This is a genomic window from Agrobacterium pusense, assembly GCF_900102105.1.
Lineage (GTDB): Bacteria > Pseudomonadota > Alphaproteobacteria > Rhizobiales > Rhizobiaceae > Agrobacterium > Agrobacterium pusense.
The window spans coordinates 1-57,671 of the sequence record NZ_FNBB01000005.1 but is presented as its reverse complement, the minus strand read 5'-3'; the positions used below and the strand labels follow the sequence as shown (position 1 = coordinate 57,671).

Annotated in this window: 51 protein-coding genes (1 of these 51 running past the window's edge); 27 read left to right on the top strand and 24 right to left on the bottom strand. The window is 58.2% G+C overall.

Annotated features, from left to right (window positions below; translation table 11 throughout):
- Positions 1–116: the final stretch of a pyrroline-5-carboxylate reductase gene (locus BLU28_RS13955; RefSeq protein WP_022563378.1), read on the top strand. The gene continues 667 nt to the left of window position 1, outside the view; 116 of the gene's 783 nt are visible here — the last part of the coding sequence; its start codon lies beyond the left edge, outside the window; it ends in the stop codon at positions 114–116.
- 48 nt (positions 117–164) lie between these two features.
- On the opposite strand, the gene BLU28_RS13950 is transcribed toward BLU28_RS13955, so the two are convergent.
- The 6 genes from BLU28_RS13950 to BLU28_RS13925 form a co-directional block, all read right to left on the bottom strand.
- Positions 165–1,763 carry an MFS transporter gene (locus BLU28_RS13950; RefSeq protein ID WP_022563377.1) on the bottom strand — a complete coding sequence of 533 codons (1,599 nt, stop codon included), beginning with the start codon at positions 1,761–1,763 and terminating at the stop codon, positions 165–167.
- A complete protein-coding gene (locus BLU28_RS13945) occupies positions 1,760–2,200 on the bottom strand; it encodes a DoxX family protein (RefSeq protein ID WP_004437503.1) in 441 nt (146 codons plus the stop codon). The genes BLU28_RS13950 and BLU28_RS13945 overlap by 4 nt, the downstream gene beginning before the upstream one ends.
- A gap of 203 nt (positions 2,201–2,403) precedes the next feature.
- The gene (locus BLU28_RS13940; protein WP_004437500.1) at positions 2,404–4,386 is read right to left on the bottom strand and encodes an amidohydrolase; all 1,983 of its coding nucleotides are present in this window, start codon (positions 4,384–4,386) and stop codon (positions 2,404–2,406) included.
- On the bottom strand, positions 4,386–4,676 hold the full coding sequence (locus tag BLU28_RS13935; protein WP_034500179.1) for a XapX domain-containing protein: 291 nt from the start codon (positions 4,674–4,676) through the stop codon (positions 4,386–4,388). Before BLU28_RS13935 ends, BLU28_RS13940 begins: the two co-directional genes overlap by 1 nt.
- Positions 4,677–4,749: 73 nt before the next feature.
- Positions 4,750–5,439 carry a hydrolase gene (locus BLU28_RS13930; RefSeq protein ID WP_004437494.1) on the bottom strand — a complete coding sequence of 230 codons (690 nt, stop codon included), beginning with the start codon at positions 5,437–5,439 and terminating at the stop codon, positions 4,750–4,752.
- Positions 5,440–5,579: 140 nt separating this feature from the next.
- Positions 5,580–6,512 (bottom strand): ring-cleaving dioxygenase, encoded by a 933-nt coding sequence (locus BLU28_RS13925; RefSeq protein WP_006699975.1) that lies wholly within the window; start codon positions 6,510–6,512, stop codon positions 5,580–5,582.
- Positions 6,513–6,631: 119 nt separating this feature from the next.
- Here BLU28_RS13925 and BLU28_RS13920 point away from each other — a divergent pair, with 119 nt between their 5' ends.
- The 3 genes from BLU28_RS13920 (at position 6,632) to BLU28_RS13910 (ending at position 8,817) form a co-directional block, all read left to right on the top strand.
- Entirely contained in the window at positions 6,632–7,531 is a 900-nt protein-coding gene (locus tag BLU28_RS13920) for a LysR family transcriptional regulator (protein ID WP_004437488.1), read from the top strand.
- A 195-nt stretch (positions 7,532–7,726) separates the two neighbouring features.
- Positions 7,727–8,350, top strand: a complete 624-nt coding sequence (locus BLU28_RS13915; RefSeq protein ID WP_022563374.1) for a TetR/AcrR family transcriptional regulator — start codon at positions 7,727–7,729, stop codon at positions 8,348–8,350.
- A gap of 23 nt (positions 8,351–8,373) precedes the next feature.
- Positions 8,374–8,817 carry an SRPBCC family protein gene (locus BLU28_RS13910; protein WP_022563373.1) on the top strand — a complete coding sequence of 148 codons (444 nt, stop codon included), beginning with the start codon at positions 8,374–8,376 and terminating at the stop codon, positions 8,815–8,817.
- Between the two features lie 216 nt (positions 8,818–9,033).
- Here BLU28_RS13910 and BLU28_RS13905 read toward each other — a convergent pair whose 3' ends face one another.
- A complete protein-coding gene (locus BLU28_RS13905; protein ID WP_006699972.1) occupies positions 9,034–9,501 on the bottom strand; it encodes an Lrp/AsnC family transcriptional regulator in 468 nt (155 codons plus the stop codon).
- A gap of 121 nt (positions 9,502–9,622) precedes the next feature.
- On the opposite strand from BLU28_RS13905, the gene BLU28_RS13900 reads away from it, so the two are divergent.
- The 11 genes from BLU28_RS13900 to ehuA all read left to right on the top strand — a co-directional run bounded on the left by BLU28_RS13900 (position 9,623) and on the right by ehuA (position 21,546).
- Positions 9,623–11,101: an NAD-dependent succinate-semialdehyde dehydrogenase gene (locus tag BLU28_RS13900; RefSeq protein ID WP_022563372.1), complete on the top strand. Its 1,479-nt coding sequence runs from the start codon at positions 9,623–9,625 to the stop codon at positions 11,099–11,101.
- Positions 11,102–11,114: 13 nt separating this feature from the next.
- Entirely contained in the window at positions 11,115–12,518 is a 1,404-nt protein-coding gene (locus tag BLU28_RS13895; protein WP_022563371.1) for an aspartate aminotransferase family protein, read from the top strand.
- A 169-nt stretch (positions 12,519–12,687) separates the two neighbouring features.
- The gene (gene ehuR / locus BLU28_RS13890) at positions 12,688–14,136 is read left to right on the top strand and encodes a MocR-like ectoine utilization transcription factor EhuR (RefSeq protein ID WP_022563370.1); all 1,449 of its coding nucleotides are present in this window, start codon (positions 12,688–12,690) and stop codon (positions 14,134–14,136) included.
- A gap of 68 nt (positions 14,137–14,204) precedes the next feature.
- A complete protein-coding gene (gene eutB, locus BLU28_RS13885; RefSeq protein ID WP_077987896.1) occupies positions 14,205–15,224 on the top strand; it encodes a hydroxyectoine utilization dehydratase EutB in 1,020 nt (339 codons plus the stop codon).
- Positions 15,221–16,234, top strand: a complete 1,014-nt coding sequence (gene eutC / locus BLU28_RS13880) for an ectoine utilization protein EutC (protein WP_022563368.1) — start codon at positions 15,221–15,223, stop codon at positions 16,232–16,234. Before eutB ends, eutC begins: the two co-directional genes overlap by 4 nt.
- Positions 16,231–17,409, top strand: a complete 1,179-nt coding sequence (gene doeA, locus BLU28_RS13875) for an ectoine hydrolase DoeA (RefSeq protein WP_022563367.1) — start codon at positions 16,231–16,233, stop codon at positions 17,407–17,409. The genes eutC and doeA overlap by 4 nt, the downstream gene beginning before the upstream one ends.
- Positions 17,410–17,413: 4 nt before the next feature.
- Positions 17,414–18,427 (top strand): N(2)-acetyl-L-2,4-diaminobutanoate deacetylase DoeB, encoded by a 1,014-nt coding sequence (gene doeB, locus BLU28_RS13870; RefSeq protein ID WP_022563366.1) that lies wholly within the window; start codon positions 17,414–17,416, stop codon positions 18,425–18,427.
- Positions 18,428–18,487: 60 nt separating this feature from the next.
- Complete coding sequence (gene ehuB / locus BLU28_RS13865; protein WP_022563365.1) at positions 18,488–19,339, top strand: ectoine/hydroxyectoine ABC transporter substrate-binding protein EhuB; 852 nt, start codon at positions 18,488–18,490, stop codon at positions 19,337–19,339.
- Positions 19,340–19,399: 60 nt separating this feature from the next.
- A complete protein-coding gene (gene ehuC, locus BLU28_RS13860; RefSeq protein WP_022563364.1) occupies positions 19,400–20,065 on the top strand; it encodes an ectoine/hydroxyectoine ABC transporter permease subunit EhuC in 666 nt (221 codons plus the stop codon).
- A 12-nt stretch (positions 20,066–20,077) separates the two neighbouring features.
- The gene (gene ehuD, locus BLU28_RS13855; RefSeq protein ID WP_022563363.1) at positions 20,078–20,770 is read left to right on the top strand and encodes an ectoine/hydroxyectoine ABC transporter permease subunit EhuD; all 693 of its coding nucleotides are present in this window, start codon (positions 20,078–20,080) and stop codon (positions 20,768–20,770) included.
- Complete coding sequence (gene ehuA, locus BLU28_RS13850) at positions 20,767–21,546, top strand: ectoine/hydroxyectoine ABC transporter ATP-binding protein EhuA (RefSeq protein ID WP_006699965.1); 780 nt, start codon at positions 20,767–20,769, stop codon at positions 21,544–21,546. The genes ehuD and ehuA overlap by 4 nt, the downstream gene beginning before the upstream one ends.
- 184 nt (positions 21,547–21,730) lie before the next feature.
- Here ehuA and BLU28_RS13845 read toward each other — a convergent pair whose 3' ends face one another.
- Together BLU28_RS13845 and BLU28_RS13840 are read right to left on the bottom strand one after the other, a co-directional pair.
- Positions 21,731–22,771 carry a LacI family DNA-binding transcriptional regulator gene (locus BLU28_RS13845; RefSeq protein ID WP_034500172.1) on the bottom strand — a complete coding sequence of 347 codons (1,041 nt, stop codon included), beginning with the start codon at positions 22,769–22,771 and terminating at the stop codon, positions 21,731–21,733.
- Positions 22,768–23,049, bottom strand: a complete 282-nt coding sequence (locus tag BLU28_RS13840; protein ID WP_131258907.1) for a hypothetical protein — start codon at positions 23,047–23,049, stop codon at positions 22,768–22,770. Before BLU28_RS13840 ends, BLU28_RS13845 begins: the two co-directional genes overlap by 4 nt.
- Here BLU28_RS13840 and BLU28_RS13835 point away from each other — a divergent pair.
- From BLU28_RS13835 to BLU28_RS13825, 3 genes are all read left to right on the top strand, one after another.
- On the top strand, positions 23,036–23,938 hold the full coding sequence (locus BLU28_RS13835; protein ID WP_022563360.1) for a sugar phosphate isomerase/epimerase family protein: 903 nt from the start codon (positions 23,036–23,038) through the stop codon (positions 23,936–23,938). The two genes, BLU28_RS13840 and BLU28_RS13835, sit on opposite strands and share 14 nt — an antisense overlap.
- A gap of 81 nt (positions 23,939–24,019) precedes the next feature.
- On the top strand, positions 24,020–25,192 hold the full coding sequence (locus BLU28_RS13830; protein WP_004437438.1) for a Gfo/Idh/MocA family protein: 1,173 nt from the start codon (positions 24,020–24,022) through the stop codon (positions 25,190–25,192).
- 182 nt (positions 25,193–25,374) lie between these two features.
- Positions 25,375–26,304 carry a sugar phosphate isomerase/epimerase family protein gene (locus BLU28_RS13825; RefSeq protein ID WP_022563358.1) on the top strand — a complete coding sequence of 310 codons (930 nt, stop codon included), beginning with the start codon at positions 25,375–25,377 and terminating at the stop codon, positions 26,302–26,304.
- Between the two features lie 176 nt (positions 26,305–26,480).
- Here the strand turns inward: BLU28_RS13825 and BLU28_RS13820 are convergent, their stop codons facing one another.
- The 9 genes from BLU28_RS13820 to BLU28_RS13780 all read right to left on the bottom strand — a co-directional run bounded on the left by BLU28_RS13820 (position 26,481) and on the right by BLU28_RS13780 (position 37,639).
- Complete coding sequence (locus BLU28_RS13820; protein ID WP_034500166.1) at positions 26,481–26,843, bottom strand: hypothetical protein; 363 nt, start codon at positions 26,841–26,843, stop codon at positions 26,481–26,483.
- 259 nt (positions 26,844–27,102) lie between these two features.
- Positions 27,103–28,527 carry an amidase gene (locus tag BLU28_RS13815; protein WP_022563356.1) on the bottom strand — a complete coding sequence of 475 codons (1,425 nt, stop codon included), beginning with the start codon at positions 28,525–28,527 and terminating at the stop codon, positions 27,103–27,105.
- A 10-nt stretch (positions 28,528–28,537) separates the two neighbouring features.
- Positions 28,538–29,668 carry a M20/M25/M40 family metallo-hydrolase gene (locus BLU28_RS13810; RefSeq protein WP_022563355.1) on the bottom strand — a complete coding sequence of 377 codons (1,131 nt, stop codon included), beginning with the start codon at positions 29,666–29,668 and terminating at the stop codon, positions 28,538–28,540.
- A gap of 81 nt (positions 29,669–29,749) precedes the next feature.
- Positions 29,750–30,910, bottom strand: a complete 1,161-nt coding sequence (locus tag BLU28_RS13805) for a M20 aminoacylase family protein (protein ID WP_077987897.1) — start codon at positions 30,908–30,910, stop codon at positions 29,750–29,752.
- Between the two features lie 32 nt (positions 30,911–30,942).
- On the bottom strand, positions 30,943–32,445 hold the full coding sequence (locus BLU28_RS13800; protein WP_004437424.1) for a M81 family metallopeptidase: 1,503 nt from the start codon (positions 32,443–32,445) through the stop codon (positions 30,943–30,945).
- An 18-nt stretch (positions 32,446–32,463) separates the two neighbouring features.
- A complete protein-coding gene (locus tag BLU28_RS13795) occupies positions 32,464–34,134 on the bottom strand; it encodes an ABC transporter ATP-binding protein (protein WP_077987898.1) in 1,671 nt (556 codons plus the stop codon).
- Positions 34,131–34,985 carry an ABC transporter permease gene (locus tag BLU28_RS13790; protein ID WP_234794415.1) on the bottom strand — a complete coding sequence of 285 codons (855 nt, stop codon included), beginning with the start codon at positions 34,983–34,985 and terminating at the stop codon, positions 34,131–34,133. The genes BLU28_RS13795 and BLU28_RS13790 overlap by 4 nt, the downstream gene beginning before the upstream one ends.
- Positions 34,986–35,014: 29 nt before the next feature.
- Positions 35,015–35,956 (bottom strand): ABC transporter permease, encoded by a 942-nt coding sequence (locus tag BLU28_RS13785; RefSeq protein WP_004437414.1) that lies wholly within the window; start codon positions 35,954–35,956, stop codon positions 35,015–35,017.
- Positions 35,957–36,028: 72 nt separating this feature from the next.
- Positions 36,029–37,639 (bottom strand): ABC transporter substrate-binding protein, encoded by a 1,611-nt coding sequence (locus BLU28_RS13780; protein WP_077987911.1) that lies wholly within the window; start codon positions 37,637–37,639, stop codon positions 36,029–36,031.
- Positions 37,640–38,051: 412 nt separating this feature from the next.
- Here BLU28_RS13780 and BLU28_RS13775 point away from each other — a divergent pair, with 412 nt between their 5' ends.
- The gene (locus BLU28_RS13775) at positions 38,052–39,614 is read left to right on the top strand and encodes an IclR family transcriptional regulator (RefSeq protein WP_077987900.1); all 1,563 of its coding nucleotides are present in this window, start codon (positions 38,052–38,054) and stop codon (positions 39,612–39,614) included.
- Between the two features lie 268 nt (positions 39,615–39,882).
- On the opposite strand, the gene BLU28_RS13770 is transcribed toward BLU28_RS13775, so the two are convergent.
- The 4 genes from BLU28_RS13770 to BLU28_RS13755 form a co-directional block, all read right to left on the bottom strand.
- Entirely contained in the window at positions 39,883–40,482 is a 600-nt protein-coding gene (locus BLU28_RS13770; RefSeq protein WP_022563348.1) for a hypothetical protein, read from the bottom strand.
- Positions 40,483–40,622: 140 nt separating this feature from the next.
- The gene (locus BLU28_RS13765) at positions 40,623–40,814 is read right to left on the bottom strand and encodes a hypothetical protein (RefSeq protein ID WP_044459536.1); all 192 of its coding nucleotides are present in this window, start codon (positions 40,812–40,814) and stop codon (positions 40,623–40,625) included.
- 361 nt (positions 40,815–41,175) lie between these two features.
- Positions 41,176–41,934 carry an MOSC domain-containing protein gene (locus BLU28_RS13760; RefSeq protein ID WP_022563346.1) on the bottom strand — a complete coding sequence of 253 codons (759 nt, stop codon included), beginning with the start codon at positions 41,932–41,934 and terminating at the stop codon, positions 41,176–41,178.
- Positions 41,935–41,953: 19 nt separating this feature from the next.
- A complete protein-coding gene (locus tag BLU28_RS13755; protein ID WP_022563345.1) occupies positions 41,954–43,639 on the bottom strand; it encodes an FAD/NAD(P)-binding protein in 1,686 nt (561 codons plus the stop codon).
- A gap of 224 nt (positions 43,640–43,863) precedes the next feature.
- On the opposite strand from BLU28_RS13755, the gene BLU28_RS13750 reads away from it, so the two are divergent.
- The 4 genes from BLU28_RS13750 (at position 43,864) to BLU28_RS13735 (ending at position 49,331) form a co-directional block, all read left to right on the top strand.
- Positions 43,864–44,829 carry a magnesium and cobalt transport protein CorA gene (locus tag BLU28_RS13750; RefSeq protein ID WP_077987902.1) on the top strand — a complete coding sequence of 322 codons (966 nt, stop codon included), beginning with the start codon at positions 43,864–43,866 and terminating at the stop codon, positions 44,827–44,829.
- A 79-nt stretch (positions 44,830–44,908) separates the two neighbouring features.
- Entirely contained in the window at positions 44,909–45,862 is a 954-nt protein-coding gene (locus BLU28_RS13745) for a DUF808 domain-containing protein (RefSeq protein ID WP_004437391.1), read from the top strand.
- 298 nt (positions 45,863–46,160) lie between these two features.
- The gene (locus tag BLU28_RS13740; protein WP_004437388.1) at positions 46,161–47,354 is read left to right on the top strand and encodes an HlyD family secretion protein; all 1,194 of its coding nucleotides are present in this window, start codon (positions 46,161–46,163) and stop codon (positions 47,352–47,354) included.
- 3 nt (positions 47,355–47,357) lie between these two features.
- Positions 47,358–49,331, top strand: a complete 1,974-nt coding sequence (locus BLU28_RS13735; RefSeq protein ID WP_077987903.1) for a glycosyltransferase family 2 protein — start codon at positions 47,358–47,360, stop codon at positions 49,329–49,331.
- 13 nt (positions 49,332–49,344) lie between these two features.
- On the opposite strand, the gene BLU28_RS13730 is transcribed toward BLU28_RS13735, so the two are convergent.
- Positions 49,345–50,451, bottom strand: coding sequence for a cache domain-containing protein (locus BLU28_RS13730; RefSeq protein ID WP_072495000.1), 1,107 nt, complete (start codon positions 50,449–50,451; stop codon positions 49,345–49,347).
- A gap of 308 nt (positions 50,452–50,759) precedes the next feature.
- Positions 50,760–52,985, bottom strand: coding sequence for a bifunctional diguanylate cyclase/phosphodiesterase (locus BLU28_RS13720; protein ID WP_077987904.1), 2,226 nt, complete (start codon positions 52,983–52,985; stop codon positions 50,760–50,762).
- A gap of 473 nt (positions 52,986–53,458) precedes the next feature.
- Here BLU28_RS13720 and BLU28_RS13715 point away from each other — a divergent pair, with 473 nt between their 5' ends.
- The 4 genes from BLU28_RS13715 to BLU28_RS13700 form a co-directional block, all read left to right on the top strand.
- Positions 53,459–55,054 (top strand): peptide ABC transporter substrate-binding protein, encoded by a 1,596-nt coding sequence (locus BLU28_RS13715; RefSeq protein WP_077987905.1) that lies wholly within the window; start codon positions 53,459–53,461, stop codon positions 55,052–55,054.
- Between the two features lie 51 nt (positions 55,055–55,105).
- Positions 55,106–56,029, top strand: coding sequence for an oligopeptide ABC transporter permease OppB (oppB, locus tag BLU28_RS13710; RefSeq protein WP_045533877.1), 924 nt, complete (start codon positions 55,106–55,108; stop codon positions 56,027–56,029).
- Positions 56,022–57,152: an ABC transporter permease gene (locus tag BLU28_RS13705; protein WP_004437370.1), complete on the top strand. Its 1,131-nt coding sequence runs from the start codon at positions 56,022–56,024 to the stop codon at positions 57,150–57,152. Before oppB ends, BLU28_RS13705 begins: the two co-directional genes overlap by 8 nt.
- Before the next feature lies 1 nt (position 57,153).
- The coding region (locus tag BLU28_RS13700) for an ATP-binding cassette domain-containing protein (protein ID WP_175477699.1) at positions 57,154–57,671 on the top strand (518 nt) is incomplete at its 3' end.

The window sequence follows — 57,671 nt, the reverse complement described above, 5'->3', positions numbered from 1 at the left end:
AATTCGCCACCAAAGGCGGCCTCAACGAACAGGTGCTAAAAGACTTCGATGGCAAAGGCGGTTCAAAGGCCTTGAAAGATGCATTGAGCCGCGTGCTCGAGCGGATTGCGCGATAGCAGCCGGTGCAACGGTAGGAACAAAAGGGGCCTTTCGGCCCCTTTTGTTTATGCCTTGCCCGGACGGTTGATCGTCAGGAAGTGGCGCACGACAGGCTTTTCCAGCCCGGAATGATAAGCCAGCACCTTGCCCTGCAAATCTGCATCGGCATTGGAGACCCGCTTGTGCTGGCGAAGATGTTCCGCCCAGGATTCCACCATGAACCATTCGACGAGCTTCTGCGGATCGGCGGAGTCTTCCGTGACACCCCAGCCATAGGCGCCATCGCGGCGACGTTCCTGGGAAAGCTCGTCGAGTGCATGCAGGAAAGCGGAGCGGTGATGCTTTTCGACATTATATTCGATCAGGATCAGAACCGGGCCGCGATCATGGGCCACCGGCTCGGCAACGAGCGGTTCCGGCCAATGGTTTGATGGCACCATATCCGCATCACCCGCAGGCAGTTTCAGGCGGTGCATGACAAGGCCCGCAACCAGCAGTCCCGCAGCACCGATCAGCAATGCACCCGGCACACCTGTGGCTTCACCAACAGCACCCCAGCCAAGGCTGCCGGCTGTCATCGCGCCGTTGAAGACGGTGAGATAGACAGCAAGGCCACGGCCACGCACCCAGTTTGGCAGAACTGCCTGGGCGGCCCCGTTCAGCGTCGTTAGAGCGGTGATCCATGCGCCGCCGAGGAACAGCAGGACGATGATGGCAAGCCACTTCGGCGGTGCGAGTGAAAGCGCGGCCATGACGAGTGCGGTAATGACGGCAGCACCGAGAAGCAGGGCATCTGCATCGAAACGTTCGCGCAGCTTCGGCATGACCAGCGCGCCGCCGATGGCGCCAGCGCCGACAGCACCGAGCAGGATACCGTAGAAGCTGGCGTCTCCGCCGAGCAATTGCCGGGCAACCAGGGGCAGCAGCGCCCAGACGGCGCTGGCGAAAGCGAAGAAGATCGCGGCCCGTAGCAGCACGACATGAAGCGGCTTGCTGGCACGGGTGTAACGAAGGCCCGCCCGGAAAGCGCCGAGGAAACCTTCGGCCAGCGCATCGTCAGCGTTCTTTACCCGTGGCCACCACAAAAGGGCGGCGATGACGACGAAGTAACTGGCGACATCGGCGCCATAGGTAAAGGCCGCGCCGAAGGCCGCAAGCAGGATGCCGCCAGCAGCCGGACCTATGGAACGGGCGATATTGATGCCGAGCGAGTTCAGAGCCACGGCGCTCTTGATATCCTCGCGCTTCACCAGCTCCGGCACGATGGCCTGCCAGGTCGGTCCCATCAGCGCCGCACCGATACCGCCGAGGAAGGTGAGACCGATCAGGGCGCTGACGGACAAAAGGCCGGTGTGCGCAAGAACCATGAGGGTGACGCTGACAGAGGCCAGCAACAGCTGAACTGCGATCAGGAACTTGCGGCGGTCGAGAATATCGGTCAGCACGCCGGCCGGGATCGCCAGAAGAAAGATCGGCAGGGTTCCAGCGGCCTGCACCATGGCGACAGCCGCCGGAGAGGCCGAAAGATCGGTCATCAACCAGGAACTCGCGACATCACGCATGAAGCTGCCGGTATTGCCCAGCACCGTCGCGGCCCAGAGCACGGCGAAGACCGGTTGTGCAAGCGGAGCAAAACTGCTTGCGGAGGATTTTGCGGCGCTCATTTGCCCGTTCCTTTCGTGAGATCGATTGCAGCGACGACGACAAATGCGCCAGCGAGACCTAGATGTTCAAAGAAGGCATTGGTGGCCATCATGCGGTCCATGCCCGGCGCCATTTCCCAGAAGCGGAGAGCAATGAAGGTGGCGACAAGAGTGAAGCCCGCCAGTGCCAGAGCTCCGGCCCAGCGCAGGAAGCCCGACACGACCAGAGCGGAGGCGGTAAGTTCGAACAGGATGACGACCACGGCGAATGCGGCCGCCGGCTGAAGGCCAAAATGGTTCATCTCGGCAATCGCCCCGGGAAAGTCGAAAATCTTCGTCAGCGGTCCCTGAATATAGGCCGAGCAAAGCGCCAGAAGCGCAAGGGTTTTTGTGGCGGGTGCGGCAACGATATCCGCAAGGAAGACCCGAAGGCGAAGGGTTGAAGACGGCTCAGTCATAATGTGCTCCTACTGGCCGTTCGGTTCGAGCGGCGCTGGCGTTCATCTGATGGAGCGATATTGGCGCAAAGGATTACCGCCAACAATTGCATCAATAGTTTCGATATAATTGCGTAATTTGTAATATTCTTTTATCGGCTATTGGTCGTATCCCACGGGCGGCACATGCGCCGCCCGTGGGTGAGTTTCTTTGCCGATGAGGCTTATACCGCCCAGCAGGAGCAGCCCAGGGCACCGAAGAAGCCTTTGAGATCGGCAATCGGCAGCTTCGATGTCCAGGCACCGGCATGGTCGTGACCATGCACACCGCAATCGCTGGCGCAGCCGCAGGTGGAGATGGCCGTGCGGCGCAGCGAGCGGGCGCCGGCGCCATCCGGTTCACCCCAGGCGGCGTAGCCGCCGAACTTGCGCACTGGCGACCAGTCTGGCATGGCCGGCGGAATATTGCTCTCGTCCAGTGCCTTGAAGTCACCGGCGCCATAGACGACCTTGCCACCCACCATCGTCAGTTCCGAGGTAAGGAAGGAGATTTCATCCTCCGCACAGGAGAAGAAGTCCTTGTCCGGCACCACGAGATCGGCGAACTGGCCTTTCTCGATGCGGCCCTTCTTGCCTTCTTCATTCGAGAACCAGGTGACTTTTTCCGTCCACATGCGCAGCGCCGTTTCGCGGTCGAGGCAATTGGCGCGCGGGTAAAGCTGCATGCCGCCAACGGTCTTGCCGGTCACCATCCAGAAGAGCGACACCCACGGATTGTAGGAGGCGACGCGCGTTGCATCCGTTCCGGCCGAAACGTTCACACCCTTATCGAGCATGCGCCGGATCGGTGGTGTGGCTTCGGCCACGCCCTGGCCATAACGCTCGACGAAATATTCGCCCTGATAGGCCATGCGGTGCTGGGTGGCGATGCCACCGCCAAGCGCGGCGATACGGTCGATGGAGCGGTCAGAAATGGTTTCAGCATGGTCGAAGAACCAGTTAAGCCCTTCGAGCGGGATATCACGATTGACCTTTTCGAAGACATCCAGCGCCCGCGAAATGGTCTCGTCATAGGTGGCATGCAGACGCCAGGGCCAGCGGTTTTCCGCCAGAATCCGGACAACATCTTCAAGTTCGCCTTCCATCTCCGGCGGCATATCGGGCCGCGGCTGACGGAAATCCTCGAAATCGGCCGCGGAAAAGACCAGCATTTCACCCGCACCATTGTGCCGGAAATAATCGTTGCCCTGCTTGTATTTGACCGATTGCGTCCAGTTGAGGAAGTCTTCCTTTTCCTGTTTCGGCTTCTGCGTGAAGAGGTTGTAGGCCAGCCGAACGGTCATCTGGTTCTCATCTGACAGCTTCTGGATCACCTCGTAATCATCCGGATAATTCTGGAAGCCGCCGCCGGCATCGATCACGCCGGTCACACCCAGCCGGTTCAGTTCGCGCATGAAATGGCGGGTGGAATTGACCTGATAGTCGAGCGGCAGTTTCGGCCCCTTGGCAAGCGTCGAATAGAGAATGCCGGCATTCGGCTTGGCGAGCAGCAGGCCGGTGGGATTGCCGTTGGCATCACGGGTGATCTCGCCGCCGGGCGGGTTCGGCGTGTCCTTGGTATAACCGACGGCACGCAGCGCCGCGCCGTTCAGCAGCGCCCTGTCGTAAAGATGCAGAAGGAAGACCGGCGTATCCGGCGCGACCGCATTGATCTCCTCGATGGTCGGCAGGCGCTTTTCGACGAATTGGTGCTCTGTGAAACCACCGACGACGCGCACCCATTGCGGGGCTGGCGTTATCGCGACTTGGCGTTTGAGCATGTCCATGGCATCGGCAAGCGAGCGCACGCCGTCCCAGCGCAGTTCCATATTGAAGTTCAGGCCCCCACGCACGACGTGGGTGTGGTTGTCGATCAGGCCCGGCAGAACCCGCTTGCCCCTCAGGTCGATGATCTTCGTTTCCGGCCCGGCAAGGGCCATGACCTCGGTATCGCTTCCCACCTCCAGAAACAGACCATCCTTGATGGCGACTGCCGTTGCATTCGGATTGCCACGATCAAGTGTCGTGACGCGGCCATTGTGAAGGATGGTATCTGGATGCATGGACGAAGCTCCGCTCTTGATGGGATCAGCGGCCTTAGCCGGTGAAAACAGATTCGGAAAGGCGAGACTGGATGCCGCGCCGAGGAAAGTGCGTCGTGTTGGCATCAGCTTCTCTCCCTCTCGATGGGTGCGGTGCCCTTGGCAATATCTACCTTTTCGACACCACCCTTGGGCATATGACCGAACATGTGCGGCTTGATCTGGTTGAACCACGAAACGGCGGCCGGTTCCCTGTCTATGATCGTTCTTGCGAAAGGGATGATCTGTTCTCCGACCAGGATGCCCAGCAGACCGACCAATGCAATGACGGGCGGCGCGGGCGAACGAACATTGAGCAGGCTGTAAACGATGCCGACGAGCAGGCCGGCGCCAAGCGACAGAAGATAGACTTTCATGGAAACCTCCTTTGGGTGGATGAAGCCGCGCCGGCCGGGATATTGATCCCGCCGGCGCGTCAGGGTTGAAAGCTTATTTCGCGGGGTTGGGGCCGATGCGCTTGCCGTGCTTGACGCGCTCAGCACCGCCATGAACATGCGTGACCGCATAATCGATGCCCATGCCGTAAGCGCCTGAATGTTCCTTCACCAGCGAGGTGACGGCGTCATAGGTTTCCTTGCGCGCCCAGTCGCGCTGCCATTCCAGCAGCACCTGCTGCCAGGTGACGGGGATGACGCCCGCCTGCACCATGCGGTCCATGGCATATTTATGCGCATCGACAGAAGTGCCGCCAGATGCATCCGCCACCATGTAGATTTCGTAATCGGCGACATCATGCAACGCCGAAAGAGCGAAGGTGGTGTTGCACACTTCCGTCCAGAGGCCGGAAACAACGATCTTCTTGCGACCGTTGGCGGCATTCTTCGCCAGGGCATCGCGGACATTCTGGTCATCCCAGGAATTCATCGAGGTACGCTCGAGGATGTCGTTTTCCGGGAATACTGCCAGCAGTTCCGGGAAGGTGTTGCCGGAGAAGCTTTCCGTTTCAACCGTGGTGATGGTCGTCGGAATGTTGAAGATCTTTGCCGCCTTGGCGAGGCCGACGACATTGTTCTTCAGGGTCTGGCGATCGATCGACTGCACACCGAAAGCCATCTGCGGCTGCTGGTCGATGAAGATGATCTGGCTGTTGGCGGGAGTAAGGACTTCAAGCTTCGACATCGTGGTTCTCCGTTCAGGTGATGATTGCCGATCGACGGCGGTGAAATTGACAAGGCTTCGCCGGCCGGCTGCCCGGCAGGGGCAGCCGCCTTGAAAGCGTGGATATGATTTCTTCAGTGGATGCGGATCAACGACCCGCTTTATGCCGCAAGGGGAGCGAGGTTCGCCTCGATCTGATTGCGGAAAGGCTCATAACGGCTTGGCAGCTTGAGCGCTTCGCCCAGATGCGCGGTATCCTCGTCGCGATCGAAACCGGGTTCGTTGGTGGCGATTTCGAACAGGATACCGCCCGGCGTGCGGAAATAGATCGCCCAAAAGTAATCGCGGTCGATGACAGGGGTGACCTGATAGCCGGTGTCCATCAGCGCCTTGCGCACGTCCAGCTGCTTTTGACGGTTTTCAACCGCGAAAGCGATGTGATGAACCGAACCGGCTCCCGGACGGGCAAAGGGCGTCTTTGGCAGTGTGGCGAGATCAATCGTATCGGCGCCGTTGCCGCCGGGAATGACGAAGCGGGTTACATCGCCTTCTGCATCGGCGCGCTCATATCCCATGAAGCGAAGCAGTTCCTCGGTCGCCGCCGTATCATTCAGATTGAAGCGCGCGCCGGTAAAGCCGCGTATGGCGTTGTCTTCGGAGATGCCCTCGGCAAGCCATGGAGCGCGGGCATCGTTATCCGTTTCGATCAGCGCGAGTCCATCGCCATCCGGACCGGTAAAACGCAGGCGCTGTGCACCGAAGACCGTATCGGCCTGAAGGCCGGCGGCACCTTTCGTAATGAGACGATCTTTCCAGAAGCCGAGCGAACCCTTGGGAACGGAAAACTGCGTCTCGCCTACTTCGCCGACGCCCGGACGGCCGGCCATCATGTTGGCGAAGGGAAAATACGTCATGACCGTGCCCGGGGTTCCCTTTTCGTCACCGTAATAAAGGTGATAGACGCTTGGCTCGTCGAAGTTGACGGTTTTCTTGACCCGGCGCAGGCCGAGCGTATCGGTGAAGAAGCTGTTGTTCTGCCGCGCATCCGACGCCATCGAGGTAACGTGGTGCAGGCCCTTGATATCCTTGATCATCGTCGGCGCCTTTCGCTGTTGGTATGCCCGTTTCGATGGAGAAAGATGTAACCCGCTTGATTGCATCGCGGAATTGCAATATTTTTCTCGAATGAATTGCGATTTTTGAAATAATAGAGATGAACGATCACAAAGCTCTCAAAACCTTCCTGATGGCGGCCGAAAAGCGCAACTTCGCGCAGGTGGCCCGTGAACTCGGCATGACGGCAGCGGCCGTCACCCGTGCGATTGCAGCACTTGAAGATGATCTCGGCGTGCAATTATTCGTCCGGACCACCCGTCAGGTATCGCTCACGACGGACGGGGCCGTCTTCGCCGCACAGATTCAGCCGGCGGTCGAGGCTTTGGAGAACGCCCGGCGCGATGTTCGCAACGCCCACAAGGCCGACGAGGGACGCCTGAGGATCAGCGCGCCGACATGGCTCGGCAAAACGGTGCTGCCGCCGATCCTGTCGGGCTTCCGGGAACTCTATCCGAAAATGTGCTTCGAGATTTCGTTATCGGACGGCCTGGTCAATATCGTGGATGATGACTACGATCTGGCGATCCGTATCTCGTCCGCCCCATCGGACAAATTCACCATATGGCGCAAGATCAGGGCTGTGCCGCGCATATTGGTGGCGGCTCCGGGCAGCCGGTTCGCGCAGATGAAACACCCCGCTGAACTGACGCCTGACGATTGCCTTGCCTACAGCGGCGAGAGCCGTCGGGAGAATTGGGTTCTGTCAGATGGCGGGTCAAGTATCACGATAACGGCAGGTCGTGCCTTCAGCGCCAATAGCGGCGAGGTTCTGGCCGATATGGCTGCGGATGGCGCAGGGGTCGCCTTGCTGCCGGGCTTCAACATCGCACAGCATATCCACAGTGGCCGCCTCGTCCATGTCCTGCCCGGCTGGTCGCCGCCGGAACTCTGGCTGACACTCTATTATCCGCCCTATCAGGCCCTGCCGCCCCGCATCGCAACTTTCTCGAAATTTTTCGAAGAACAGTTACCAGCCTACATGGTGGCGCTGGAGTAGAACTGCCCGGATCTGCGCATTAATGACGGCGCGGGAGCGGCGCGCTCCCTCGCGGGATCCGTAAACGCGCCTTCTGTTATGCGCCATCCTGCCCAACAATATTGGACCGCGAAGTCACCGGGACAACACACCAGTAAAATTCCGCTTGATTAAATACCGACTAGTCTGTATTTAATCAAGCAAGGGAGATTTGATGTGGCAAGGAAACAGAACCCATTGACCAGGCCGGGCCTGCTGGAGGCGGCATTTACCGTGATCCGGACGAAAGGTTACGCCGCGACGACAGTTGACGATGTCTGCGCCAAGGCCGAGCTGTCCAAAGGTGCATTCTTTCACCATTTCTCCAGCAAGGAGGAAATGGCGGTCGCGGCTGCCCAGCACTGGTCGGAGGTAACCGGTGCCGTGTTCGAAACCGCGTCCTATCACGATGCCGCTGATCCACTGGAGCGACTGCTGAACTATGTCGCCTTCCGCAAGCAGTTGATACAGGGCGAATTGCCGGATTTTACCTGCTTTGTCGGCACCATGGCGCAGGAGGTTTACGAGACCAGCGAGGCGATCCGGCAAGCGTGCTGGAATAGCATTTCAGGCCACGCCGAAACACTTGTCAGCGATATCGAAGCAGCCCTGGATCAATACAGGATAACAGAGACATTTACGGCGGAAAGTCTTGCCCTGCACATTCAAGCCGTCATCCAGGGCGCCTTCATTCTGGCAAAAGCGAGCGGGAATCCGCAGCAAGCCGTCGAAAGCCTCGACCATCTTCACCGCTATATCCGGCTGCTGTTCAGCCCGACAATGATCGACCACGTTGAATGACAACGCATCAACAGGAGGAAACCATGCCAAGCGTCATTCGTCTACATCGCGTCTTCGCAACGAAACCCGAAAAGCTCTATCGCGCTTTCATCGAACCGGATGCGATTTCAAGCTGGCTCCCGCCATTCGGGTTCACCTGTACCGTTCATGAACTGAATGCGAAGGTCGGCGGCAATCACCGGATGTCTTTCCGAAATTTCACGACGGGCGACAGTCATTCCTTTGGCGGGACCTATGTTGAACTCGTGCCCGGAGAGCGCCTTGTCTACACGGACCGCTTCGACGATCCCAACCTGCCTGGCGAAATGAAAGTCACGGTGAACATGAAGGCAGTGGCATCCGGCACCGAAGTGAATATCGAACAGGAGGGCGTGCCGGATATCATTCCGGCTGATGCGTGTTATCTCGGCTGGCAGGAGTCACTGCGCAAGCTTGCCAAGCTCGTGGAGCCCGAAATCACGCAATAGCGCGCGACAATGTTCCAAATTGCGAGCGCATGATCTGCCTGCGCAGGCTTACATGAACTCGCAGTTCCCGGAGGCTCCGGATCTGTCATCGCACGGATATCCGGACCTCCTTCCTTTCCCGCTGCTTGGGCGGGGTCTTGCAGCCCGTCCAGAACTAGAACGACCGTACAAAAGGCGGAAGTCCCGACACAGACATGTTAGCAGGCCTCTGGCCGGTCAGTCTTCGATAGGAAAGGCGAATCCGGCCTTCACGCGGTCCATGACGACCATTGTCTTGAACCCTTTAATGTCGTGGTTTTCATAAAAGAAGCGGCGGGTGAAGGCCTCGTAGTCCTCCATGTCCTTTGCCGTGATTACCAGAATGAAATCGGCATCACCGGTGACATAATAGCCGATCATGACTTCGCGCGTCGCACGGATCGCCGCCTTGAAGCGATCGACGATGTCCGCGCGCTCCCGTTCCAGCGACACGAGGACAATCATGGTGATGCCCCGTCCCACGGCTTTGGGCGAGATAATCGCCACATCCGCCTCGATCACTCCCTCCTCCCGTAATCGCTTGAGCCGCCTCTGGCAGGCCGTCGGCGAGAGATTGACGATCCGCGCAAGCTCCTCCGACGTCAGACGGTTGTTCTTTTGCACGGCGTCAAGCAGCGCCCTGTCGGCTCGATCAATATTGGTCATGCAGAATTCCTGCGTACTTGGGTAAAAATTAGCATTATTTCTGCGTCAAGCAGGAAATAAATGCCGGAGATCGATCATGCAGCGACGCTAAGCTCCACGCAAATGAAAATGGAGCATATTCATGAAAGGTATTGCCAGCGCCGCGTTGAAGAACCTTCGCCGGCCCGATCTGATCGAGCATCGCGCCTTTTTGGGCGGGGTATGGGTGGAGCGCAGCGAGAGGCTGAGCGTTATCGACCCAGCAGGCGGCGGCCATCTCGTGGATGTGACCGCCTGCTCTCTCGATGATGTCGATTCCGCCATAGAGGCCGCCAGCGCAGCCTTCCTTCACTGGCGCGAGACGCTGCCGGTAGAACGCGGCGACATCCTGCGGAGCTGGGGCAGAATGATGCGCGACAATGCGCGCGATCTCGCCATTATCATCAGCGCCGAGCAGGGCAAGCCGCTGGAAGAATCGCAGGGGGAAATTTCCTACGCGGCCAATTTTCTCGACTGGTTCGCAAGCGAAGGCGAGCGATCCTATGGCGAGACAATACCGAGCCACCTGAAAGGTGGCAATCTCTCCGTACGGATGCAGCCGATCGGCGTAACGGCAGCGATCACGCCATGGAACTTCCCGTCAGCCATGATAGCCCGCAAGGCAGGAGCGGCCCTTGCCGCCGGTTGCACCATGATCGTCAAGCCGGCACCCGAAACTCCGCTCTCGGCGCTGGCTCTGGCAAAACTTGCGGAGGAGGCAGGCATGCCGGCCGGCGTATTGCAGGTACTGCCCGGTGAAGCCGCGCCTCTGGCGCGTCGTCTTCTGGAGCATACCGATGTGCGGGCGTTCTCCTTCACTGGCTCGACGGAGGTCGGGCGGCTGCTCCTTACCCAGTCGGCGGCAACCGTCAAGAAAGCTTCGCTGGAGCTGGGTGGTCATGCACCCTTCATTGTATTTGGGGATTCTGATCTTTCTCAAGCGGTGGCGGGGTGCATCAGCGCCAAATTCGCTACATCTGGCCAGGACTGCCTGGCGGCAAATCGCATCTATGTTCAGCGAACGCTCTATGACCGCTTCATCGATCGGTTTGCCGACGCAACTTCCAGACTGACCGTTGGCCACGGCCTTGAACCGGGCATCGACATTGGGCCGATGACACGGCCGTTGGTCGCCGAAAAGTGCCGTCAGCAGATCGCACAGGCGCTTTCCGCCGGCGCGCGCCTCGTCTGCGGCGGGCAGGACAGTCCGCTCGGCGGCAATTTCGTAACGCCAACCGTGCTGGCTGATGTGACTGAAGACATGCTGATCGCACGTGAGGAAACCTTCGGGCCTGTGGCCGCCATCCTTCCCTTCGATGACGAGAATGAGGTCGTCCGCCGCGCCAATGCTACCGAGATGGGGCTTGCGGCCTATGTCTACACCAACGATCTGGGCCGGGCGATGCGCCTGACCGACCAGCTGGAATACGGCATGGTTGCCGTCAATACGCCGAAATTCACCGGTGCGCCAATTCCCTTCGGCGGCTGGAAACAATCCGGCCTCGGTCGCGAAGGCTCGCGCCACGGCCTGATGGAATATCTTGAACCCAAATATGTCTGCTTCGGCAATCTGGCTGCCTGAAAGGAACCCGCCTATGACCATCGACATCAAAAATATCGCGGAAATGGATCGAAATGCGGTTCTGCACCCCTTCACGCAGCTGAAGGACTTCGCCAGCGGCAAGCTCGGGGAACCGACCATCGTTGAAACCGGCAAGGGCATCCGCATTCAGGACGCCCACGGCAAGCAGTTGATCGATGGCTTTGCCGGTCTTTATTGCGTCAATGTCGGTTACGGTCGCACCGAGGTGGCGGAAGCCATTTCCCGTCAGGCCTATCGGCTCGCCTATTATCATTCCTACGCCGCTCACACGACGGACGAACTGGCGATCCTGTCCGACCGGCTGGTGAAGATGGCTCCCGGCAAGATGAGCAAGGTGTTTTACGGCATGTCCGGCTCGGACGCCAACGAGACCCAGGCCAAGCTCGTCTGGTATTACAACAATCTGCGCGGCAAACCGGAGAAGAAGAAGATCATTTCCCGCGAGCGGGGATATCACGGCTGCAGCGTCGTTTCCGGTTCCATGACCGGCATGAGCTTTTATCATGACCACATGGACCTGCCGCGCGCTGGCGTGCTGCATACCGGCGTCCCCCACCATTATTGGGGCGCTGAAGCCGGTGAAACTGAACTGGAATTCTCAAAACGGCGCGCCGACGAACTGGAAGAGCTCATTCTGCGCGAAGGCCCCGACACAATCGGTGCCTTTATTGCTGAACCGGTGCTTGGCACGGGGGGTATCACGCCGCCGCCGGAAGGCTACTGGCCGGCGATACAGGATGTTCTCAGAAAATACGATGTCCTGTTGATCGCCGATGAGGTGATTACCGGCTTCGGGCGTACAGGCTCCATGTTCGGCTCACAACATTACGGCATCGAGCCGGATCTGATCACCGTCGCCAAAGGGCTGACATCAGCCTATTTCCCGCTCTCCGGCGCGATCGTAGGAGAGAAAGTCTACAAGGTGATGGAGGACGGCGCTGATCGCGTCGGCGCCTTCTCGCACGGCTACACCTATTCCGGACATCCCATCGGTGCGGCTGCGGCAAACGCCGTGCTTGATATCGTGGAAAAGGAAGACCTGCCGGGCAATGCACGGGCCGTCGGCAACTATTTTCAGGAGCAGTTGAAGGCAAGGTTCGCACAGCTTCCAATCGTCGGCGAGGTGCGTGGCGTGGGCCTGATGGGCGCCATCGAATTCGTGGCGGACCGGGAAAAGAAGACACGTTTTGCACCGGGGCTTGCGGTTGGTGCACGCGTTTCGAAGGCAGCACGCAATGGCGGCCTTATTGCGCGGGCCATGCCGCATGGCGATATTCTGGGCTTTGCACCGCCGCTCGTGACGACGAAGGCGGAGGTGGACGAGATCATCGCCATCGCCGAAGCCGCCGTCCGCAGCGTCATGGATGATCTGGTCCAGGCTGGCGAAAAAATCTGATCACCAGCCAGGCTTTTACCGGACCGGGAACTGCTCGTCTGGACAGCAGGGAGATGACAATTGCGCCTGTTTTGGATGCAATTGTCATCTACGCTGCATAAGGCTTCATCTTTTCACCGAACCGTGCATAATGTCATGAAATCATCTTCGTCTAAAACGAGACAATTTCATGCGCCGTCAAGCCAATCCGCTCAGCCTCGATCCGGTTCCCGCAACGAAACCGGTGGCATGGCGGCCAGTTCTCGCCAAGCAGAAGGGCGAAACTAAACATTCGGCACTGACCGAACGCATCATCGCCGATATCGACGCCGGCGTTCTGAAGCCGATGGACCGCATGCCGACGCACCGCGATCTGGCGCGTGAACTCGGACTGTCTGTCCAGACCGTCAGCCTCTCCTACAAGGAGGCCGAGCGGCTCGGCTATCTCAGCGGCGAAATCGGCCGAGGCACCTTCGTGAAGACACGGGTGACGGACCGGGCGGGCCGCATGATGCTCGACCACAGCCCGACTGAGGTCCTCGATCTCTCCATTATCCGCGGCGTCTATCTCGACGAGCATGAAAACGCCTCACGCGCCATCCTTCGTGAATTGGCCGATGGCGACAATTCGGGTTTCATGCGCCCCTGCCGGCCGGTGGCCGGCCTCGACAGCCATCGCGAAACCGCCCGAACCTGGCTCACCATGATGGGCGTGACCGCCGGTGCGGAGCGTATCCTCGTCACTAACGGCGCAGCCCACGGCATTTTCCTTGCCCTGAGCTGCATCATTCGATCGAACGACGTGGTTCTCTGCGAGAACCTCACGGACCACGGCATTATCGGCCTGTCGAACATTCTCGGTTTCAGCCTCAAGGGCCTGCCCACGGATGGCGAGGGCATATTGCCCGATGCGCTGGAGGCCGCGTGCGCAGCCGGTGGTGTGCGAGCGCTGGTGCTCATTCCGACCCTCAACAATCCCACCGGACATGTGTCGGGCCCGGCGCGACGGCAGGCGATCGCCGCGATCGCTGAACGCTATGGCATCTTCGTCATTGAAGACGAAGTCTATCGGCCGATCATCGAGGATGATTTGCCATCCATCACTGAAATGCTGCCTGATCTCGGCTTTTTCGTCACCAGCTTCACCAAAGCGGTCCTGACGGGGCTGCGCGTCGGCTATCTTGTCGTGCCGCCAGCCTACTCCATCCGCGCCGCGTCCATCCTGCGGGTATCGAGCTGGAGCGGAACCTATCTCACGGCCGAAATAGCGACGCGCTGGGTCGAAAACGGCACTGCCTTGCGGCTGCTGGATGTGCAGCGCGCCGAGGCACGGGCGCGGCAGAAAATTGCCGTGGATATCCTAGGCCAGCATATCGCCTCGACCCATCCCCTTTCCTTCTGCGCCTGGCTGAAGGTCCCGACGCGCTGGACGGAGGACGGCCTGGTGCGCGCGCTGACGAACCAGAATGTCGCGGTAACCCCATCAGAACCATTCATTGCCGGACCCGGCCACGGCGGCGGCATCCGCATATGCCTCGGCGGCCGCCTCAATCATGCAACCCTTATCAAAGCTCTGACCACGGTGCGGCAGACCTTCGAACAACTGCCGCCCGTCTACGATATCGGCTCGATCGGCTGAGGCTGTCGATCGAAAATCATTGAATCATTACAATATAATAATTGACATGATTTTACTTCGCTCACAACATGACAATCATGAAGAGCGAAACCCCGTCCATATCCGCCGAAAAAAGCCCGCTTCCGGTCTCGCTGGCCGCGATAGAGCAGGCGGCCGCGCGGCTTGCCGGACAGGTGGAGCGAACCCCGCTGGTCCGCTCGGACAATCTGTCCGAACGCTGTGGCCATCCCGTTCATCTGAAGCTTGAAACCCGTCAACCAATCGGCGCCTTCAAACTGCGCGGCGCGATGAATGCCATATTCTCGCTTGACGATGAGGCGCGCAAACGTGGCCTCGTCACCGCCTCGACAGGCAATCATGGCCGGGCGGTGGCCTATGCGGCAGAGAAACTCGGCATTCCCGCCACCATCTGCATGTCGGCGCTAGTGCCGACAAACAAGGTGGAGGCAATCCGCGCGCTTGGCGCCGACATCCGGATCGTCGGCAGATCACAGGATGACGCGCAGGAGGAAGTGGAGCGCCTGACCAGAAGCCATGGCCTGACCGCTATACCTCCGTTCGATCATAGCGACGTCGTGGCGGGCCAAGGCACGATTGGTCTCGAGGTTGTCGAGGACATGCCTGAACTGGCGACAATTCTCGTTCCGCTATCAGGCGGAGGCCTTGCGGGCGGTATCGCCGTTGCGGTGAAAGCGTTGAAGCCGAGGGCGCGGGTCGTCGGTATTTCCATGGAGCGGGGTGCGGCCATGCATGCGTCGGTTAAAGCCGGTCGCCCCGTCTCGGTCCAGGAGGAAGAAACGCTGGCGGATTCGCTCGGCGGCGGGATTGGACTGGCGAACCGTGTGACCTTTGCACTTTGCCAGGCATTGCTTGATGACATCGTGCTGGTTTCCGAAGACGAGATCGCAGCAGGCATCCGCCATGCGGCGCACGAGGAAGGCCTGACAGTGGAAGGCGCGGGCGCCGTTGGCTTCGCCGCCATCCTGTCGGGCAAGGTCAACATCAGCGGCCCGACCACGATCATCGTATCGGGCGGAAACATCGATCCGGCGCTCCACAAGACCATCATCGACAGGGGAGCCGCATGAGCCGCATCACCATCCTCACCGAAAAAGACCTGCGCGCCATCGTTAAGCTCGACCTTTCCGCGGTCAACTGCGTGGAGCAGGCCTTGGGCGCCCTTGCCACCAAAGCTGTCGCCATGCCGCCGATCCTCCGGCTCGATATTCCCGAATTTCGCGGCGAAGTGGATGTTAAGACTGCCTATGTGCCGGGTTTCGACGGCTTTGCCATCAAGGTCAGCCCCGGCTTCTTCGACAATCCGAGCCTTGGGCTACCGAGCCTCAATGGCCTGATGATCCTCTTCAGCGCGAGGACCGGGCTGGTGGAGGCCCTGCTTCTCGACAACGGTTATCTCACCGATGTGCGCACCGCTGCGGCTGGCGCAGTTGCGGCGCGGCACATGGCGCGAAAGGACGCGTCCGTCGCAACGATTTTCGGGGCGGGCATGCAGGCGCGTCTGCAGCTTGAGGCGTTGACGCTGGTACGCCCGATCAAATCCGTCCGGATCTGGGCTCGGAACCATGACAAGGCTGAAAAGCTCGCAAACGATTTTACCAGGGAACACGGCATCGAAGTTTCCGCGGTGGCCGATCCCCAGGCGGCCGTGCGGCGCGCAGACATCATCGTCACCACGACACCGGCCGAAAAGCCAATCCTGCTCGCCGACTGGCTGGAAGAAGGCCAGCATCTGACCGCGATGGGATCGGATGCCGAGCACAAGAACGAAATCGATCCGGCCGTATTCGCCAGAGTGCGCTATGTCGCGGACAGGCTTACGCAGACCCGCATTCTCGGCGAATTGCATCACGCGATTGCCGCGGGTTACGTCGAGCGGGATCAGTCCTTCGCGGAGCTTGGAGAGGTGATTGCCGGCAAGTCACAGGGCCGCCTCTCGAACGAAGACATCACCTTTGCCGATCTGACCGGCACCGGCGTGCAGGACACAGCCATCGCCAATCTCGCCTTTGCCCGCGCCAAAGACGCAGGCAGCGGACAAATCATCGAAAACAGCGTAAAAATGGGAGACGCAGCGTGAGTGTAACGCTGAACTTTACGCGCGAGGAATATGCCGCGCGCCTGGCTAAAACCCGGAAAGCCATGGAAAGTGCCGGTATCGACCTGCTTGTCGTCACCGACCCGTCCAACATGCATTGGCTGACGGGTTATGACGGCTGGTCCTTCTACGTCCACCAATGTGTGCTCGTGCCGCCTGATGGTGAGCCGATCTGGTACGGTCGCAAGCAGGATGCGAATGGAGCCAAGCGCACGGCATACCTCGCCCATGACAATATCATCGGCTATCCCGATCACTATGTTCAATCGACCGAACGGCACCCGATGGACCTGTTGTCTGAGATCATCGAGGAACGGGGCTGGTCAGGCCTGGCGGTCGGTGTCGAAATGGACAATTATTATTTCTCGGCAGCAGCCTTCGCATCGCTGCAGAAACATCTGCCAAACGCACGTTTCAAGGACGCCGCCGGCCTCGTGAACTGGCAGCGTGCTGTCAAAAGCCCGACCGAGCTCGACTATATGCGCAAGGCCGGCAAGATCGTCGAACTGATGCACAAGCGTATCGTCGACGTCGTTGAACCGGGTATGCGCAAGTGCGATCTCGTGGCAGAGATATACGATGCCGGCATTCGGGGCACCGCAGAATTCGGCGGCGACTATCCCGCCATCGTGCCGCTCCTTCCTTCCGGTGCCGACGCCTCCGCCCCGCACCTGACGTGGGACGACAAGCCAATGCGCTCAGGCGAAGGCACCTTCTTCGAAATCGCCGGCGCGTACCGTCGTTATCATTGCCCGCTGTCACGCACTGTCTTTCTCGGCAAACCGACACAGGCATTCCTTGACGCAGAGAAAGCAACGCTCGAGGGCATGGAGGCCGGTCTTTCCGCAGCCAAGCCCGGCAATACCTGCGAAGACATCGCCAATGCCTTTTTTGCCGTGTTGAAAAAATACGGGATCATCAAGGACAACCGCACCGGCTATCCGATCGGACTTTCTTATCCGCCTGATTGGGGCGAGCGGACCATGAGCCTTCGCCCCGGCGACCGCACGGAGCTGAAACCCGGCATGACGTTCCATTTCATGACCGGCCTGTGGCTGGAGGACATGGGGCTCGAAATCACCGAGAGCATCGCGATTACCGACACCGGTGTCGAATGCCTTTCCAATGTACCGCGGCAACTCTTCGTGAAGGGCTGAGACGATGTTGAAGACCGCGCTTCGCCCCTCCCCGATCACGCCCTCCGTCGATTTCTACGGCAAGGGCGTGCAACACGGTCATCTGCGGCTGCCCTACAGCCGCGATGACAGTGCCTGGGGCTCGGTGATGATCCCGATCTGCGTTATCGCCAATGGTGAGGGGCCGACCGCCCTTTTGACCGGCGCTAATCACGGCGATGAATATGAGGGGCCGGCGGCGCTTTTCGAACTCGCCCAGACGCTCGACCCGGCCGAAGTGAAAGGCCGCATCATCATTGTCCCAGCGCTCAACTACCCGGCCTTTCGCGCAGGTACACGCACCTCACCCATCGACCGGGGAAACCTCAATCGCAGCTTTCCCGGTCGCCCTGACGGTACCGTGACGGAGAAGATTGCCGACTACGTCACCCGTCATCTGATACCGCTCGCGGATATCGTTCTCGATTTTCATTCCGGCGGCAGGACGCTTGATTTCCTGCCCTATGCAGCGGCTCACGAGTTGCCCGATAAAACTCAGGAAAGCCGTTGCTTTGATGCCGTGGCCGCTTTTGCTGCCCCCTATTCGATGAAGATGCTGGAAATCGACGCCGTCGGCATGCTGGACACGACCGTCGAGGAAATGGGCAAGGTCTTTGTCACCACCGAACTCGGCGGCGCCGGCACGGCGAGCGCGAAATCGATCGATATCGCCCGCAGGGGCACCATCAATCTGCTGCGACATGCAGGCATATTGGCCGGTTCGCCCGTTGCCGCGCCAAGCCGTTGGCTGGATATGCCCTCCAGCGACTGCTTCACCTTTGCCGAAGACGACGGTCTCGTAGCCTTTGTCCGCGATCTGGGAGACGCGGTCACGGTTGGTGAGACAATCGCACGGGTTTATCCCATCGGGAAAACCGGCCTCGCACCGGTCGATTACCGCGCCTCCATGTCAGGGCTGCTTGCCGCGCGCCACGTACCCGGCCTCATCAAGGCTGGAGACTGCCTTTCCGTCATCGCCACGGTCACGGAGAATACCTAGCCACCAGAACACCGTGAGATCCGAAAACGGACCACGCAACCCAACCAGAGGAGTTAGAACATGAAGATCACCAAATTCGCCGGCCTTTCCGCCCTCGCCCTTACCATTGGCGTGACGTCAGCCAGCGCGCTGACCGTCGAAGAAGTCAAAAGCCAGGGCTACATTCGCGCCGCCACGGCCAATGAGGTGCCCTATTCCTATATGCAGCCCGACGGCACCTCCGCCGGCATCGGTCCGGATGTGGCCAATGCCGTTCTGAAATCCATGGGCATCGAAGAGGTCAACTGGACGGTGACGCCCTTTGGCACGCTGATCCCCGGCCTTAAAGCCCGTCGCTTCGATTTTGCGGCCGCGGAACAGAACATCTCACCCGAGCGCTGCAAGCAGGTTGCCTTTACCGAGCCGAACTCGTCCTATGGCGAAGGCCTGCTGGTGAAGAAAGGTAATCCGAAAAAGCTGACCACCTACGCCGATATCGCAAAGGACCCTTCGTTGAAGGTGGCCGTCGTGTCGGGCGCGAACAATGTCGACTTCCTGCGCGCCGTTGGCGTCAAGGAAGAACAGATCGTCTTCATCCCAGCCAATGCCGATGCCATCCCAACCGTGCAGAGCCGCGCCGACGCCTATGCGGCCACGGAGCTGACGGTTTCGGAACTCGCCAAGGATCAGGCGAACGTCGAGCAGGTGAAGCCTTTCACCGATCCGGTCGTGAAGGATGCGCCGGTGCGCAACTACGGTGGTTTCGCTTTCCGCCCGGAAGACAAGGAGTTGCGTGACGCCTTCAACGCTGCCCTCGTCGAATTCCGCAAGACGGACGACTACAAGAAAATCCTCGCCAAATACGGCCTCTCCGAACAGAGTATCGCGGCAGCGGCCGAAAAGAAGGTCGCCGATCTCTGCGCCGGCAAATAATGCCAGCCGGCGCCCGGGCATAACCGGGCGCCGTTCCTCGGGAATTCGGGAAAACTCCAGATGGACATGACTGCCTATCTGCCGATGTTGTGGCAAGGCGCCGTCGTCACCATGACGATTACGGTGGCAGCACTTGTCGTCGGCACCGTACTCGCTTTCTTCTTCGGCATTCTGCGCGTCGAGGGCGGACCCATCCTGTCGGCAATCGCGCTCTGTTATACGGAAGTGTTTCGCGGCACCTCGCTGCTGGTGCAGCTATTCTGGTTCTATTATGCCCTGCCGCTGGTCGGGTTGAGCTTCGATCCGATCACGACGGGGGTGCTGGTGCTTGCCGCCCATGCTGGCGGCTACGGCGCGGAAATCGTTCGCGGCGCGCTGTCCTCCGTCTCGGTGCAACAGCTGGAAGCCGCACGCGCACTGAACTTCACACGCATGCAGACGCTGTTTCGCATTTCGCTGCCGCAAGCTGTCGTTGAGATGATGCCGGCCTTCGGTAATCTCGCCATCGAGACGCTGAAGCTTTCTTCGCTTGTCTCGCTGATCTCGATTGCCGACCTCACCTTCGCGGCGCAGTCGATCCGCAACCTCACGCTCGATAGCGCCAGCATCTATTCGATTACGCTGCTTTGTTATTTCGCGATGTCGTTGATCCTGATGGTCCTCATCCGGGTGATCGAACGCTTCGTGCGCCGTGGCAACGTCTTCCCGCGCACGCGCCATTCGTAAGGATATCTTCTCATGATGTATGGTTACGAATGGGACACGACCACCTGGCTCACCTACACGACCTCCATCCTGCCCATCATTCTGATCGGCCTGACCGTGACGCTGAAGGCAGCCGCCGCCGGTTTTGCCATTGCGCTGGTTCTGGGACTTGTCTTTGCGCTGCTGCGCCGCAGCCGGGTAAAGATGATTTCCTGGCCGACTGCGCTGGTGGTCGAATTCCTGCGCGATACGCCGCTTCTGGTGCAGCTGTTCTTTCTTTATTACGTGCTTCCGGATTTCGGCATTGTCTTGCCCGCGTTTCTGACCGGCGCGCTGGCGCTCGGCCTGCAATATGCGGCCTATACTTCCGAGGTCTATCGCGGCGGCATAGAGGCGATACATCATGGCCAATGGGAAGCGGCGACCGCGCTTAACCTGACGCGCATGCAAACCTATCGTGATATCATCATTCCCCAGGCCATTCCGCGCATCGTTCCAGCCATGGGCAACTATCTCGTTGCCATGATCAAGGAAACGCCGGTGCTATCGGTCGTCACGGTTCTTGAGATGATGGGGCTTGCCAACATGATCGGCGAACGCACCTTCGAATATCTGGTGCCGCTGACGCTTGTCGGCCTGATCTTCCTCCTTCTGACCATAATCTGCTCGGCAGGCCTCAGCCGCCTGCAAAGGGCGCTCCCAAAAGCAGGAATACCCTTGCGATGACCAACACCACCAATCAGCCACTCATCGAATTTTCGGATGTCACGAAACGCTTCGGCATTCTGACGGTGCTCGACCAGTTCAATTTCAGCGTGGCGAAGGGTGAAAAAGTCACCCTCATCGGCCCTTCCGGCTCCGGCAAGTCGACGGTCCTGCGCATTCTCATGACACTCGAACCCTTCCAGGAGGGAAAACTGACGCTGGCTGACATGTCTTACCATGAGCCGGGAGGCAAGGGCCCCTTCATGGCCTCGGAAAAACACCTGCGCCAGATCCGCAACCACGTCGGCATGGTTTTCCAGAGCTTCAATCTCTTTCCGCATATGACCGTGCTGCGCAACATCGTGGAGGCGCCGGTGCGTGTTCTGGGTATCGCCCGTGGAGAGGCTGAGGCGCGTGCGATCGAACTATTGAAAATGGTGGGGCTTGCGGACAAGAAAGATCATTATCCGGTTCAGCTTTCCGGCGGACAACAGCAGCGTGTCGCCATCGCCCGCTCGCTCGCCATGCGCCCGCGTGTATTGCTTTTCGATGAGCCGACCTCGGCGCTGGACCCGCAGCTGGTGGGCGAAGTGCTCTCCGTCATCCGCGATCTCGCGCATGAGCACGATCTGACGATGCTGCTTGTCACCCACGAAATGCGCTTTGCCCGTGAGGTATCGGACAGGGTCTGCTTCTTCGACAAGGGGCGCATCTGCGAACAGGGAAAGCCGGAGGAAATTTTTGGAGAGCCGAAAGAAGAGCGGACCCGCGAGTTTCTCTCTTCGGTTCTGCGGTAAGCATGGTTGCCCATAAAAAGCCGACTACGAAAAGCGTCCGCGTTCTCGCACCGTGCCACCAACCGCTGCCATTCTTCACCACTTATCGTAACAGGCGCGCGCACCACCGGTCTTTGTGTGGAGTGGCTTTTCCAATCGGTAATTTCACGCGGTTCGGGGATTTTGAATTCCCGTCACCCTGCGATCATGTCCAGATGCTTTCCGGCGTCAGGATTTCAAAGGGTACGATCCGCTGTTCGACGGAAGACGAATCCGCGTTCTCGATGCGCCGCAACATCACGTCGATCAATTGTTGCGGCATCCTGTCGAGGGGCAGTGGCAGCGAAGCGGTAATCAGCCCCTCATTCAAGCCCTTGCGCGTTTCCGGGCCGATATCGTTGCAGACGATCTTTATGCCGCGCTGTTTCTCCGCAGGCAGCTCCCTGAGCGCCCGCAAGACGCCCGATATGCCGCCGCCATTGACATATATCCCCCTGAGCCCTGGTTCGGCAGCAATGATGTCCCGAATGACGGCATAGGCATTTTCCGGCTCTTCATGGGTCAGCAGTGTTTCCGCTACCTGCAGTTCCGGCGTGTTCTCGCGCATGTAGGAGCGAAAACTAGCATCTGAAACATCCTGGCACTGATAACGGTTGCTGCCGATCAGGGGCACGACCACTCCCTCGCCTTTCACGGTCTGACTGAGGAACCAAGCGGCCGTCCGGCCGCGTTTCCAGCTGTCGGTTCCGACAAAACCCGCCCGGCTCGCCGCTGACAGATCGGACACATAGGTCACCACGGGAACACCTTTGCTCCGCAACTCATCAATGGCCTGGCTCACCAGCGGGTGATCGGCAGTCACAACCGCAATTGCGTTGCAGGACTGCCCCATCTTCAGGAGATTGGCGGAAACGGCCTCCGGTGAAAGATCGTCCTCAAAAACCACGTCCGGCTCGATGACGCTTTCCAGCCTCTGATGTGCGGCAGCGACGATCCCTTCTCCCCAAAGGCGGTAAAGCGGCCGGTGGGATTGCTGCAGCAGGAAGCCCAGCCTGTAATGTGGCAAGGCCTCGCGCCTTCGGTCCTTGATGGTGCCCAGACCATAAAACCCGATCTCCTGCGCCGCCTTGAGAATCTGATCGATCGTATCCTGACGTACGGCGCTCGAACCGTGCAGCAGCCGGTTGACAGTGGAGATGCTGACGCCCGCGGCTCTCGCAAGATCGGCAATGGTGGGTCGATTCATGGCGCCCTCAATCGTATCATTGATGAATGACATGAAATGATACGAAATGCAACGCCAAATGAAATATAAATTCCATTTCCGCGAAAATGAAAGATATAAATCGGCCTGTCATTCAGGCCCATCGGGAAGATGGGCGGGGAGGAAGCAATGGCATTTTTCAGGAAATCTTTCGCGATACGAACCGCGTCGCTTGTGATGGCGTCCATTGCCTTTGCGGCCATCCGCCCTCGCCATCCAGTCGAGACATAAGAAGGATCAAGATCGATGAAAATCGCCATCGACCCCCACATGCACCGTTTCACCAGCCTCGATGAGCTGCCCGCCAAAGTTAAGGAGCTCGGTTACGACTGGATCGAACTCAGCCCGCGCGCCGATTTCCTCGAATGGTTCAAGGCGCCGCGCGTGTTTCCCGAACGTATCAGGTCCTTCAAGAAGGCTTTGAAAGACGCCGATGTCGGCATCGCCGCGCTGCTGCCAATGTATCGCTGGGCCTCCAATGATGAAACCGAGCGGCAGGCAGCGGTCAAACACTGGAAACGCGCTATCGAGATCGCAATCGAACTTGAGGTCGACACGATGAACTCGGAGTTCGGCCGCGGACCGCATCCCGACAAGGGCTCATGTTATTGCTGCCATACGGGTTCGATGATCGAGGCCTGCGAGGATGCATGGTGGCGCTCGATGGAAGAGCTGGTACCGATCTTCGAGCGCGAGAACATCAGCCTGCATGTCGAGCCGCATCCGGAAGACTGGTGCGAAACGCTGCAGCCGGCGCTTGATATTATCCGCACGGTCAACTCCAGGAACGTCAAATTCCTCTATTGCGCGCCACACACCTTCTATTTCGGCGACGACACCAAGGCGATGCTTCGGGAAGCCAAGGACGTGCTGGCCCATGTGCATGTGGGCGACACCTTCAACCACAGGGCAAGTTCTGGGCTCCGCTACATTCTCAACCCGCCCGGTACACAGGCAAGGGTGCACCAGCACCTGAATATCGGTCAGGGCGAAGTGCCATGGGACGACTTCTTCGGCACGCTCGCTGAAATCGGTTTTGACGGCATCATGACCTCCTGCGTCTTCGCCTGGGAAGACAGGGCGGATGAATCGAGCCGGTTCATGCGCGCCAAGATGCAGGACTATATCGAGCTCTATTTCAAGAAATAACGCGAAAAACCGGTGCCGGTGCCCAGGCAGAACCTGCCTCTGGCTACGCCATTCGAAACATCCGACGGAAAGACGATCGACATGATCAATGGAGAAAGACTGATTTCGCGACCGCTGCGCTGGGCCATGGTGGGCGGCGGCCGCACGGGACAGGTAGGATACAAGCACCGCACCGGCGCTCTGCGCGATGGCAATTACCAGCTCGTCGCCGGTGCCTTCGACCTCGATGCCGAAATGGGCCGCGATTTCGGCGTCAATCTCGGCGTGGCGGCGGAACGCTGCTACCCGGATTACAGGGCACTGATAGCTGGCGAAACCGCGCGCAAAGACGGTATCGACGTCGTCTCCATCGCCACCCCCAACTTTACCCATTACGAGATCACCAAGGCCTGCCTTGAAGCCGGGCTGCACGTCATCTGCGAAAAACCGTTATTCTTCACCGTTGCAGAATGTGACGAGGTGGCGCGGCTGGCCGAACAGAAGGGACTGATCGTCGGCGTCACCTATGGCTATACCGGCCATCCGCTGGTGCACCAGATGGCGGCCATGGTCAAAAAGGGGATGCTGGGCGATATCCGCATCGTCGATCTGCAATATACCCACGGCTTCAATGCCGGCGACGATGTGGGCGCAGGCGAGGCCGTCAAATGGCGCACCAATCCCCGTACCGCTGGCCCGACCTTCGTGCTCGGCGATATCGGTACGCATCTCTATTATCTCTCGGAAATCGTGCTGCCGCACATGAAGGTGGAACGACTGCTGTGCGACCGGAAGGCCTTCATCCCGACGCGGGCGCCGCTGGAGGACCATGCGACGGTTCTCATGCATTATGATAATGGCGCACGCGGTCGTCTGTGGGTTTCTTCCGTCAATGCCGGCAATATGGGGTCGCAGCGTTACCGCTTCATAGGCTCCAGGGCGTCGCTTGAATGGTCAGATTCGCGTCCCGATCAGCTGATCTATCAGGTTCAGGGCGAGCCGGAGCGTATCCTGCATCACGGCATGCCGTATCTGGAAGAGGAGAGCCTTGCTATCGATCGTATGGGCGCGCTGCACACCGAAGGTCTCGGTGATAGCTGGTCGAACATTTACCTCTGGATCGCCCAGGCAATCGATGCGGCCAATCGCGGTGACAGGGCTTTTCTCAAGACCCATCACTATCCCGGCATCGCAGCCGGCACAGAAGGCGTTCGCTGGCTGGAAAACTGCGTTCGTTCGGCCGATGCCGGTGCCACCTGGGTCGATTTCGCATAATGGATTTAAGGGCATTCCAGATCAATCCTCCTCCGGCTGGGTCAGCCTTCAAGTGAGGATTTCACCATATTCACCAAACGGACAGCCGGCCCTCCATCGTTGCCCTGCAGGCTGCCATCAACCGCTGAGACGTTGCACCGGGCTAGAGAACAGTCCGATGCCGCTGCCGCCATGAGGAGCAAATGACCAACCCGATCACCATCACCACCGCTCCCTGCTGCTGGGGCGTCGACGACGTCAAGAACCCGCATCTTCCCCATTGGGAAAGGGTGCTGGACGAAGCGAAAGCAGCCGGTTTCGGCGGTCTGGAACTCGGCCCCTACGGTTATCTGCCGCTCGACCTCAGGCGCGTTTCGCAGGCGCTGGATGAACGAGGCCTCAAGATCGTCGCCGGCACCATCTTCGACGATCTGGTCTCACCCGGAAATCGCGACAATCTGCTACGCCAGACTGAGGAGATCTGCGCGCTGATAACGCGCCTGCCAAAGCCGGAAACCCATGCGGGCCAACGTTTTTCCGCGCCCTATCTGACGGTGATGGACTGGGGCCATGACGAGCGTGATTATGCCGCCGGACATTTTGACCGCGCGCCACGTCTCGATAAAACCGCCTGGCGGGGCATGGTCGAGAACATCCGGGCCATCGCAACGCTCGCCCGGGACAAATATGGCGTGCGCGCCACCTTACATCCCCATGCCGGCGGCTACATCGAGTTTGCCGATGAGTTGCAGCAGATCGTTGAGGACATTCCCGCAGATCTTGCGGGTCTCTGCCTCGATACCGGCCATATGGCCTATTCCGGCATGGACCCCGTCGCCACGTTGCGCCGCTATTGGGATCGCGTCGACTACATTCATTTCAAGGATATCGACCCCGCGGTCTTTCAGGAGGTGATGGCGGAGCGCATCCGCTTCTTCGAGGCCTGCGCCAAGGGCGTGATGTGTCCGATCGGCCGCGGCTCGATTGACTATCCAGCCATCCGCAGCCTCCTGACCGAACTTGGTTATGGCGGCTATATCACCATCGAACAGGAACGCGATCCGCGTAATACTGGCAGCATTCTCGATGATCTGGCAGCCAGCAGGGCATTTCTTGCAAAAAGCGGCTTCTGAACCCGAAGGACGCGGCCAGCGGCCGCGTCTCCCGTTTTCATACCATGGCTGCCTCAATCTTCAACGATCGTTCGATCATATGCGAGAGCCTTTGAAGCGAGAGACTATTCCCGCAACGCCAATATCTCGACGCCATGAAAGGCCGGGCTACCTGACGGCAGAGCCGGCTCTGTGAACTAAACCTCGACAGGCTCGCGGACATCATCCAGCAGAAAGTGCACGATCACATAAGGCGTGGTATATTTTTGACCGCTATCCGACACGCTTTCGACACTGCCGCCATCGGAGGGATGCCACTTCTGGTAATGGGGATTATTGGCGATCAGCGTAATGGCCTTGCCCGCAAACCTGCCGTTCAACCGATAGCGAGCCTCGGCAAGCGGCCAAATTTTCTCGAAGTCCTGCTGGCTGATACGAACTTTCAAAGCCTTCCTGGAAATGGTTTTTCCCGGCGATCCATCCTCATGTGCCACCGGTGGAATATGCAAGTCGACCTCTTCCGCATCGTCCAGCAGAAAGGCAAATTCATCTGGCCACATCCGTCTCACGTATCGCTCCTCCCAAAGCTTAGCGCCCCACAGCATTCCCATGATAGCGCCTCAGCCGCTACAGGCAATGACAGAGATTTGTTGTTGCGAACAGATGGAAGCCCGGGATGCAACAGAAACCATACTCATGGCTCTGCAATTGAACGCAGGACCCGGTCCAACGAGACGATATTACTTGCTACAAGCCGCATAAGCTATCCGTCTCAGACCGGCTCGCGCTTCAAAGAAAGCCCCGGAGCGCCAAAGGGGTTTACATGACCGCATCACCCGTCCGGATATCAGCTGACTGCTCATACGCCAGTGCAAATTCAAGGGTTGCCCGGTCACTGCGTGGTGGTCCCACCAGCTGTATACCAGTCGGCAACCCGTTAACCCCGAATCCCGCGGGAACGGCCGCCACGGGAAGTCCAGCCAGCGTGGGACCGATCACGACCTCCATCCAGCGATGATAGGTGTCCATGGCTTTTCCGTCGATTTCGGTCGGCCACGAGAGATCGATATCGAAAGGGAATACCTGTGCACTCGGCATCAAAATAAAATCGTACCGTTCAAACAATCTGCAGAGATACTGGTACCAGGCTGTCCGGACGACGGACGCATTAAAGATATCGGCGGCACTGCACGAAAGCGCGATGCCGAATTCGAACATCTGCTGCCGATTGAGAAGCGACCTTGTTTCGGGCTGGTCATAAAAGGCGCGCAGGCCATGAGTCACGCTGAAACTGCGCAATATCATCCACGCTTCCCAGAGCTTCGGCAGTTCGAAATCCGGCACGAGTTCATCGATATCGCAGCCCATGTTCGCCAGGACGGCGAGAGCCTTGCAATCAACATCCAGAACCCCGGGCTCAAAGGGAAGATATCCACCGAAATCACCAAACCAGGCGACTTTCATTCCCTGTGTCGTTGCAGGACCTCGGATTGCCAGACTTTCGTCCGCCAGGGATAGCGGGTCGCGCCGGTCATAACCTGCCTGTGTTGCGAGAAGCAAAGCGGCGTCCTCCACCGTCTTGCCCATGGGGCCTGAAGTGGCAAGCTGGCCAAGGAAAAGCTCGTTCCCTTTTGGGCCTGGAACCCTCCCAAAACTCGGCCGGAAGCCGACAACGTTGTTGAAGGCGGCAGGATTGCGCAGCGAGCCCATCATATCAGAGCCATCTGCGACCGGCAGCATCCGGCATGCGAGCGCCGCCGCCGCGCCACCGGAAGAACCGCCGGCGCTTCTGGTCCTGTCATAGGGGTTTCGGGTTGGGCCATGGACAGGGTTGGTCGTATGGGACCCAAGGCCAAATTCGGGCGTGTTGGTCTTGCCAATGAAAATCGCGCCGGTGGCGCGAACACGTTCCACATGGAGACTGTCGGCGGTGGAAACAAAATTGTCAAAGAGCGGCGACCCCCAGGAGCACGGCAGGCCCTGAACTTCGGAGAGATCTTTTACCGCCTGGGGGAACCCGTGCATCCATCCGCGCGAGCGCCCTTCCTCAAGTTCCCGGTCACAGGCGCGCGCCTCCTCCAGCAACTCTGTGCTTGGTCGACGAAAGACGATCGCATTCACGGCCGGATTGAGACTGTCGATGCGATCGAGATAGGCTTCCATCACGGAGAGGCAGGAAACCTGCCGCAGGTGGATTGCCCTGGAAAGCGCGGCTGCGGAGAGCCGGGTGATGTCGCCTGTCATTACTCTGTCCTCAATCCAGCGTCGCCAGAAGACCGGCCATCAGCCTGCCGCGATCAATCAGGCTGTCAATTTCGATGTGCTCTTCGAGGGTGTGATAACCTGCGCCACGCAGCCCCAGGCCACAGAGCGTGGCAATGCCGAGCGCGCCCGTAAAATTGCCGTCGGAACCGCCGCCTGAACTGCCGTGGGGAAGGCAAACCCCAAGACTGTCGGCAAGCAAACGAGCCTTTTCGTAAAGCGCCATGGTTTCCGGACGGTCCGGTGGCCAGACGGGTCTGGTGACGCCGCAGGTGACCGAGAACTCCACCTCGTTTTCCACCCCTGACAAATTAAGCATTCGGGCGACACCGGACGCGAGATCGTCATCGGTTTTCGCCATGGACAGTGCCTCGGCCGTGCACAGCGAAGAGACACAATTGACCCATTGCCCGCCATGCATGACGCCAACGGAAAAAGTGCAGTCGTCGTCGCTCATTTCATCTATCTCAATTACCCTGCGGGCCATTTCACGAATTGCAGACCGGCCGGATTTCGGCGATACGCCGGCATGCGAGGGTGTGCCACGGGCCATCAGGTTGTAGCGGGCGATGGCATAGCGACCGGTGACCACGCCGTTCTCCTCCCGTGCCGGTTCGGGAACCAGCACGTATTTGTTACGCCGGGCCTCAGCCTCGATCAGGTCCCGCGTTGAGGGTGTGCCGATCTCTTCGTCGGGGGTCAGCAAGACGGTGACCGGCAGGCGGGTGCCGATGCCCGTGTTCAGAAGCTGCCTCATTGCTTCCAGTACCAGAAAATTGCCACCCTTCATGTCGAGTATGCCCGGGCCGTAGGCACGTGTATTCTCGATACGAAACGGGAGTTCTTTCAGCGTGCCAACCGGGTGAACCGTATCGAGATGACCGGAGACGAGAATTCCAGGCGTGCCGTGCTTGTCGCCAAAACGCGCACGCAGGCTGCCGCCAAGTCCCATACGGCCGGGGATTCGTTCTATTGTGGCACCGATCGTTGCGAAATCGGTGGCAGCAAGATCCATCATGCGATCCACGGCTGCAGCATCGAATGTCGGGCTTTCGCATTCTATCCAGGGCCTGAGACGCTTCAGCATGGCGTCTATATCAAGGGGAAGTTTGGTGAAATCCATAATAGGGGGCTCGTTTCATCGTGACGGGACGCCCGCGCTCAAGGGAGGGAGCAATCCCGATCTTGTGGCAGGGCATGGGCGTCAGGCGGCCAGACGTTTTTCGACGACACGCGCCAGAAGGCTCGCACCAACCGGCAGAATATTGTCATCCAGAACAAAGCCCGGATTGTGCAGCTGTACCGATCCGGCATGGCCAACGGTGCAGTAGACGCCGGGCACCTTGTAGAGCATATCGGCAAAGTCCTCGCTGCCCATGACAGGCTCGTCCTTCGTATAGACAAGATCTGCACCCACGATGTCGCGGGCGGCATCAGCGAAGCCCTCTACAAGTTCTTCCGTATTGATGAGGACGTCGAAAACACTGCGAATGTCTGTTACAATTTCGACTTCGAAAGACGCGGCAAGGCCGGCTGCGATGGTGCGCATACGCTCACGGATCTGTTCATTCACCTCGCGGTCGAGATAACGCACCGTGCCGGAGACTGTCGCCTCTTCCGGAACGACATTATAGGCGGAGCCGGCATGAATCTGCGTGACCGACACCACGGCTGACCGAAGTGGAGAAATGTTGCGCGACACGATCGATTGCAGAGCCGAGACCAGGTGAGTTGCGACAATGACGGGATCCTTCGACCCTTCGGGACGCGCACCGTGGCTGCCGCGTCCCTTGATGTGAAAATCGAAGAAATCAGCGCCGGCCATTGCGGTGCCCGGCTTGATGCCGATCTTGTTCGGCTCCTCGTTCGGCATATTGTGCAACCCGTAGAGCTCGTCACAGGGGAAACGTTCAAACAGGCCGTCTGCAAGCATGGCGCGAGCCCCTCCGCAGCCTTCTTCGCCGGGCTGAAAAATGAATACGGCCGTGCCGGCAAAATTGCGGGTTTCGGCGAGGTATCGCGCGGCACCAAGTAACATGGTCGTGTGACCGTCATGGCCGCAGCCGTGGAAGCGGTTCGCGATTTTCGACGAGTAAGGCAGGTTGGTACGCTCCTCCATCGGCAGCGCGTCCATGTCGGCACGCAGGCCGATGGTACGCCCCCTCCCCTTAGCCCCCTTCAAAACGCCGACAACGCCGGTCTTGCCGATGCCGCGATGCACCTCGATGCCGTAGCTCACCAGCTTGTCGGCAACGATGGCGGAAGTTCGTATCTCCTCAAAACCGATTTCCGGATGACCGTGAATATCACGGCGAAGGGCAGTCATTTCATCGTGCCAGGCGGCAATTTTCTCGATAACGGGCATTGCTGTATCCTTGAATTCAAAAAAGTGACGGATCAGGAGAGGGCGGCAGAGAGAGGGGAGAGGCGGACGCCCGGGCGAAGCCTCCTCCATGGAAGGGCAGCCGGGTCAACGGCCATTGGACCGGGTGCGGCACAAACGAGAATTGTCTCGGCAAACGGTTCGAAATCTGCGCGGAAGTGCACCGAGCTCTTGTTGACGAGAATGCTCGACGTTTCCGGCTCAATGCCGAGATAACGGAACAGGCCGCGGTCGGCCATCTGCACCTTGTGAGAGGCTACGGCTACGCGAACGCCACCGATCCTGAGGCACGCTGAAGGTCCAAGCCGCATCAGGGTGTCGCCGTAGTAGGGACCGGTGACGCGTGTCAACCCGTCGGACAATGCTTCGACGATGAACTCGGCCTCAAGCGGCTCGTCACCGGGAATGCCGGATTTTCCACCGAGCGCGATGCGGATCGTTGCGCCGACGCCTGCTGCCTGTGCTGCCAGCGCAGCCTCAGGGTCATAGAGCAGGCCAAGTGCTGCGTTCTGTGCACCGTTGTCGATGAGAGCCCGCAGCATTCCGGTCGTATCGGAATCGCCACCGGCCCCGGGATTGTCCTGAGTATCCGCAAGCACGACAGGCTTTGCGGCGTTTGCGGCAAGACGTATTGCCTCCTTTACGCCCTCATCAGCGCTGTAGACGCGCCCGGCAAAGGCGGGCTCGCTGGCGTCGATCAGGGCCTTCAGCTCGTCGGCGGCAAGATCAGCTGCTTCCTGCGTCGTTCCATAGGAGAGAACAGTCGCACCGCAATCGTTGAAATCGGCAGCCGGGAAGCCGGGAAAGAAGGAGAGTGAGACAATTGTTTTCTCTTCCTCCAGTCCTGCGAGGCGGGCGTAGATGGATTGCGCCGGCTCCATCTCAGTACATTGCCACGATATGGGGATCAGATAGTCGATCTGACAATAGGACTTCGCAAAACGCTCACCATCCATCAGGCGGTCAAGCAAACCCGCGGCACGTTTGCCAGTCAGGGCCATGTCCACATGCGGATAGGTGCGGTAGCCGATCATGACATCGGCGTCGTCGACCGACCGCCTGGTTATGTTGCCGTGCAGGTCGAGACTGACAGCGACGGGGATGTCGTGGCCGACTGCGCTTTTGATGCGGGCGAGAAGTTCGCCCTCGCCATCGTCCAGATGTTCACAGACCATGGCTCCATGAAGATCGAGGTAGATTCCGTCGACGGGCAGCGCTGCCACGATGCCGGCAACGATCTCACCGGCAATGCGCTCGAAAGCATCCTCGGTAACATGAGCAGAAGGAACGGCGCTTGCCCGCAGTATAGGAACAACTTCCCAGTTTGCTTGCCGGGCGTAATCGAGCGCGCCCTCGATACCGGTATTTGCGCCCCGGACGAGAGCGATCATCTCCTCGCCGCGGCAGAGCGGCAGATGGCCGGATCCCTTCAGAAAGGCGTCATAAGTGGCTTTGGTGGGAGCAAATGTATTGGTCTCATGAATGAAACCGGCAAAGGCGACACGCCGGGACGTCATCGGTCATTCTCCTGGAAATTATGCAGCTTCGGGGGCAAGCGGCCGGAAATTGGCGAAATCCCAATGCCGCCCCGGGGCGGCATCGATAAGCTGGCGGGTGTATGCATGAACCGGACTGGTGAGCACCTCGTAGCCGCTGGCATATTCCACAATGCGACCTTTCTGCATAACGATCACGTCGTCACATATCTGGGCGGCAACGCGAAGATCATGCGTGATGAACAGGATGGAAATACCGAGCTTTTCCTGCAAGTCCGCAAGAAGGTCGAGTACCTGTGCCTGAACCGATACGTCGAGTGCGGACACTGCCTCGTCTGCCACGAGAACCTTCGGGTTCATGGCAACGGCACGGGCGATCGCGATGCGCTGGCGCTGGCCGCCTGAGAACTGGTGAGGATAGCGGCTCACTGCGTCCGGGGGCAGACCGACAATTGCGAGAAGTTCGCGCGCCCGCTTCAGGGCGTCCGGCCTCGGCGTACCGTAATTTACTGGCCCTTCAATGATGCTCTCCCCCACCGTGATACGCGGGTTGAGCGAGCGATAGGGATCCTGAAACACCATCTGGATATGCTGGCGATACGGCTGCAGGGTCCGGCGGGAGAAATCGGCGATTTCCTGTCCGGAAATGCGGATCGAGCCGGAGGTGGGATCGATCAGCCGCATAATACAGCGAGCGACGGTCGACTTGCCAGAGCCGCTTTCACCGACGATACCGAGAGTACGACCCTTCTTCAGTGTGAAGGACACATCCGTCGCGGCTTTTGTTCCGGCCGCGGTTTTTCCGAAAAAGCCTTTTTTGCCATACACCTTCTCAAGCTCCGAGGCCGAGAGCACGACCTCGTCCGAGAGCGCGGGGCGCGGCTCGCGCGGTTGAAGGCTTGGCACGGAAGAAAGAAGCGTGCGGGTGTAGTCCATTTCCGGCGCTCTTAAAATCGTGTCGACCGGACCACTCTCGACGAGATTGCCACGGTTCATGACGTAGACGGTGTCTGCAATCTCGGCCACTACGCCCATGTCGTGGGTTATAAAGAGAACGGCGGTACCCTGCTTTTCCTGAAGTTCATGGATGAGCTTGAGGATCTGCTTCTGGGTCGTCACATCAAGGGCTGTGGTCGGTTCGTCGGCGATCAGCAGTCTGGGTTTGAGGATCAAGGCCATGGCGATCATGATACGCTGGCGCTGTCCACCCGAGAGCTGATGGGGATAGGCTGCGAATATCCGCTCGACATCGGGCAGATGCACTTCCCGCATCATCTCAAGAACGGCGATCTTCTGCTCTCTTGCTGAAAGCGTCGTGTGCTCCTGAAGCACCTCGCAAATCTGCCTGCCAACCGTCAGCACCGGGTTGAGTGCTGTCATCGGCTCCTGGAAAATCATGGCAATATTTTTCGAGCGCAGTGCCCGCATGCGACCGGCGTCGGCCTTGAGGAGGTCTTCACCTTCAAAGAGGATTGTACCCCCTGCAGGTTCAAGAGAATTTCGCGGCAGGAGCCCCATCGTAGCGAGCGAGGTCACCGATTTGCCAGAACCGCTCTCGCCCACAAGGCACACAGTTTCTCCGGCTCGGATGGTGATCGAAATGCCGTTGAGGACCGGCACGCTGTCATCGTCTCCGGTCAGGCGGATGACGAGATTCTCGACGCGCAATACTTCGGACGCGGTGGCGGGATCGAATGCAACAGCCGTCATTTCGCGGCCTCCCTTTTCTTCATGCGCGGATCGAGCAGATCGCGCGCCGTATCACCGAGAAGGTTGATGGAGAGAATGCAGAGCGAGAGCACCAGACCTGGCCAGAAGATCAGTTGCGGATTGATCTGGAAATAGACGCGTCCCTCGGCCATGATATTTCCCCATGTCGGTATTTCCGTGGAGACACCAGCCCCGAGGAAAGACAGGATCGCTTCTGTAAGGATCGCCGAGGCGCAGACATAGGTGGCCTGGACGATGAGCGGCGCCAGGGTATTCGGCATCAGATGCCGCCAGAGGATTTTCGGAAGGCCCGAACCGGCAGCGATCGCGGCCTCGACGTAGGGCTCTTCGCGTGCAGTCAGCACCACCGAGCGAACAAGACGCACCACACGAGGAATTTCCGGGACGGTAATGGCGAACATGACGGTCCAGATATTTGCCCCGGTCAGCGAAACCACGGCGATGGCGAGCAGCAGGCTTGGAATTGCCATCAGTGCGTCCATGATCCGCATGACCACGGCGTCGAGGAACCGAAAGAAGCCCGAGACCAGGCCAATCCCCAGTCCGACAGCCACCGAGATGACAGTCGCTCCGATACCAATAAAAAGGGAGATGCGAGCCCCGTAGAGCACACGCGACAGCAGGTCCCGTCCGTAGGCATCGGAACCGAGCGGGTAGATATCGCTGGCGGGCTTGAGGCGGGCAGAGGGCGTCATGGCCACGGGATCATGCGGAGCAAGCCATGGCGCGAGAACAGCCATGAGAATGATCAGGATAAGAATTGCAAGCGCGATGGCAGGGACGAGGACAGCTTGTCCGCGTTTTTTTCTGCCGGCGAAAACGGGCCGCATGGCGGCACCAAAAAGCGTGGAATTGGCCATCAGTACCGTATCCTCGGATCGAAGAAGGAGTAGGAGAGGTCGATGAGGAGATTGACCATCACATAGATACCGCTTGTCAGCAGGATCATGCCCTGAATGACAGGGTAATCGCGGGCAAGAATGGCATCGACCGTGAGCCTTCCAATGCCGGGAATGTTGAATACGCTCTCCGTTACCACGACGCCGGAAATAAGCAGCGCAAAGCCGGTGCCGATAATGGTGAGCACAGGAACCGCGGCATTGCGCAGCGCGTGGCGGAACAGGACGGTATTTTCCTTCAGCCCTTTTGCGCGGGCGGTTCGCACATAATCCTCGCCCAGCACTTCGAGCACGGAGGCGCGTGTCATGCGGGCGATCAGCGCGATATAAATGGAAGCAAGTGTGAGGGCCGGCAAAATGGCGCGTTCCGCGAAAGGACCGACGCCTTTGGTGATGCTCCGGAAGCCCTGCACCGGAAACCATTTGAGGTCGATGGCGAAGACCTGGATGAGGATATAGCCGATCACGAAAACCGGCACGGAGAAGCCGACGACCGACACCGTCATGACGGCATAGTCGATCCACGTGCCGTGGCGCCACGCAGCGATGACCCCAAGTGGAACGGCAATCAGCACCGACAGGACGATCGTGACGAGCGCAAGGCTCACGGTCGGTTCGATGTGCTTGCCGATCATCGCAGTGACTGGCGTATTGGAAATCAGCGACACGCCAAGGTCGCCCTGGAGAAGCAGCCAGAACCACGAGACGAATTGCACGACGATTGGTTTGTCGAGGCCGAGGGCAGCGCGGATTTTCTCAAGCTGCTCTGGCGTGGCCATGTCGCCGGCGATGATGGCGGCCGGATCGCCGGGCGTTATGCGCAGCAGGAGAAAAACGAAGACGGCGACCGTGATCATTACCGGAACGGAGGCCAGAATTCGGCGGAACGTATAGGCGAGCATAAGCATCCTCACGTCGGTTGGGCAGGCAGGGCAGCGGCATCCACAGGATGCCGCCATGTTCTTCCACGAGGCTCAGTCTTCTGTTTTCTCGATGTTCCAGAACACGGGAACCGGCGATTCCAGGAAGCCGGAAAGCTGGTTGCGCCACACGGAGGGGTTCTTGTACTGGCCAAGCGGAACGTAGCTGACCTCGTCCATGGCATGGGCCTGAAGCTCGGCGGCCGCAGCCTTCTGCTCTTCAGCTGTCGCCGCGGCGATGTATTTGGCGCGCAACGCTTCCAGCTTCTCGTCCGTCTGCCAGCCAAAAAATCCCTTGGCGCCGCGACCGTTCAACATCGGATTGTTAAGCGGCGTCATGATTTCCGGCACAATCCAGTTGGTGAAGAACATGTTCCAGCCACCCTCAGCCACCGGCTTCTGCGAGGCGCGGCGAGTGACGAGCGTCTGCCAGTCCATGGGCTGAAGTTCGACGTTGAAGCCCGCAGCCCGCAGCGCAGCCGCCGCCACGACGGGCTGGGCCTTGACGGTCACGACGTCGGTTGGCTGAAGGATGACAACGGGAGTTCCGTCGTAACCGGCCTCCTTAAGGAGTGCCTTTGCGCTTTCCATATCGCCCGCGCCGGTCAGGCTTTCCGAACCGGCCAGTGCTTCAAGCGGCGTACCGCAGCCGAAGACGGAGCCGCAGATGGTGTAGTAGTCCGGATTGCCGATCAGCGCGTCGAGAACATCCTTCTGGTTCATCGCTTTGAGAGCAGCCTGGCGGATCTTCTTGTTATCGAATGGCGGGTAGAGGAAATTCATGCGGCCCATGGTCTGCGAGCCAAGCGTGTTTAGCGTCTTGACGGTCAGTTCGTCATTGCTCTCGACAAGTGGCAGAAGATCAACTGGCGGAGCTTCGATATAGTCGATCTCCCCGGACTGGATAGCGTTGATTGCCGTCTGGGCATCGGGCATGCTCAACCATTCCACACGGTCGACCTTGACCACCTTTCCGCCGGCCAGCCAGCTCGCAGGCTCGTTGCGCGGCACATAATCGGTAAATTTTTCATAGACCGCCTTGACGCCCGGCTGGTACTCGGCCGTGACGAACCTGAAGGGGCCGGAACCGACAAATTCGGTAATGGCGGTATCGGCCGGGGTTGCGGCAATACGTTTCGGCATCATGAACGGCACGACCGAAGACGGCTTGGCCAGAACGTCGGGCAAGAAGCCGAAGGGTTCCTTCAGCTTGAAAACAAAGGTCCTGTCGTCCGTAGCCGTCAGGCTTTCTGTCTTGTCGAAGAGGATCTGACCGGAAGTATCCCGCTTGCCCCAGCGCTGAAGCGAGGCAATGCAGTCTTCTGCTGTCACAGGTGTGCCGTCGTGCCATTTCAGACCGTCGCGCAGCGTGAATGTATAGGTCAGCTTGTCATCCGAAACAGTGTAGTCAGCCATCTGGGGCTGCGGTTTGAAATCGGCATCAAGCGCCAGCAGCGTGTCATAGATCATGTAGCCGTGATTGCGCACGATATGAGCGGTCGTGATGATCGGATCGAGAATACGCAGGCCAGAATGCGGTACGGCCATCATTGTTGTGGCCGAGGCATCCGTTCCAAAGCCCGCAACACAGGCTGAAAGGGCGATGATCGCCGCAACGAGCCGGCTTCTTGCCCGGCTTGCTTTTCTGGTCAACTGAGCGTGCATGATTTCGCTGTTCCCTTTTTTGTTTGGCAGGTAGCGACCGAAACGCGCGGGCATTGGCCCGCACGCAAGCGCACGGCACCCTTCCGATCCGGACCGTTTTCGATAATGTCGCTGCGATCCCTCAAAGTTTGCGCAGCGAAGAGCACTTGTACCGCCGCAAAGGTGCGGCGAAACATACGACTGCAATACCTTGCGCAACTGCGGCTGTGAGACCGCAACGCGACAGGCTTGCAAGGTTCAGCTTACCGTCACATGGCGAGCATGTGGGCATAGCTGACTATGACGTCATTCCGATTGACATAGAGTGCAAGGCGTTCCCCTTAGGATTATTTTACCGCGATGCGATTGCTATTCTCGACTATCGATTATAGGTTCGTTGAAAGCCTTGTCAACGATCTTGCTGCGTCGCAAAATGAATTTTACCAAACCCTCAGAAGGGTTCGATCACCGGGCCCGTATTGCCGCGCTGGAGAAGGCATTTGCCGTTCTTGAGATGTTCGGGCCGGAAACGCCTGAACTGAGAATTGCCGATGTTGCGAGGCGAGGCGCGATGAACAGATCCAGCGCCCAGCGTCTGGTTCATACACTTGTCAAATCCCATTGGCTTGAACGCGACGCACTGAGCGGTGTCCTTTCTCTCGGGCACCGGGCGTGTTATCCCGCACATGTCTATCTTTACAGCAACGAGTTGATCGATCTCGTGATGCCGCTGGTCGTCGAACTGAATGCACGCACCGGCCTCAGCACCGACCTCTGGCTCCTCGACGGCAAGACCGCCGTTACGCTGGCCCGGGTCCCCTCACCCGCCGCATCCCTGGCACTTGCCCCGGTTGGCAGCCGCGTCGCACTTGCCGAGACCGCGCCAGGCCGGGCGCTGTTGTCTCTTATGGATGCGACAACACTCGATACATTTCTGGCAACATGGACAGGCGACGCGGGTTTGCTGCGCGAGCGGATAGCCTCTGAGCGCAGCATGGGATTTTCCTTTGACGGTACTGTCGAAGGCGGATCCCGCCAAGTCATTGCGACCGCTTTTCGCGATGCAGCCGGCCAGCCGCTTGCTGCGATTTCGCTTTCCGGTCCTGTAGACACAGAGGCAGCAGGCACGGTGACCGGGCAACTTTGCGAAACCGTCTCACGCATGGGGGAGTTGATGGTGACACGGGCGGTACGCCCGGCCAACCTCGAGCCAAATCCACGCACGCTGTGGCCGCTGGTCGACGACGAGAATGATCCGCTCGCGGTGACCGCAGTTTCCAAAAGCCTGCATTTATTGCAGTTTTTCCACCCACAAACGCCGCTGCTCACCCTGACGCAACTTTCACAGCAGACTGGCTTTCCGGTGCCGACTGTCCAGCGCATTACAGATACGCTGGCGGGACTGGGCTATCTGAAGAAAGATCAGCCCAAACGCGCTTTCCATGTCTCGGAGCGGGCGCTTGATCTTCTTTATCGTTTCCAGATGGGAAACGCGTTGCTCCGGTCGGTATGGCCTCGGCTTATAAGGCTGCGGGAAGAATGCGGGCTGCGTTGTTCCTTCTGCATCCTGGATGGCACGGAAATCATCCACCTGCTGCATGTTCAAAGCCGACCACAACCGGCTTTCAGAACCGCCTATCCGGGCAGGCGACTTCCAGCCGTTTCATCCTCCGGTGGTCGGGCGATCCTGTCGTGGCTGCCACCTGGAGAGATTGACAGAATTCTTTCGGAAAGCCCCGTCCAGCCCGGTACTCCCTTTACCGTTACGAACAAGGACGAAATCCGCACAGAGATTCTGGAGGCAAGCGTTCGAGGCGTGGCCTTCACGGATCGCCAGTCGATCCGCGACGAGGTAAATGTTGCCGCTGCGGTACCAGGGTCAGAGGGTCGTCCGGCGGGAGCCATCGTCGTATCCGCTCCTGTGCACAGCTGGTCTGTCGAGCGGCTTGAGCGCGAAGTCGTGCCCCTGCTGGTGTCCCACGCCCGTGGCGGATAAGATCTGCCTCACCCGATGTTCTGATCCGCATGGGCCTCCTGGGAACGGGGGCGTCGAGATCAATTACGATCCTGACGGACTGCGTGTGAACATGCAGGCGCTGGTTTCACAGCTTGAGCAGTGACATCGAGCCGAAGCCATAATGATGAGCACCGATAATCGGCGAACCAGTTTTCGACCGACCGTCCATTGCTCCCGACTGCAACTGTCAGCATGAACGTTTCCAGACTCCCTCGGGCTAAGCTCTATTATGGAACTACCCGCGCTTTCATCCCACATGAGATGAGACGCGAGCTTTCCGATATTTCGGCGGAAGTTCTGCGGTTGGCAGATCGTCGACCCTGAACTGCTTGCCGGTCGACCAGGGAAGCATGTTGAGCGCCACACCAAGCCCCGCGATGATCGCAGCAACTACGGGCCTGGTTCCGAATTTGTTCAACCCGGAAAATTTGAAGCCGGAAACAAGAGCACCAAGCGGTTTAACGATCAAGAACGGTATCAACAAGAATGGCATGGAGACGAGAAACAGCACCGTCGGGATCGCTGCCTCGAGCATAGGGTCGCCACCGTGTCGGAGGCGAATCCGCGGGTTACGGGCGATTGCAAATGGAATAAGTTCTTCCATGAAGCGAACGTAGCCGGCTGATTGATCGGTACGTGCCTCTCCCTGCCAATGCAGCGAGGATATCTCCCTCGACGCGAAGAGCATCCGCAAACGGGCGCTGTAGACGGGAAAACCGGTGGAGCCGACCCCACTCGTTACGTGAACGTGTATGAACCGAATGGAGGTCCACGGGATGAGACGGACGGATCCTGCCTGCGTCACCAAAAGGCCTTTGGCGTCGATGACGTAAGCGGTTGTGATCATTGTGGATCCCACGCGAGGCATCACGACTTGCGTGGTAAAGCTGTACGAAGGAGGGGCGTCCGTCTGCAATCAAGGGCTCTCGTGCGTTCAAAATCAGAAAGCCGGGCTAACCCGGCTTTCATTACTCATCGGAACGGCCATTAGCTGGTGGCGACGTGATACCATTGCTGTAGGTAGACCCAAGCGGTGTCGAGCGCTGCACCCACCACGAACACTACAACGAACAGTGCGACCGCAACAAAAATCGCTGGCACCTCAGGATTGCGATCACGCGCAAACTCGTCCGCCAATTTCTGCTCGTGGTAAATGTGAAGCAGGCTTTTTCCGTTCATCTTACCGTTCCTGGTCGTCTCGATCGCGCTTGTCTTCGCGCTCCTGCCTCAGTTCATCAAGGCGGTTCAACTGCCTTGCCGGAGGCTCCGCCTGCGAGACTTCGCCTTCTCGGACCGCTGCCTTTTCTTCTACTACAGGACGCGCGTTCGGAGAAGTCTCAACCCCGACAGTCTTGTCATCAAGCTTCGGAACAACCTCGACTTACCATCTGCGCCGGGCGACCAGTTCAAGACGCCATCGATGGCGGAATGACCAAAAGCCAATGTCGCGCCACTGAAGAGAAGAAATGGCGTAAAATACCGCATAATTTATAGGGTTTTCGGCCTGCTTTTAATCCCTGGAAATCGACCCTTGGAATGACTAGTCGGAAATCAACTCTGCGCGCTGGCCGGTTTCGATATTTCCTATTTTGACAGGTTCGCAATAAACCCCGAATGCGCGACCTGCTTTTCTCAATACCGTTCTGAGAATCTCCGGCTGTTCCGGCAGATCAGGCTGTGCGGCAAGGATCATTCCGCACCGTTTTGTGAGGTCTGTCACCTCGACCTCCGCCAGCCCGAAACTAATGACCTTACCGATCCATTGAAACTCAGCAAAACCTGTCACATTACTGGTTTCGAGTAGAATATTTGGCCGAAAGCGCAAACGGTCAACCGTACTATCCGATAACATTTGTTGAAGCTCGGCCAGTGACGAAGTGGTGACCAAGTGAAGTGCCGATCTCGAGTATCGGTTCTCAACGGTGGGAAGAGAAGGGGCAAGCGGGTCAGCATCGATGTAACTTCCGATACCGACGTCAAAGCCAAAATACTTCGAAAGTTCCAGTCCCAATTGAGGATCTTCAATATAGAAATTACACCCAGTTGGAAACGTGATCCGCACACCGCCATCATCAATGGCGCTGCGGAGGAAAAGTGCCGGCCGCCATCGAACGTCTTTTTCCGGCGCTGCGGCGACGCCGGATACATTGTCGAACAGCGCAAAACGCCTGTCGCCGACGATGCCCGCTGGCTCTATTTCTGCGCGTTTGCATCGTTCTCCACCAAGCGAGCTTACCGGGAAACGCCAGATCTCAGCGACTTTCCCAATAACGTGTTTTGAGCGAAAAGTGACCGTCATATCTATTCTGTCCGCTATGTCAGGCTGTGAGCAGCAAGTCGGCTGTCGTCGCCCGAATATCGTCGAGGATAGCCTGCGCGGCCGCCTGCCCTAACTCAGCGGCGCTGGTGATACCCTGTACAAAGGGGTTCTTATGCAACAGGAATGGTATCGCCACGCAATAAAGCCGGTTGGATAACAAGCCGGTATCGCGTGGACGATAGCATTCGTCGACCTCGATACCGCCGGTCCTCTTGAAGTTGTGGCCTGTCGTATCGGCTATTAATCCAGTCGAAGCCACGCGCGTGACAGCCGGTTTGACAGCTGCCTGCTTCACGAGCGAAGGAAACGGCAGGTCCCGTGCCGATAACGCCGTTTGGCCGGTCGCATCGATGAAACTTTCGAAGACTTCTTCCGAGCCGGCCGTGGTCACTCTGGCGCCCCGCGCAAGGCCACACGTGTCTATTGCGTAATCTTCTCCCAGCGCGATAATTTCCAACCTGCCAGCGTTTCGAAGCGCAAGCAAACGCTTGATCGAAAGGTGGGGTACGGTCGCATATTCATCGATGAATATACTTTTAAACGATCGGTTGAACCGCGCTAGGTCACGCGTGTCCAGGTGCGGGATTGCTCTGGCGATGATTTCATGTGTGATGAGTATGGCGTAGCGCCAAGGCACAGTGAATCGCTGCTCTGCGTTGCGTTCGACTTCGGCTAGGTTTGCTGCTGCCCAGACAAACGGATCCACTCCCGACCGGCGAGAGTAATATGCGTCAGCAAAGGTGTCTGCCGTCAGGCAATTTAGCCCTATTTCGGCTGCGTAGTCAGGATCGGCGGTCGCGATTTCCCGCTTGAAGAGCTCGAAAACCCTGTCGAGCAAACCGGCAGAGCCAATCTCGATTTCTCCATTGACAGCTTCCTGCGTGCAAACACTCGGTGTCCGGTAGGGAAGCGGGCAATAGAAATCCGCCTCCGGTAACAGTCCCTTGCGGGACATCATCACGGCTGTGAAGTTTTCGTGCCCGGTGGATGCGTGAAACCTCATTGTTCCCGTGTCGTCATAAACAAACGAGCCGCAGGATACCGCGACGGTCAAAAGCGCGTCGATACTACTGAGCGACGTCCCAAGTATCCCAAGCCTTCCATAGCAGGAACTTTTGAGCGCGGAAGCGGGCCATGGAGACGCAAAGTAGCCTGGCTGCACTTCGGTCTTATCAGGCCAATTATGGCCCGTTGCCATCACGACGTGGTCATAGATCGCGTCGAACTTTCCGTCAGGGCTTTCGACGCAAATTCGGATATGGTCGACGTCGAGCGATATATCACTGACGCGGTGCCCGGGGCGGATATCGATCTGGTGACCTTTCTCGACTCCATAATCCACAAGCGCACTGAACTGCTCTTGAAAATAATCACCGAGAACCAACCTCGGGTAAAACGCACGCTCGCTGATGGCATCGCGCACAATGGCAAAACGGTTAAGATAATCGTCTTCCTGGCGAGATAGCCATTCCACCAGTGACAGCGGCAACGGCGGTATCTCGATGCTCGGAATGTTGGAAAGCATGACAGGATCATTTGAGCCGGGAAGATAGGGCGTTCCCTTCCCCGCCAGCATTTCTGCTTCAAAGACAGTAATACTCATTGGGGAAGGAGAATGAATAAGTCGCTGAAGGGAAAAGATTCCGGTAGGCCCCGAACCGATAATGCAAATGCGACTGTTCATGCAAACCATCTCCAACGCCACCCTTTGCAGCGCCGGTTTATAACGGTGTGCAGCGCGGACTGTTCCAGTGACGGCAAACTTACATTCGATGGACGCGCCGTGACGCTGCGATTCTGCCAATGACGCTGGTGTGCAGATTCGCTACGGATAGGATATCGCCCGTTCCATCTTGTCACTACGATATCAGAATACCAAATCATGACGGTTAACTCACTGCGGTTTTCATGACAGTTATAGCTTCCTACATCTACCGCCTTGGCAAGCGTGCCGAAGAACTCCCCTTGACTGGCCGACCGTTCCCCGAGAGGGACGGCGAGTTTGCCTGGATCGGTATCACCGACCCGACCGTCGAGGAAATGGCGAGCCTGAAGTCGATGTTTGACCTGCATCCGCTTGCCGTCGAAGACGCACTGAACGGGAGGCAGGTGCCGAAAGTTGAGGTGTACGGCAATCAGCTCTTCGTCATCATCAAGACCGCTCATCTTGAGGGCGACAAGATTGCCTATGGCGAAACCTGTATTTTCGTCGGACGGCACCATGTGATTTCGGTCCGGCATGGTTCGGCACGCTCCCACAAGGAATTGAGGGAGCATCTCGAACAGTCTCCGCAACTCCTCGAACATGGCCCGGACTATGTCCTGCACGGTATCATCGATTTCGTCGTCGACGGTTATCTGCCGATGGTCGAGACGCTGGAGGACAAGGTGCTTGAGACGGAAAAGCACATGCTGATTGCATTTCTCGAAAGGGAGCAGATCAGACGGCTTTTCCGCATGCGACGGCAGGTGATCCGCTTTCAGCGCATTCTGGGCCCGATGGAGGAGGTCGCTGGCAAGCTCGCCAATCTGGAGCTGCCCTGTATTGACGAGAACGCCAAAGCCTATTTTCGGGACGTGCTTGACCATGTACGGCGCGTCGAATTCATGATGTCAGGCTTGCGGGAAGTTATCACTTCCGTGTTCGAGGCCTCGAACCTGCTTGAACAGCAGCGCCAGGGTATGATCACCCGCCAGCTTGCAGCCTGGGCCGCGATCCTGGCTGTCCCAACGGCGATCGCCGGCATTTATGGAATGAACTTCGAGCACATGCCGGAACTGAAATCGGAATACGGCTATTATGTCGTGATCGCCGTAATCATCACCCTTTGCGCGATACTTTATTACCGGTTCAAGAAGACAGGATGGCTGTGATATATCGAGCAACCTTTACTCTCCATTCTGTGCAACGGCCCCAAATCACGGACAACGCTGAACCTGTTCAGGAGTTAAATTGGCTACCGGATTGATCGCATTGTTTGACGACGTGGCAGCGATAGCTAAGGCTGCCTCCGCGTCCCTCGACGACGTCGCAACCCAGACTGCCAAAGCCAGTGTGAAGGCGGCAGGTGTCGTGATCGACGACACCGCCGTCACGCCGGCCTACGTCGTCGGTCTGGCTCCCGCGCGTGAACTGCCGATCATTGGCAAAATTGCGCTTGGATCGCTTAAAAACAAGCTGATCTTCCTCCTGCCCATCGCTCTCGTCCTCGGATATTTCGCTCCCTGGCTCATCACACCGCTCCTGATGATCGGTGGCATATACTTGAGCTACGAAGGCGCGGAGAAGCTACATGAGGCATTTTTCGCTCATGCCCCGGAACACGGTCCGGACGACAACGCGGCGCTTGATGCAACAGATCTGGAAAACCGCAAGGTCGCAGGCGCGATCCGTACCGACTTTATCCTCTCGGCCGAGATCATGGCGCTGACACTGGCTGGTGTCTCCTCCTCCGGCATCTATACCCAGGCAGGGGTCCTGGCGGCGGTTGGCATCCTGCTCACCGCAGCAGTTTATGGCGTGGTCGCGCTCATTGTCAAAGCAGATGACGTCGGATTGCACCTGACGAAGTCCGGGGGACCTTTGTCAAGGACGGTCGGTGCCGGGCTGGTCAAAGGTGTACCGTTTCTTCTCAAGGCACTGGCAATCGTCGGAACGGCGGCGATGCTCTGGGTAGGCGGAAGCATTATCGTACACAGCCTGGCGGGGATGGGATGGCATCAGCCTGAACATCTGATCGAAACAGTCGCATCAAGGATAGAACAAACCCTGGTGATTGTCCCCTCCGTGACGAATTGGCTGGCCACCGCGTTTATTCAGGCAATAATCGGTATAGCGACCGGCGGCGTCGCGATTTTATTGCTGTCGATCTGGACAAAATTCGCGCGGCGTATCGAACGACCCTAGTCGCGTCTCCCGAACTTCTCGATCTATCCATGACGCTCGCCGAGCCACCTCCTCTCGGTGATCGTCGCACGCATCCTCGCCCTTTGCCTGTCGATAATCGTGCAAAGCGAGCGCTCCACAAAAACTCGCGGGCAAGTTTTGACCTGAGACACGTTTAGCGCTCGGTGGTTTGATAGGTCAAAGTCTATATGCGCCGGTTGTCATTTAACCGCGCGCTAACTCTGGGAGCGGGTTTTCTCAAGCAGGGTGAACCGATCCCCGGCCGTACGTTTTGTTAGGTAGATGCGGAGGAGGAAACATGAAGCTCATAAAGATCGGATTCGGTTTGTTGCTGATCTGCGGTGCTCTTTATGTGGTGCTTGGGGAGCAGCTTAGCGGCGCGAGTGCGAATGCGTTCATAAATGCCCGTTTGACGACGATACGCGCTCCCATCGCTGGCAAAATTGAATTGATTTCCAGGCCGCTGGGCGCCCAGGTTGCGCAAGGCGATCCACTGGGCTCTCTTGAGGATCCTCTTGTTGACGGCATCCGTCTCCTTGATCTCGAACTTCAACAGGCCGATGCTCAGACCGAAATAAAAAGGCTCGAGACCGTCGTCACGTCTTTCGATGAATCGATTGATGAGTTGCAGACCCGCGCGGCCATCTATCGTGAGGAAAGAAAACGCCAACTCGCGGCTCAGGCTCAGTCTGCCGACGCCTCGCGTGCTGCATCCGAGGCACGTCTGAAATACGCGGAACTCAGCCGCGAGCGATCATCACGGCTAAGCGGTCAGGGCATTTCTACCGCACAGTCCCTTGAACAGGCCCAGTCACTTTCCGAGGTTTCCGCGCTGGAGGTCGCAAATGCAAAGGCTCAGGCCGCCGAAATCGTTGTGGCACAGAAGGCGGCCGAGCGGGGAGTATTCCTCGGAGACGGATTTAACGACGCCCCCTACTCCGAACAGAGGATTTCCGAGATCGACGTGCAGCGTCTGGAATTAAAAGCGCAACTTGAGGCGAAGAAACTGGCATTGGCTGCAATTTCCGATCGGCTGGCAAACGAGCGTCTTCGTGTAAACAGACTTTCTTCCTCAGATCTGGTGGCGAATGTGAATGGTGCGCTGTGGGAGTATCTCTCCGCTTCGGGCGAAACGGTCCAGCGCGGTCAGGACCTCATGCGCCTGATCGACTGCGACTCCGCAATTGTGACCTTATCCGTGTCGGAAAGCGTCTACAATTCCCTCAGGGTCGGCGCACCCGCGACCTTTCGCCTTAACCGAAGCCGTCAGGTTCTTCAGGGATCGGTAATCCGCCTTGCGGGTTCCGGCGCGGCTACGATCTATGAAAACATGGCAATAGCACCGAGTCAGCGCCACCTCCAAAGGTACGACGTGGCACTTGATGTGCCGGCTCTGCGGGACGACCCCGACCTTCGGTGCCTCGCAGGGCGCACGGGCAGGGTGTTTTTCGAAACGCGCGCTTTTGACTGGCTGCGAGGACTATGGAGATAGGACTTGGACAGTTTTCTCTATCTTAGCGAACTTCAGTCGAGCTTCGCTCATCTGGCTCTGGCCTTCGGGTGCGCACTCGTCCTGCCATACCTCCTGAACAATCGTAACTGGACCCACAGGACGTTCCTTTTCGCAATCGGAATGGCTTTAGCGGTGCGATATATCTGGTGGCGAGGAACCCAGACCCTGGCCCCGCCCGGCTTCACGCTGGACTGTCTGTTCAGTTGGTCATTCTTTGCTCTGGAAGCATTATCTGTTCTCTCGTCGCTGAGCGCGTTTACAATCCTGACCAGAACCACCGATCGGTCCCCTGAAGTCGAGGAGAATAAATCCTGGTGGCAACCGGATCCGCCTCCAAAAGTCGCGATTCTGATCGCCACATACAACGAGGAGCAAGCCGTTCTGGAACGGACGGTCGTCGGGGCAAAGGCCAGCGATCATCCGGACGTCCAGGTTCTTGTGCTGGATGACGGGCGCCGTGACTGGCTGCGTGACTTCTGCAAGGAGCACGACGTTCGATACCTTCGCAGGCCAGATAACAAGGGCTCGAAAGCCGGCAATATCAATCATGCCCTGGGCGTTCTTGCGCAAGACGATCAACCGCCAGACTTCATAGCCGTGCTGGACGCGGACTTCGTTCCTCACACGGATTTTGTCTCGCGCGCACTTGCGCTTTTCCACGACCAGGAGGTCGGACTGGTTCAAACACCCCAGCACTTCTTCAATCCGGATCCTATCCAGCATAATCTCGGGCTCAGCCGATCGTATCCCGACGAGCAGCGCTTTTTCTTTGACCATTTACAACCAAGCCGCGACGGGTGGGGCATCGCATTCTGCTGCGGCACGTCGTCGGTGATCAGATGGAGGGCAGTGCAGGCCTCCGGTGGGTTCCCGACAGACAGCATCACGGAAGATTTCATGCTGACGCTTCAGTTGCAGGAGCACGGCTATCGGACGGTCTATCTGAACGAAGCGTTGACCGAGGGCCTTGCTCCGGAGGGGTTGAAGGAATACGTCACTCAGCGAGCGCGATGGTGCCTGGGGCTCATGCAGATTGCCCGAGGAAGGCTAGGTCCCTTTTCGCGGAACAATTTGCGGCTGCGGGACCGCTGGAGTGTCGTTGACTCGGTATTTTTCTGGCTCACCACCTTCACATTCCGCATCGCCTCCATGACCTTTCCTCTCTTTTACTGGTTTTTCAACATCACGGTGGTCAACGCATCTGTTCCCGATGTCATCAGCTATTTCGGGGCGTATATGGTGTGGATCCTGTTCGTGTTGAACTTCATCTCGTCCGGAATGGTGATCCCCATCGTCAATGACGTCAGCCAGTTGCTTGGTGCGCTCCCCATATCGAGAGCCGCCATTGTGGGGCTTGTGAAGCCGAAAGGTCACCCTTTCAGTGTTACGGCAAAGGGAGGAGACCGAACCAAAGTCGTTGTCCAATGGCGTCTTATGCGCCCCTTCCTCCTTTTGACGTTTCTGACCGTCGCCGGGGTCCTGATCGGTCTGGTCTCTGACCGTTTCGCGTTCAATGACGCAGGAGACGGGAAGGTCGTTATCCTGTTCTGGACTGTTTACAATCTGGTGATCCTTGCCGTGACGCTGCTGGTCTGTGTCGAGTTGCCACGACGTGAGAAACACTATGCGGACCGTCCCGAGCGGGTCGTAATATCCCTCGGCGGTGCGCTGAAGCGCGTCTGGATGACGGACCTGACGCAGGAAACGGCCCGTCTCAGAGGGGTAGACGCGCCTATAGCTACCCAGATCATCATGAAACTCAAAGAAATCGGAGATTTCACCGCCACGGTGCTGGATCGGACCGACGACAGCCTGGTCGTTGCGCTGGGGTTGGATGAAACACAGTACCAGCTCTTGCTGAAAAGACTTTACGCTGGAGGGAGCGTACCAAGTGTCACGTCAACACGGCTATCGGCGATCATCAAGGATGCCACCACCCGTTTTGCCCGCCAGTAGTGGTCTAGCTTACTTAACCGCCGTCCTGCCGGTCTGCACTTGCCTGCAAGCGAGAAATTGCCGAGCCGATTGTAGCTAGTTCGGAAGTTCTCCTGCTCTCGTAGGGATATACGTTCTGTCCATCCGCAACGGCTTTGGCATTGACGGCGAGGTGATGGAACGGCCGGATAAACGAGACAATGAACAATGACATGAGGAGCAGAAGGAGCAGGGTCAGAAGAGACAAACTAATAAAAAGACCGCTGGAGAAGCTACTGGCCGCATTGCTGAATGCGTTCGCATCGATCCTCGCGACAATGGACCACCCGAACCTCGGTAGGCTTTGGTAGCTGGCCTCGGGAAGCGTGGCTACGAAGTAATTCTTGCCATCAGGCCATAACTCGAGGCTCACGCCGGTGGCACCTGTCCTTGCTCTTCGAAAGCTTGGCAGATCCAGGTTTGAAGGGCTCTCGTTCGTGGACGATATAACAGCCCTGCCCTCGGGATTGACTATGAGGACGTCGACGTCCAGGGCATCACTCAGCTCACGAATGTAGGCTTTTGCCCACTCCAGATTGAGATGAAGCCCAAGAACTCCTGTTACTGACTGACCAACACCGGTTACAGGGGCTGCCAGGTCGAGGAACCGTAACGGCTCCCCACTTTCGGGAGCAGGAAGTTTAGCCGCAAGAAGAACCGCTTCGTGCGCATCCCCGGCGAAGTTGCCCTGAAGCCCCCTCTGAAACCACGGACGGGATGACACGTCGGCGCCGACCAACAGACCGTTTGACGCGACACGGACTTTGCCGTCATTTCCGGCATAACCTGCCCACGACACAACCCGTCCGCTTCCCACGAGCGTTGAAAGATCGTCCTGGATCTCTTCAGGCTGGCTCACCGCAAGCGACCTTCCCAGCGTTTCGAGGTTTGTCCATTCTCGATAAAGGGAAGCGGCGAAGGCTGTTTGAACGCCCCGTACCCTGGTTTCCACGGCAGTACGCAGACTTGCCTCCTGGAAACTGAGCATTCGATCGTCAATCACCTTGAACACAATCGCGGCACCGACGAGGATACAGGCAAACATGAAGCCCGCCGTGACCGCACTCAACGATGGCAGGCGACTTTTTGGTTCATTGGACATGGACACCCGCGCGTTTTGTCGTGTCAACCTCGACCGAAACTAGATAACGGCCGGCGGGCGAGCAATCTGCCGATTATCAGGGGTCGTTTTTTTGGCGTGAGGTCGCGAATTCGGATCTGCCAGGCATCGCGACCGACCTCGTTCCTGCACGGAGCCAATGTGACGAGCCTGGAAGGCTTGCATCCCATTGGTGTTGAGGAGATCGACGCATTGCGCCAGAAGCAGGTCGTGTTTTGCGATAACAGGGCGAGGAACAAGCGGGGGAGCAGAGTTACCTGGCTCCGCCCGCCGCGAATTGCGACGGTTGATCAGCGGCTTACGTTATACGACTGTCGGTCAGGCCAGAAACCCGCGTGACCGGGCAGCGTCGAGAGGGGATCAGGGGCCGAGAGCAGCGCGCGAGCAGCATTCGGCGACAAGGGCCGTGCGAGTAGAAAGCCCTGCAGATGATGGCAACCGAGGCTCTCCAGAGCATCGCGCTGCTCCGTTGTCTCAACACCCTCAGCCGTAATCTTCAACCCCTTGGCCCGCGCGACATTGATCATGGCAGTGACGAGGGCCCTGTTGTCGCTTCGGTGGATTTCCTCGATGAATGATCTGTCAATCTTGATGCGATCCACCTCAATCTTTTGAACCCGCGAGAATGACGAATATCCTGTTCCGAAATCATCGATCGCAAATCTTACTCCGGCTGCGCGCAGGGCCGCAATGGTCCGTTCCGATCGGCCGTCCTCTCCGGTAGCTGCGCTTTCCGTTATTTCGATTTCCAGGCGGTTAGCCGAAACCTTCCATTTTTCGAGCGCAGCAATCACGTTCAGCGGATAGGCCGGCGAACACAGTTCCAGCAAGGAGGCGTTGAGCGCGATGTCGATGTCGGGAAAGTGCGCCAGCATGGAACAGGCGTCTTCTAGCACAATGGCTCCGATTTCGTGGATCAAACCGCACTCTTCGGCCAGCGGAATAAACTCTCCGGGGCTTACGTATCCAAGTGTGGGGTGGTTCCATCGGGCCAGCGCCTCGAGGGAACAGAGCATCCCGTCCCGTGCTGAGAAGACTGGCTGATAGAATATCTCTATCTCCGCGCGGCCGTTGACCGCCTTCCGCAGGTCAGCTTCCATAGCCCTTCTCTTGCGAAGCAACTCGTCCATGTGCTCGCCGAATATTGCGTAAGTATTCCTGCCAGCTGCTTTGGCGTGATACAGTGCGATGTCGGCCTGACGTATCGCCTCGTTTGCATCAAAGGCGCCGTTCTTTACGGCCACTCCGACGCTGGCACCAATTGTGACTTGCGTCTCCTCGATCTCGAACGGCAATCGAAGGTCGTCCACAATGGCTTTTGCAACATGCTCGGGCTGCAGCAAATCGTTCGATGTGACAAGGACGGTAAATTCATCACCACCGATCCGCGCAACAAGACTGTCGGGCAAAAGGCTCGTGAGCCGCGCCCCGACAAGTGATATCAATCTATCGCCTGCAGGATGTCCAAGCGAATCGTTCACCTCCTTGAACCTGTCGAGATCGATGAACAGCACGGCGTGTGCCTCGTCTTCCCTCGCATTTTGCGCGGCGGTCGCAACTCTCGCATTGAATTCCGATCGATTGGCAAGGCCGGTTAGAATGTCGTGTGCCGCCTGATACTGCAACTGCTCCTGGTTCGCCTTCAATCGGTTCGAGCGTCTCCAGAGGGCGTTTCCGCCGACGCTCGCTGCACTGAATATGGCAAAAAAAGCAAATGCGATCGCGGGAATGGTAGCTTCAAGGACTTGCTGGCCGGGCCTGAACGGCTGCCATTCGAAGTAGCCAACGACCTGTCCGGATGTTGAATGCAACGCAAGATAAGAAAAACGCGGGTCCGTTGGCTGATGAAGGGCAAATCGAAGATTTTCGAACTGGTATTCCTGACCCACCGTTGCTGCGAGATCTCCGTCCAGAAATCGGACCGCAACATGCAGATTTTCTCGCCCCGGTTGCTGCTCGATATCACCCGTGTCGGAAACGATCGGTTTTATGCTTACGATCGCCGGACGTGAGCCAACGTAGACGATGTCGGCTTCTCCTATGGAGAGCACCTTGCTACTCGTTCCGTCCTGATCGCCTGCGATAAGGCGTTCCTTCAGCTTCGTCGCTAACGGGAGATAGGCGGTCCGCAAACCATCGGCGGTGGACGCGTCATTGTGATCGACAAGAAATTGATAGATCGGATTAAGGTCCGCTGTCAGCACGATTGCTGCATCGTGTCCGAAATAGGTATTCATCCATACGCCGAGATTGGTTTGCATCCAGTCTGGATTACGGGCAAGGGAGTTCGTGACGGCGTCATCCCAGACAGTGGCGCTTTCCTGATCATGAGCAATCGATGACTTGAGTTTCGATACCGTCAGGGCGACCACGTCACGCTGCCTTGCAACTGCGATACCGTCGCTTGCGATCGCCGCAAAATAGAGTGACAAGAGAAGCAGCCCGCAAATGGCGAACGACGCCATGACGGGCAGGCTAAATCTCCAAAACCATTTCGACTGCAGAAGGGTTTGCATCGTTTCATATCCGCCTGTGTTTCGTCCAGACTACGTGAACGAAACTTAAAGCGGCCGGAACCAACATGGTTAAGTCCGGTCGAAATCGCGTTCGTACGGTGCCGCACAAAACGGTTTCGAAAGAGGGATCGCGCTGTCACGGAGCGCCTGGCAATCTCTCCATCGACATGGTTGTAACGATGGAATTTTCATCCAGCAGGAGTAACACCCGGTGCCGGTCCGCTTCCAACCTGGCTGATGGTAACCTCTTGCCTTGCCGGCGCCTCAGCCCGACTGCAGAGTTGCCAGACGCGATGAGGCACCAAAATAACAGAAGATTTGGGCGACGGTATTTGTAAGTTCGGGCACGCGCTGCATCCGCTTCTCCTACCCCTGGCTCTGCAGTGGCAATTTTACCTGATGATTTCGTCTCGGTTGCGCTTCCTGGCGATTTGGCCATATTTGTCGGCTCAATAGTCACGGGGAAAGAAAAAATGTCGATAAATGCTAGGTCTCGGGTCGCGGTGGTGATGGCTGCGCTTCTCTTGGGGACGAGCTCTGCGCTTGCAGAAACAGTGCTACACCGCGGCAATGCCGGCGAACCACAGACGCTCGATCAGGCACAGACCTCCATCAACATCGAGGCCTTCATCGTCAAGGATCTCTATGAAGGTCTGACCATCTATGACGCGACCGGCAAGATCATTCCGGGCACGGCGGAAAGCTGGACGCTGTCTGACGATGGTACCGTTTACACGTTCAAACTGCGCGCCGATGCGAAGTGGTCGGACGGTACACCCGTGACGGCGGAAGATTTTGTCTTCTCTTATAAGCGCGTCGAAGACCCGAAGACCGCAGCGAAATACGCCAATATTCTCTACCCGATCAAGAACGCCGAAAAGATCAACAAGGGCGAAACGCCTGTTGACCAGCTTGGCGTCAAGGCGGTGGATGACAAGACCCTGGAGATCACGCTTGAGCGGCCGACGCCGTTCTTCCTTGAACTGCTCGCCCATCAAACGGCTCTGCCCATTTCCAAGGCGAGTTACGAAAAGAACGGCGCGGATTTCGTGAAACCGGGCGTGATGGTGTCGAACGGCGCCTACAAACTCGAAGCTCATGTTCCGAACGACAGCCTCACTGTGGTCAAGAACACCAATTTCTGGGATGCTGCCAATACCAAGATCGACAAGGTGATCTTCTACCCGGTTGACGACCAGGCCGCCTCCGTTCGCCGTTTCGAGGCGAAGGAAATGGACCTCGCCTACAATTTTTCAGCTGACCAGATCGACCGTCTGCGCAAATCCTATGGCGACCAGGTGCACGTTTCACCGACGCTCGCGACCTACTACTACACCTTCGATACGCGCGAAGCGCCATATGACGACGTCCGCGTGCGCCGGGCGCTATCCATGGCTGTCGACCGCGAATTCCTCGCCAAGGAAATCTACAGCGGCTCGCAAGTTCCCGCCTATTCGATGGTTCCCCCGGGCATGGATTCCTACGGTGAGCCCGCCACGGCCGACTTTGCAGCCCTGTCGCAGCTTGATCGCGAAGACGAAGCTCTAAAGCTCATGAAGGAGGCCGGTTACGGTGAAGGTGGCAAGCCTTTATCCATCGAAATCCGTTACAATACCAACCCCAACCACGAACGCGTTGCGACCGCCATTGCCGACATGTGGAAAAACACCTTTGGCGCCAAGGTCTCCCTCGTGAACCTCGACGTTGCCTCGCACTACGGCTACCTCCAGGAAGGCGGCAAGTTCAATGTGGCGCGTGCTGGCTGGGTCGCTGACTATGCGGATGCGGAAAACTTCCTTGCGCTCTCCATCTCGTCCAACAAGACCTTCAATTACTCGAAGTTCAACAACGCCGAGTATGATGCATTGCTGAAGAAGTCCTATGAGGAAAGGGATCCGGCAGCTCGCTCCAAGCTGCTGCACGAGGCCGAAACGATCCTCATGAAGGAACAGCCGGTAGCGCCGCTTCTGACACAGGCCGATCTTTGGCTGGTGTCCAACCGCGTCAAGGGTTGGGTGGACAACGCTGCCAATCAACACCTCAGCCGCTTCCTGAGCGTTTCCGAATAAGCAGCACTGGCACGGTGGCCCCGCCACCGTGCCATGCCGGAGCCCAAAAACATGATCTCGTTTATTCTGCGCCGTTTGGCGAGCGCCGTGCCGACGTTGTTTATCGTCGTCACGATCTCGTTTTTCCTGATGCGTTTTGCGCCCGGTGGTCCGTTCAATCTCGAACGTCCCCTCCCCCCGCAGACCATGGAAAATCTGATGAGAACCTATCATCTGGATGAGCCACTATGGCGCCAGTATCTCATCTATCTCGGCAATGCCGTCACTGGCGATTTTGGCCCAAGCTACATCTATAAGGACAACACCGTCGCGCAGCTGATCGGCAAGGGCCTGCCCTATTCGCTCGAACTGGGTTGTTATGCCCTGTTGCTGGCTCTGGTGGGCGGCGTGCTCGCCGGCACGCTCGCAGCACTCAGGCAAAACAGCGCTTTCGATTTCTCGATCATGTCAATCTCGACAGTGGGCGTCACCGTCCCGAACTTCGTCGTGGCCCCTGTTCTCACGCTTGTATTTGCCGTGCTGCTCGGGCTTCTTCCGGCAGGCAGCTGGGGTGACGGGTCGCTACGCTACCTCATTCTTCCGATGATCGCACTTGCGCTGCCGCAGCTTGCGGTCATTGCCCGGCTGACGCGCGGTGCCATGATCGAGGCACTGCGAATGGACCACATCCGCACGGCCAAGGCCTATGGCCTTCCCGCGCGCAGCGTCGTCGTTTTCCACGCCATGCGCGCGGCAATGCTGCCGGTCGTTTCCTATCTCGCTCCCTGCGCCGCCGCGCTTTTGACTGGCTCGGCAGTCATCGAAACGATCTTCACCATTCCCGGTGTCGGCCGCTACTTCGTTCTCGGCGCCATCAATCGTGACTATACGCTGGTGATGGGCACCGTTGTTCTCATCGCCATTTTCGTCATCCTGTTCAATCTAGTCGTCGATATTCTCTACGGCCTTCTTGATCCGAGGGTCAGACATGACTGATAGCCCCGGCACTAACCCTCATTCGCAACAAATCAAAAGCCGCAGCCTGTTCCAGCTGGCAGTCCTGCGTTTCAGACGCAACAAGGCAGCCATGGCGGGTTCCGTCATGTTACTCCTTATCACTCTGTTCTCGTTCGTCGGGCCTCATTTCCTGGCGCACACCTATGATCAGGTGTTTTCCTCCTATGTCTCGGTGGCACCCAGTCTCGAGCCACGCCCTGATGTGAATAACCTTCAGGACGTGATGGAGGGTGTTGCGAGCCGGGCCCGCGTCGAGCTGAAGGAATTTGCCGTTGAAGGCCAGACTTTCACGGCGACCATCACCTCCAGCAGCGCAATCGATCCGCGCGCAACACGCTACTTCGACCGTGCCAATGAATTCAAAAATACCAAGGTGACTGCGACCGAAGACGACGGACGCACGCTGAAGCTGGAAGGCGACGTCAACCGCGAATACTTTTTCTTCGGTACAGATTCCAACGGCCGCGACATGCTTGCGCGCGTCATGCTTGGCGGTCAGATTTCGATTGCGGTCGGTGTCCTGGCGAGCCTCGTTTCCTTGGGAATCGGCGTGGTCTACGGTGCAACAGCGGGCTATATTGGAGGGCGCGTGGACAATGTGATGATGCGCTTCGTCGAAATCCTCTATTCACTCCCCTTCGTCTTTCTGGTTGTGGTTCTGGTCGTCTTTTTTGGCCGCAGCTTCATCCTGATCTTCCTCGTCATCGGCGCGGTGGAATGGCTGGACATGGCGCGCATCGTGCGTGGCCAGACACTCGCCTTGAAACGACGGGAATTTGTCAGTGCGGCGCAGGCTCTGGGGCTAAGCGACTGGCAGATTATCCGCCGTCATATCATCCCCAATACGATCGGGCCCGTTGTCGTTTTCGTGACGGTCGTCGTGCCCAAAGTCATTCTTCTGGAAAGCTTCCTATCCTTCCTCGGTCTCGGCGTTCAGGCGCCGTTGACAAGCTGGGGAGCGCTGATTTCCGAAGGTGCCAACAATATCCAGTCCGCCCCGTGGCTTCTGATATTCCCGGCGATCTTTTTCGTGCTGACCCTGTTTTCGCTGAATTTCGTCGGCGATGGGTTGCGTGATGCACTCGATCCCAAGGATCGTTGACATGAAGACGACAACTGACACCATTCTTTCCGTTCGCGACCTCAAGGTCGATTTCACCACGCCGGATGGCACTGTCCATGCCGTCAAGGGCATCGACCTTGACGTTAAACAGGGTGAAACGCTCGCTGTGGTTGGCGAGTCCGGTTCTGGCAAAAGCCAGACGATGATGGGCATCATGGGGTTGCTTGCATCCAATGGCGCCATCAGCGGCTCGGCGAAATATCGCGGAAAGGAACTTCTTGGACTGCCTGTCGGCGAGCTTAACAAAATCCGTGGCGCGAAAGTCACCATGATCTTCCAGGAGCCGATGACCTCGCTCGATCCTCTCTACCGGATCGGTGCGCAGATTGCCGAGCCGATCATTCACCACCGCGGTGGCAGTAAAAAGGAGGCGCGCGCACGCGTTCTCGAACTGCTGAGGCTCGTCGGAATTCCGGAGCCCGAGCGGCGTATAGACAGCTATCCTCACGAGCTTTCCGGTGGTCAGCGCCAGCGCGTCATGATCGCCATGGCGCTCGC

What these genes read in the sequence shown, in the direction of transcription:
- BLU28_RS13950 (WP_022563377.1), bottom strand. Translation starts at nt 1,763, where the DNA reads ATGAGCGCCGCAAAATCCTCCGCAAGCAGTTTTGCTCCGCTTGCACAA.
- BLU28_RS13945 (WP_004437503.1), bottom strand. Translation starts at nt 2,200, where the DNA reads ATGACTGAGCCGTCTTCAACCCTTCGCCTTCGGGTCTTCCTTGCGGAT.
- BLU28_RS13940 (WP_004437500.1), bottom strand. Translation starts at nt 4,386, where the DNA reads ATGCCAACACGACGCACTTTCCTCGGCGCGGCATCCAGTCTCGCCTTT.
- BLU28_RS13935 (WP_034500179.1), bottom strand. Translation starts at nt 4,676, where the DNA reads ATGAAAGTCTATCTTCTGTCGCTTGGCGCCGGCCTGCTCGTCGGCATC.
- BLU28_RS13930 (WP_004437494.1), bottom strand. Translation starts at nt 5,439, where the DNA reads ATGTCGAAGCTTGAAGTCCTTACTCCCGCCAACAGCCAGATCATCTTC.
- BLU28_RS13925 (WP_006699975.1), bottom strand. Translation starts at nt 6,512, where the DNA reads ATGATCAAGGATATCAAGGGCCTGCACCACGTTACCTCGATGGCGTCG.
- BLU28_RS13920 (WP_004437488.1), top strand. Translation starts at nt 6,632, where the DNA reads ATGAACGATCACAAAGCTCTCAAAACCTTCCTGATGGCGGCCGAAAAG.
- BLU28_RS13910 (WP_022563373.1), top strand. Translation starts at nt 8,374, where the DNA reads ATGCCAAGCGTCATTCGTCTACATCGCGTCTTCGCAACGAAACCCGAA.
- BLU28_RS13905 (WP_006699972.1), bottom strand. Translation starts at nt 9,501, where the DNA reads ATGACCAATATTGATCGAGCCGACAGGGCGCTGCTTGACGCCGTGCAA.
- BLU28_RS13900 (WP_022563372.1), top strand. Translation starts at nt 9,623, where the DNA reads ATGAAAGGTATTGCCAGCGCCGCGTTGAAGAACCTTCGCCGGCCCGAT.
- BLU28_RS13895 (WP_022563371.1), top strand. Translation starts at nt 11,115, where the DNA reads ATGACCATCGACATCAAAAATATCGCGGAAATGGATCGAAATGCGGTT.
- ehuR (WP_022563370.1), top strand. Translation starts at nt 12,688, where the DNA reads ATGCGCCGTCAAGCCAATCCGCTCAGCCTCGATCCGGTTCCCGCAACG.
- eutB (WP_077987896.1), top strand. Translation starts at nt 14,205, where the DNA reads ATGACAATCATGAAGAGCGAAACCCCGTCCATATCCGCCGAAAAAAGC.
- eutC (WP_022563368.1), top strand. Translation starts at nt 15,221, where the DNA reads ATGAGCCGCATCACCATCCTCACCGAAAAAGACCTGCGCGCCATCGTT.
- doeB (WP_022563366.1), top strand. Translation starts at nt 17,414, where the DNA reads ATGTTGAAGACCGCGCTTCGCCCCTCCCCGATCACGCCCTCCGTCGAT.
- ehuB (WP_022563365.1), top strand. Translation starts at nt 18,488, where the DNA reads ATGAAGATCACCAAATTCGCCGGCCTTTCCGCCCTCGCCCTTACCATT.
- ehuC (WP_022563364.1), top strand. Translation starts at nt 19,400, where the DNA reads ATGGACATGACTGCCTATCTGCCGATGTTGTGGCAAGGCGCCGTCGTC.
- ehuD (WP_022563363.1), top strand. Translation starts at nt 20,078, where the DNA reads ATGATGTATGGTTACGAATGGGACACGACCACCTGGCTCACCTACACG.
- ehuA (WP_006699965.1), top strand. Translation starts at nt 20,767, where the DNA reads ATGACCAACACCACCAATCAGCCACTCATCGAATTTTCGGATGTCACG.
- BLU28_RS13845 (WP_034500172.1), bottom strand. Translation starts at nt 22,771, where the DNA reads ATGAATCGACCCACCATTGCCGATCTTGCGAGAGCCGCGGGCGTCAGC.
- BLU28_RS13835 (WP_022563360.1), top strand. Translation starts at nt 23,036, where the DNA reads ATGAAAATCGCCATCGACCCCCACATGCACCGTTTCACCAGCCTCGAT.
- BLU28_RS13840 (WP_131258907.1), bottom strand. Translation starts at nt 23,049, where the DNA reads ATGGCGATTTTCATCGATCTTGATCCTTCTTATGTCTCGACTGGATGG.
- BLU28_RS13830 (WP_004437438.1), top strand. Translation starts at nt 24,020, where the DNA reads ATGATCAATGGAGAAAGACTGATTTCGCGACCGCTGCGCTGGGCCATG.
- BLU28_RS13825 (WP_022563358.1), top strand. Translation starts at nt 25,375, where the DNA reads ATGACCAACCCGATCACCATCACCACCGCTCCCTGCTGCTGGGGCGTC.
- BLU28_RS13820 (WP_034500166.1), bottom strand. Translation starts at nt 26,843, where the DNA reads ATGTGGCCAGATGAATTTGCCTTTCTGCTGGACGATGCGGAAGAGGTC.
- BLU28_RS13815 (WP_022563356.1), bottom strand. Translation starts at nt 28,527, where the DNA reads ATGACAGGCGACATCACCCGGCTCTCCGCAGCCGCGCTTTCCAGGGCA.
- BLU28_RS13810 (WP_022563355.1), bottom strand. Translation starts at nt 29,668, where the DNA reads ATGGATTTCACCAAACTTCCCCTTGATATAGACGCCATGCTGAAGCGT.
- BLU28_RS13805 (WP_077987897.1), bottom strand. Translation starts at nt 30,910, where the DNA reads ATGCCCGTTATCGAGAAAATTGCCGCCTGGCACGATGAAATGACTGCC.
- BLU28_RS13800 (WP_004437424.1), bottom strand. Translation starts at nt 32,445, where the DNA reads ATGACGTCCCGGCGTGTCGCCTTTGCCGGTTTCATTCATGAGACCAAT.
- BLU28_RS13795 (WP_077987898.1), bottom strand. Translation starts at nt 34,134, where the DNA reads ATGACGGCTGTTGCATTCGATCCCGCCACCGCGTCCGAAGTATTGCGC.
- BLU28_RS13790 (WP_234794415.1), bottom strand. Translation starts at nt 34,985, where the DNA reads ATGCGGCCCGTTTTCGCCGGCAGAAAAAAACGCGGACAAGCTGTCCTC.
- BLU28_RS13785 (WP_004437414.1), bottom strand. Translation starts at nt 35,956, where the DNA reads ATGCTCGCCTATACGTTCCGCCGAATTCTGGCCTCCGTTCCGGTAATG.
- BLU28_RS13780 (WP_077987911.1), bottom strand. Translation starts at nt 37,639, where the DNA reads ATGCACGCTCAGTTGACCAGAAAAGCAAGCCGGGCAAGAAGCCGGCTC.
- BLU28_RS13775 (WP_077987900.1), top strand. Translation starts at nt 38,052, where the DNA reads ATGAATTTTACCAAACCCTCAGAAGGGTTCGATCACCGGGCCCGTATT.
- BLU28_RS13770 (WP_022563348.1), bottom strand. Translation starts at nt 40,482, where the DNA reads ATGATCACAACCGCTTACGTCATCGACGCCAAAGGCCTTTTGGTGACG.
- BLU28_RS13765 (WP_044459536.1), bottom strand. Translation starts at nt 40,814, where the DNA reads ATGAACGGAAAAAGCCTGCTTCACATTTACCACGAGCAGAAATTGGCG.
- BLU28_RS13760 (WP_022563346.1), bottom strand. Translation starts at nt 41,934, where the DNA reads ATGACGGTCACTTTTCGCTCAAAACACGTTATTGGGAAAGTCGCTGAG.
- BLU28_RS13755 (WP_022563345.1), bottom strand. Translation starts at nt 43,639, where the DNA reads ATGAACAGTCGCATTTGCATTATCGGTTCGGGGCCTACCGGAATCTTT.
- BLU28_RS13750 (WP_077987902.1), top strand. Translation starts at nt 43,864, where the DNA reads ATGACAGTTATAGCTTCCTACATCTACCGCCTTGGCAAGCGTGCCGAA.
- BLU28_RS13740 (WP_004437388.1), top strand. Translation starts at nt 46,161, where the DNA reads ATGAAGCTCATAAAGATCGGATTCGGTTTGTTGCTGATCTGCGGTGCT.
- BLU28_RS13730 (WP_072495000.1), bottom strand. Translation starts at nt 50,451, where the DNA reads ATGTCCAATGAACCAAAAAGTCGCCTGCCATCGTTGAGTGCGGTCACG.
- BLU28_RS13720 (WP_077987904.1), bottom strand. Translation starts at nt 52,985, where the DNA reads ATGCAAACCCTTCTGCAGTCGAAATGGTTTTGGAGATTTAGCCTGCCC.
- BLU28_RS13715 (WP_077987905.1), top strand. Translation starts at nt 53,459, where the DNA reads ATGTCGATAAATGCTAGGTCTCGGGTCGCGGTGGTGATGGCTGCGCTT.
- oppB (WP_045533877.1), top strand. Translation starts at nt 55,106, where the DNA reads ATGATCTCGTTTATTCTGCGCCGTTTGGCGAGCGCCGTGCCGACGTTG.
- BLU28_RS13705 (WP_004437370.1), top strand. Translation starts at nt 56,022, where the DNA reads ATGACTGATAGCCCCGGCACTAACCCTCATTCGCAACAAATCAAAAGC.